At 65.6% G+C, this 56,827-nt stretch carries 51 protein-coding genes, 3 tRNA genes and 1 pseudogene (1 of these 55 cut by a window edge); 40 read left to right on the top strand and 15 right to left on the bottom strand.

What is annotated here, in order from left to right; translation table 11 throughout:
- The 4 genes from DU475_RS03805 to DU475_RS03790 form a co-directional block, all read left to right on the top strand.
- A protein-coding gene (locus DU475_RS03805; protein ID WP_114359814.1) for an ABC transporter ATP-binding protein crosses the window boundary here: on the top strand, positions 1-741 show its 3' portion. It extends 48 nt beyond the left edge of the window; only the last 741 of its 789 coding nucleotides appear in the window; its start codon lies off the left edge, out of view; it ends in the stop codon at positions 739-741.
- On the top strand, positions 741-1,619 hold the full coding sequence (locus DU475_RS03800; RefSeq protein WP_164630776.1) for an ABC transporter permease: 879 nt from the start codon (positions 741-743) through the stop codon (positions 1,617-1,619). Before DU475_RS03805 ends, DU475_RS03800 begins: the two co-directional genes overlap by 1 nt.
- Before the next feature lie 56 nt (positions 1,620-1,675).
- The gene (locus DU475_RS03795; protein ID WP_164630774.1) at positions 1,676-2,653 is read left to right on the top strand and encodes an ABC transporter substrate-binding protein; all 978 of its coding nucleotides are present in this window, start codon (positions 1,676-1,678) and stop codon (positions 2,651-2,653) included.
- Positions 2,654-2,722: 69 nt separating this feature from the next.
- Positions 2,723-4,000 (top strand): amidase, encoded by a 1,278-nt coding sequence (locus DU475_RS03790; protein WP_164630773.1) that lies wholly within the window; start codon positions 2,723-2,725, stop codon positions 3,998-4,000.
- A 42-nt stretch (positions 4,001-4,042) separates the two neighbouring features.
- Here DU475_RS03790 and DU475_RS03785 read toward each other — a convergent pair whose 3' ends face one another.
- Entirely contained in the window at positions 4,043-5,848 is a 1,806-nt protein-coding gene (locus tag DU475_RS03785; protein WP_164630771.1) for a PHA/PHB synthase family protein, read from the bottom strand.
- A gap of 338 nt (positions 5,849-6,186) precedes the next feature.
- Here DU475_RS03785 and DU475_RS03780 point away from each other — a divergent pair, with 338 nt between their 5' ends.
- The 7 genes from DU475_RS03780 to recJ all read left to right on the top strand — a co-directional run bounded on the left by DU475_RS03780 (position 6,187) and on the right by recJ (position 13,776).
- Positions 6,187-6,483: a hypothetical protein gene (locus tag DU475_RS03780; RefSeq protein ID WP_234713347.1), complete on the top strand. Its 297-nt coding sequence runs from the start codon at positions 6,187-6,189 to the stop codon at positions 6,481-6,483.
- 184 nt (positions 6,484-6,667) lie between these two features.
- Entirely contained in the window at positions 6,668-7,888 is a 1,221-nt protein-coding gene (locus DU475_RS03775) for an LL-diaminopimelate aminotransferase (protein ID WP_047308712.1), read from the top strand.
- A 77-nt stretch (positions 7,889-7,965) separates the two neighbouring features.
- A complete protein-coding gene (locus tag DU475_RS03770) occupies positions 7,966-9,291 on the top strand; it encodes a homoserine dehydrogenase (protein WP_013502710.1) in 1,326 nt (441 codons plus the stop codon).
- 62 nt (positions 9,292-9,353) lie between these two features.
- Positions 9,354-10,358 carry a class II fructose-bisphosphatase gene (gene glpX, locus DU475_RS03765; protein ID WP_013502709.1) on the top strand — a complete coding sequence of 335 codons (1,005 nt, stop codon included), beginning with the start codon at positions 9,354-9,356 and terminating at the stop codon, positions 10,356-10,358.
- Positions 10,359-10,370: 12 nt separating this feature from the next.
- Positions 10,371-10,814 (top strand): GNAT family N-acetyltransferase, encoded by a 444-nt coding sequence (locus tag DU475_RS03760; protein ID WP_164630769.1) that lies wholly within the window; start codon positions 10,371-10,373, stop codon positions 10,812-10,814.
- A gap of 177 nt (positions 10,815-10,991) precedes the next feature.
- On the top strand, positions 10,992-11,720 hold the full coding sequence (locus DU475_RS03755) for a haloacid dehalogenase type II (protein WP_164630767.1): 729 nt from the start codon (positions 10,992-10,994) through the stop codon (positions 11,718-11,720).
- 214 nt (positions 11,721-11,934) lie between these two features.
- Positions 11,935-13,776, top strand: a complete 1,842-nt coding sequence (gene recJ, locus DU475_RS03750) for a single-stranded-DNA-specific exonuclease RecJ (RefSeq protein WP_164630765.1) — start codon at positions 11,935-11,937, stop codon at positions 13,774-13,776.
- Positions 13,777-13,933: 157 nt separating this feature from the next.
- On the opposite strand, the gene DU475_RS03745 is transcribed toward recJ, so the two are convergent.
- The 3 genes from DU475_RS03745 to DU475_RS03735 form a co-directional block, all read right to left on the bottom strand.
- Positions 13,934-14,224 (bottom strand): hypothetical protein, encoded by a 291-nt coding sequence (locus tag DU475_RS03745; protein ID WP_013502705.1) that lies wholly within the window; start codon positions 14,222-14,224, stop codon positions 13,934-13,936.
- An 83-nt stretch (positions 14,225-14,307) separates the two neighbouring features.
- Positions 14,308-15,426 carry an FUSC family protein gene (locus tag DU475_RS03740; protein WP_164630763.1) on the bottom strand — a complete coding sequence of 373 codons (1,119 nt, stop codon included), beginning with the start codon at positions 15,424-15,426 and terminating at the stop codon, positions 14,308-14,310.
- 18 nt (positions 15,427-15,444) lie between these two features.
- Positions 15,445-16,674 carry a lytic murein transglycosylase gene (locus DU475_RS03735; RefSeq protein WP_164630761.1) on the bottom strand — a complete coding sequence of 410 codons (1,230 nt, stop codon included), beginning with the start codon at positions 16,672-16,674 and terminating at the stop codon, positions 15,445-15,447.
- A 290-nt stretch (positions 16,675-16,964) separates the two neighbouring features.
- On the opposite strand from DU475_RS03735, the gene DU475_RS03730 reads away from it, so the two are divergent.
- Positions 16,965-17,870, top strand: coding sequence for a lipid kinase (locus DU475_RS03730; protein WP_349644157.1), 906 nt, complete (start codon positions 16,965-16,967; stop codon positions 17,868-17,870).
- 78 nt (positions 17,871-17,948) lie between these two features.
- Here the strand turns inward: DU475_RS03730 and efp are convergent, their stop codons facing one another.
- Positions 17,949-18,515, bottom strand: coding sequence for an elongation factor P (gene efp / locus DU475_RS03725; RefSeq protein WP_013502701.1), 567 nt, complete (start codon positions 18,513-18,515; stop codon positions 17,949-17,951).
- A 98-nt stretch (positions 18,516-18,613) separates the two neighbouring features.
- Between efp and epmA the strand changes: the two genes are divergently transcribed.
- From epmA to DU475_RS03710, 3 genes are all read left to right on the top strand, one after another.
- Complete coding sequence (gene epmA, locus DU475_RS03720; RefSeq protein WP_205524209.1) at positions 18,614-19,708, top strand: EF-P lysine aminoacylase EpmA; 1,095 nt, start codon at positions 18,614-18,616, stop codon at positions 19,706-19,708.
- On the top strand, positions 19,705-20,796 hold the full coding sequence (locus DU475_RS03715) for a lysine-2,3-aminomutase-like protein (protein WP_164630755.1): 1,092 nt from the start codon (positions 19,705-19,707) through the stop codon (positions 20,794-20,796). The genes epmA and DU475_RS03715 overlap by 4 nt, the downstream gene beginning before the upstream one ends.
- 157 nt (positions 20,797-20,953) lie before the next feature.
- Positions 20,954-21,214, top strand: coding sequence for a hypothetical protein (locus DU475_RS03710; protein WP_013502698.1), 261 nt, complete (start codon positions 20,954-20,956; stop codon positions 21,212-21,214).
- 39 nt (positions 21,215-21,253) lie between these two features.
- Here the strand turns inward: DU475_RS03710 and DU475_RS03705 are convergent, their stop codons facing one another.
- Positions 21,254-21,844, bottom strand: coding sequence for an HdeD family acid-resistance protein (locus DU475_RS03705; RefSeq protein ID WP_164630753.1), 591 nt, complete (start codon positions 21,842-21,844; stop codon positions 21,254-21,256).
- A 565-nt stretch (positions 21,845-22,409) separates the two neighbouring features.
- Between DU475_RS03705 and DU475_RS03700 the strand changes: the two genes are divergently transcribed.
- Positions 22,410-22,565 carry a hypothetical protein gene (locus tag DU475_RS03700; RefSeq protein WP_235677241.1) on the top strand — a complete coding sequence of 52 codons (156 nt, stop codon included), beginning with the start codon at positions 22,410-22,412 and terminating at the stop codon, positions 22,563-22,565.
- Here the strand turns inward: DU475_RS03700 and DU475_RS03695 are convergent.
- A tRNA-Glu gene (locus tag DU475_RS03695) sits at positions 22,553-22,627 on the bottom strand. The genes DU475_RS03700 and DU475_RS03695 overlap by 13 nt on opposite strands.
- 334 nt (positions 22,628-22,961) lie before the next feature.
- Here DU475_RS03695 and DU475_RS03690 point away from each other — a divergent pair.
- Complete coding sequence (locus tag DU475_RS03690; protein WP_013502695.1) at positions 22,962-23,219, top strand: PilZ domain-containing protein; 258 nt, start codon at positions 22,962-22,964, stop codon at positions 23,217-23,219.
- A 280-nt stretch (positions 23,220-23,499) separates the two neighbouring features.
- Here the strand turns inward: DU475_RS03690 and DU475_RS03685 are convergent, their stop codons facing one another.
- The gene (locus DU475_RS03685) at positions 23,500-23,949 is read right to left on the bottom strand and encodes a VOC family protein (protein ID WP_013502694.1); all 450 of its coding nucleotides are present in this window, start codon (positions 23,947-23,949) and stop codon (positions 23,500-23,502) included.
- Between the two features lie 459 nt (positions 23,950-24,408).
- Here DU475_RS03685 and DU475_RS03680 point away from each other — a divergent pair, with 459 nt between their 5' ends.
- The 5 genes from DU475_RS03680 (at position 24,409) to DU475_RS03660 (ending at position 28,109) form a co-directional block, all read left to right on the top strand.
- A complete protein-coding gene (locus DU475_RS03680; RefSeq protein ID WP_047308718.1) occupies positions 24,409-25,170 on the top strand; it encodes an SIR2 family NAD-dependent protein deacylase in 762 nt (253 codons plus the stop codon).
- A 201-nt stretch (positions 25,171-25,371) separates the two neighbouring features.
- Positions 25,372-26,067: a cold-shock protein gene (locus DU475_RS03675; RefSeq protein WP_013502692.1), complete on the top strand. Its 696-nt coding sequence runs from the start codon at positions 25,372-25,374 to the stop codon at positions 26,065-26,067.
- Between the two features lie 178 nt (positions 26,068-26,245).
- Entirely contained in the window at positions 26,246-26,731 is a 486-nt protein-coding gene (locus tag DU475_RS03670; RefSeq protein WP_164630751.1) for a DUF192 domain-containing protein, read from the top strand.
- An 80-nt stretch (positions 26,732-26,811) separates the two neighbouring features.
- Positions 26,812-26,888 (top strand) — tRNA-Pro (locus DU475_RS03665).
- A 102-nt stretch (positions 26,889-26,990) separates the two neighbouring features.
- Positions 26,991-28,109 (top strand): glycosyltransferase family 4 protein, encoded by a 1,119-nt coding sequence (locus tag DU475_RS03660; protein ID WP_164630749.1) that lies wholly within the window; start codon positions 26,991-26,993, stop codon positions 28,107-28,109.
- Here the strand turns inward: DU475_RS03660 and DU475_RS03655 are convergent.
- Positions 28,043-29,332 carry an OpgC domain-containing protein gene (locus DU475_RS03655; protein ID WP_142882635.1) on the bottom strand — a complete coding sequence of 430 codons (1,290 nt, stop codon included), beginning with the start codon at positions 29,330-29,332 and terminating at the stop codon, positions 28,043-28,045. The two genes, DU475_RS03660 and DU475_RS03655, sit on opposite strands and share 67 nt — an antisense overlap.
- Positions 29,333-29,572: 240 nt before the next feature.
- Between DU475_RS03655 and DU475_RS03650 the strand changes: the two genes are divergently transcribed.
- The 6 genes from DU475_RS03650 to DU475_RS03625 all read left to right on the top strand — a co-directional run bounded on the left by DU475_RS03650 (position 29,573) and on the right by DU475_RS03625 (position 36,024).
- A complete protein-coding gene (locus DU475_RS03650) occupies positions 29,573-29,878 on the top strand; it encodes an ETC complex I subunit (protein ID WP_013502628.1) in 306 nt (101 codons plus the stop codon).
- Between the two features lie 194 nt (positions 29,879-30,072).
- Complete coding sequence (locus DU475_RS03645; protein WP_164630747.1) at positions 30,073-31,677, top strand: carboxyl transferase domain-containing protein; 1,605 nt, start codon at positions 30,073-30,075, stop codon at positions 31,675-31,677.
- A gap of 13 nt (positions 31,678-31,690) precedes the next feature.
- On the top strand, positions 31,691-33,706 hold the full coding sequence (locus DU475_RS03640; protein WP_164630745.1) for an acetyl/propionyl/methylcrotonyl-CoA carboxylase subunit alpha: 2,016 nt from the start codon (positions 31,691-31,693) through the stop codon (positions 33,704-33,706).
- A gap of 118 nt (positions 33,707-33,824) precedes the next feature.
- Positions 33,825-34,730 carry a hydroxymethylglutaryl-CoA lyase gene (locus tag DU475_RS03635; protein ID WP_164630743.1) on the top strand — a complete coding sequence of 302 codons (906 nt, stop codon included), beginning with the start codon at positions 33,825-33,827 and terminating at the stop codon, positions 34,728-34,730.
- Between the two features lie 179 nt (positions 34,731-34,909).
- Positions 34,910-35,152 (top strand): pentapeptide MXKDX repeat protein, encoded by a 243-nt coding sequence (locus DU475_RS03630; protein ID WP_013502624.1) that lies wholly within the window; start codon positions 34,910-34,912, stop codon positions 35,150-35,152.
- 413 nt (positions 35,153-35,565) lie between these two features.
- Entirely contained in the window at positions 35,566-36,024 is a 459-nt protein-coding gene (locus DU475_RS03625) for an FKBP-type peptidyl-prolyl cis-trans isomerase (RefSeq protein ID WP_164630741.1), read from the top strand.
- Positions 36,025-36,072: 48 nt separating this feature from the next.
- On the opposite strand, the gene DU475_RS03620 is transcribed toward DU475_RS03625, so the two are convergent.
- Complete coding sequence (locus DU475_RS03620) at positions 36,073-36,414, bottom strand: hypothetical protein (protein WP_047308737.1); 342 nt, start codon at positions 36,412-36,414, stop codon at positions 36,073-36,075.
- A 219-nt stretch (positions 36,415-36,633) separates the two neighbouring features.
- Between DU475_RS03620 and DU475_RS03615 the strand changes: the two genes are divergently transcribed.
- Together DU475_RS03615 and DU475_RS03610 are read left to right on the top strand one after the other, a co-directional pair.
- Positions 36,634-37,440 carry a threonine/serine exporter family protein gene (locus DU475_RS03615; RefSeq protein ID WP_164630739.1) on the top strand — a complete coding sequence of 269 codons (807 nt, stop codon included), beginning with the start codon at positions 36,634-36,636 and terminating at the stop codon, positions 37,438-37,440.
- The gene (locus DU475_RS03610) at positions 37,437-37,916 is read left to right on the top strand and encodes a threonine/serine exporter family protein (RefSeq protein WP_164630737.1); all 480 of its coding nucleotides are present in this window, start codon (positions 37,437-37,439) and stop codon (positions 37,914-37,916) included. The genes DU475_RS03615 and DU475_RS03610 overlap by 4 nt, the downstream gene beginning before the upstream one ends.
- Here DU475_RS03610 and DU475_RS03605 read toward each other — a convergent pair whose 3' ends face one another.
- Positions 37,917-38,270 (bottom strand): hypothetical protein, encoded by a 354-nt coding sequence (locus DU475_RS03605; RefSeq protein WP_142882641.1) that lies wholly within the window; start codon positions 38,268-38,270, stop codon positions 37,917-37,919.
- 243 nt (positions 38,271-38,513) lie between these two features.
- Between DU475_RS03605 and DU475_RS03600 the strand changes: the two genes are divergently transcribed.
- The gene (locus DU475_RS03600; RefSeq protein ID WP_164630735.1) at positions 38,514-38,957 is read left to right on the top strand and encodes a peptidase associated/transthyretin-like domain-containing protein; all 444 of its coding nucleotides are present in this window, start codon (positions 38,514-38,516) and stop codon (positions 38,955-38,957) included.
- A 66-nt stretch (positions 38,958-39,023) separates the two neighbouring features.
- On the opposite strand, the gene DU475_RS03595 is transcribed toward DU475_RS03600, so the two are convergent.
- The 3 genes from DU475_RS03595 to DU475_RS03585 all read right to left on the bottom strand — a co-directional run bounded on the left by DU475_RS03595 (position 39,024) and on the right by DU475_RS03585 (position 41,101).
- A complete protein-coding gene (locus DU475_RS03595) occupies positions 39,024-40,406 on the bottom strand; it encodes an SIR2 family NAD-dependent protein deacylase (RefSeq protein WP_164630733.1) in 1,383 nt (460 codons plus the stop codon).
- Between the two features lie 30 nt (positions 40,407-40,436).
- Entirely contained in the window at positions 40,437-40,757 is a 321-nt protein-coding gene (locus DU475_RS03590; RefSeq protein WP_164630731.1) for a hypothetical protein, read from the bottom strand.
- A 267-nt stretch (positions 40,758-41,024) separates the two neighbouring features.
- Positions 41,025-41,101, bottom strand: a tRNA-Arg gene (locus DU475_RS03585).
- A 294-nt stretch (positions 41,102-41,395) separates the two neighbouring features.
- Between DU475_RS03585 and DU475_RS03580 the strand changes: the two genes are divergently transcribed.
- From DU475_RS03580 to DU475_RS03555, 6 genes are all read left to right on the top strand, one after another.
- Complete coding sequence (locus tag DU475_RS03580; protein WP_164630729.1) at positions 41,396-46,609, top strand: alpha-2-macroglobulin family protein; 5,214 nt, start codon at positions 41,396-41,398, stop codon at positions 46,607-46,609.
- An 80-nt stretch (positions 46,610-46,689) separates the two neighbouring features.
- Entirely contained in the window at positions 46,690-48,801 is a 2,112-nt protein-coding gene (gene pbpC, locus DU475_RS03575) for a penicillin-binding protein 1C (RefSeq protein WP_502706838.1), read from the top strand.
- Positions 48,802-48,851: 50 nt separating this feature from the next.
- Entirely contained in the window at positions 48,852-50,597 is a 1,746-nt protein-coding gene (locus DU475_RS03570) for an ArnT family glycosyltransferase (protein ID WP_164630726.1), read from the top strand.
- Between the two features lies 1 nt (position 50,598).
- A complete protein-coding gene (locus tag DU475_RS03565; protein WP_164630724.1) occupies positions 50,599-51,441 on the top strand; it encodes a phosphatase PAP2 family protein in 843 nt (280 codons plus the stop codon).
- A gap of 66 nt (positions 51,442-51,507) precedes the next feature.
- Positions 51,508-52,260 carry a glycosyltransferase family 2 protein gene (locus DU475_RS03560; RefSeq protein WP_164630722.1) on the top strand — a complete coding sequence of 251 codons (753 nt, stop codon included), beginning with the start codon at positions 51,508-51,510 and terminating at the stop codon, positions 52,258-52,260.
- Entirely contained in the window at positions 52,260-52,598 is a 339-nt protein-coding gene (locus tag DU475_RS03555; protein WP_013502610.1) for a lipid-A-disaccharide synthase N-terminal domain-containing protein, read from the top strand. Before DU475_RS03560 ends, DU475_RS03555 begins: the two co-directional genes overlap by 1 nt.
- Positions 52,599-52,767: 169 nt before the next feature.
- Here the strand turns inward: DU475_RS03555 and metC are convergent, their stop codons facing one another.
- A complete protein-coding gene (metC, locus tag DU475_RS03550; RefSeq protein ID WP_164630720.1) occupies positions 52,768-53,964 on the bottom strand; it encodes a cystathionine beta-lyase in 1,197 nt (398 codons plus the stop codon).
- Positions 53,965-54,289: 325 nt separating this feature from the next.
- Between metC and DU475_RS03545 the strand changes: the two genes are divergently transcribed.
- The 3 genes and pseudogenes from DU475_RS03545 to DU475_RS03535 form a co-directional block, all read left to right on the top strand.
- Positions 54,290-55,306, top strand: coding sequence for an amino acid ABC transporter substrate-binding protein (locus DU475_RS03545; RefSeq protein ID WP_013502608.1), 1,017 nt, complete (start codon positions 54,290-54,292; stop codon positions 55,304-55,306).
- A gap of 20 nt (positions 55,307-55,326) precedes the next feature.
- The gene (locus DU475_RS03540; protein WP_164630718.1) at positions 55,327-56,532 is read left to right on the top strand and encodes an amino acid ABC transporter permease; all 1,206 of its coding nucleotides are present in this window, start codon (positions 55,327-55,329) and stop codon (positions 56,530-56,532) included.
- Positions 56,529-56,827: pseudogene (locus tag DU475_RS03535) on the top strand (amino acid ABC transporter permease); the annotation flags it as partial. The gene DU475_RS03540 and the pseudogene DU475_RS03535, both read left to right, overlap by 4 nt.

Here is a 56,827-nt window from a genome sequence, read left to right as displayed (position 1 = left end):
TTTCCCGGAAAGGGCGGCGCCGTACCGGTTCTCGACGGTCTGTCCTTCGACATCTACGAGCGCGACTTCGTCAGCATCATCGGGCCGAGCGGGTGCGGCAAGACGACGATCTTCAACGTGATCGCCGGATTGCTCAACGCCGACAGCGGCAGCCTGATCTATCGCGGTGAGCCGGTCAGCAGCCTGCGCGGCCGCATCGGCTACATGATGCAGAAGGATCTGCTGTTTCCCTGGCGGACGGTGCTGGAAAACGTGCTGCTCGGCCTGCGCGTGCGCGGCGTCGCCGATGCCGAAGCGCTCGACACCGCGCGGGAGTATCTGTCGACCTTCGGCCTGTCCGGCTTCGAGAAGGCCTATCCGAAGACGCTGTCGGGCGGCATGCGCCAGCGCGTGGCGTTGATCCGCACGCTGATCATGGACCCCGACATCCTGCTGCTCGACGAGCCGTTCTCCGCGCTCGACTATCAGACGCGGCTGTATCTCGAAGGCGTGCTGATGGAGGCGGTCGAGACCTTCCACAAGACCGTCATCCTGATCACCCACGACGTCGACGAGGCCGTGGCACTGTCCAAGCGCGTGGTGGCGCTGAGCGGACGGCCGACCAAGGTCAAGAACGTCCATCACATCGACATCGAGCGCGCCGGACCGGTCGAGGCGCGCAGCGATCACCGCTTCTCGGAGTACTTCCACATGCTCTGCGGCGAGCTCGACATTCAAACCCGAAAAGTGAAGTCCAACTGATGAGCAGCGCCACAGAAGTCGCATCCCGCGCCGGCGGCTCCGCCGTCCGACCCGCTCTCGAAAAGGTCAGCGCCACGCAGCGTCTGATCGTCGCGCTCGATACGCATGTCGGCCGCACCGCGCTGCAGACGCTGGCGGTGGTGGCGTTCTTCCTGCTGTGGGAGTTCGGCGTCCGGATGGGCTGGATCTCCGAATTCCTGGTCGGCAAGCCGAGCGGGATCTGGTTGCGGTTCGAAGCCCAACTGCTCGACGGCTCGCTGTTCGTCGACAGCGGCTACACTCTTTACGAAGCGCTGATCGGCTTCGTCGTCGGCACGATCGTCGGATCGGTTCTCGGCCTCGCGATGTGGTATTCGATCTTCGTGGCACGAATGGTCGAGCCGTTCATCGTGGCGCTGAACAGCGTCCCGAAGATCGCGCTGGCTCCGGTGATCCTGCTGTGGTTCGGCACCGGGCTGTTGTCGAAGGTCGTGCTGGTGGTGTCGATGACGGCGCTGGTGGCGCTGATCGCGGCCTATCAGGCCGCCAAGGACAGCGACAAGGACCTGCAGTCGCTGATGCTGTCGATGGGCGGCTCCAAGCACCAGATCTTCTACAGCGTGGTGGTTCCGTCGTCGCTGCCGGCGATCATCGCCACCTTCCGGATCAACATCGGCTTCGCGCTGGTCGGCGCGGTGGTCGGAGAGTTCATCTCGTCCAAACGTGGCCTCGGCCATCTCGTTTACAACGCATCGAGCCTCTACGACCTCAACTCGGTCTGGGTCGGCTTGTTCGTCCTGATGTTCATGGGCTTCGTGCTCTACCACGGGATCGATGCGCTGGAGCGCTACCTGCTGCCTTGGAAGCAGGACGCCGGACACGTCCGGATTCAGGCCTAGACGCGGCCGCACCAACTACCACCATCCTGTTCACTCAACCTCGGAGCCGAAACCTCATGCGTTCGATCGGAAGACTCGTCGGTGCAGCCACTGTCGTGGCGTCGCTCGTGATCTCGACAGCGGTGCCAACCGCGGCGATGGCCAAGCAGGTCAAGATCTCGCAGGCCTTTCAATCCATGCTCTACCTGCCGTTCTACGTCGCGCTGGACAAGGGCTTCTTCAAGCAGCAGGGCCTCGACGTCGACAAGGAGACCGCCGGCTCGCCGACGACGGCGCTGTCCGCCGTGCTGTCGGGCAGTGCGGCGTTCTCGATCCACGGCCCGGAGTGGACCGCGATCGCCAATTCGAAGGGCGCCGATGTCGCCATCATCTGCAACGTCGTGAACGGCGCCGCCGTGTGGGTCGCTGCCACGCCCGACTTCAAGTACGACACGCTGCAGGATCTGAAAGGCCAGAAGGTCGTCGCCGGCCTGATGCCGACCACCAGCACCTCGCTGTTCATGAAGCTCTTGAAGGACAACGGCATGAAGCCGGACTCCGACGTCGACCTGCTGCAGGTGCAGATCGGCTCCGAACCGGGCCCGTTCCTCGGCGGTCAGGCCAAGCTGGCGGTGCTGTACGAGCCGGGCCTCGACCAAGTGGTGGCCAAGGGCATGAAGGTGGTGATCGGATTCCCGAAAGCCTACGGCCCGTACGCGTTCTCGTCGATCACCGCGCGCAAGAACGTCGATCCCAAGGACGCGCAGGCGGTCGTCAATGCGATGGAGCTGGCGCTGCGCTTCATGAAGAACAATCCGGATGAGACGGTCGCAATCGCCCAGAAGGAATTCCCGACGCTCGATCCCAAGATCGTCGAAGCGGCGGTGCGGCGGATGATGGCGGAGAACGTCTATCCGAGCAGCGTGCAGACCACGCAGCAGGCGTTCGAGACCGCGATGCAGACCCAGATCGCGCTCGGCAATCTGAAGCAGGCGCCGAAGTACGAGGATTTCGTCATCCAGGACTACGTCAAGCCGGCGCTCGCGCTGAAGTAACGAAGCCGACACGCCGGCGATCCGAGAGATCGCCGGCGTCTTGTTCCCGTGCCGAGGACCATCTCCACCATGTCGTATCCGTTGGGACTGCTTGCGGTCCATCGCGCGTTTCGTGAAGGAACGCTCAGCCCTGCCGACTATCTCGCCACCTGCATCCAGCGCGCCGACGAGGTCGAGCCGTGGCTGAAGGCGTTCTGTCATCGTCTGCCGGCCGATCAGCTCGCGGGCGGCGAGGGGCCGCTGGCCGGCGTCCCGATCGGCGTCAAGGACATCATCGCCACCGCCGGCATCCCGACCACCAACGGATCGCGGGTCTACGCCGATCACGTTCCGGATCAGGACGCCCCGATCGTCACCCGCATCAAGCAGCTCGGCGGCATCGTGTTCGGCAAGACGGTGAGCACCGAGTTCGCCTGGCGCAGCCCCGGGCCGACGGTCAATCCCCACAACCCGCAGCACACGCCCGGCGGCTCGTCGAGCGGGTCGGCGGCCGCGGTGGCGGCCGGCATCGTGCCGATGGCGCTCGGCACCCAGACTGTCGGTTCGATCGTGCGCCCCGCCGCCTATTGCGGGGTGGTCGGATTCAAGCCGAGCTTCGGCGCGATCGTGCGCGATGGCGTCCACCCGCTGGCGCAGTCGCTCGATCACGTCGGCTTCCTGACCCGGTCGGTCGCGGACGCGGCGTTCGCGTTCGGGCTGCTGGCGGACGGGGCCGACGCTGCGGGGGCGGCGCAGGCGGTCGAGGGTGACGTCCTTCCGGCGATGTCGTCGCTCCGCCTCGGCGTGGTGCGCCCGCCGATCTGGGATCGGGTCAGCGCCGAGCAGAACCAGGCGTTCGAGACGGCGCTGGAAAAGCTTCGGCGCGCCGGCGCCAGCGTCGAGCCGCTGGCGCTTCCCGAACGCTATTGGCAGGGCTTCGAAGCCGCGGAGGTCATCCTGGCGGCGGAGGCGGCCACGATCTTCGATGCGCTGGTGACGCAGTATCCCGAGCTGACCAGCCCGCAGCTCAAGGAGCTGGTGGCGGCCGGGAATGCGATCAGCGCGCCGCGCTACATCTGGGCCCTGCAACTGCAGGCATCCCTGCGGGAGGAACTTCCGCGGCATCTCAGCGGTCTCGACGGCATCCTGACCGTGCCGGCGCCCGGCGAGGCTCCGGAAGGCCTGACCTATACCGGTGACGCCAGTTTCTGTGCGCTGTGGACGATGCTGGGCGTGCCGGCGCTGACGATGCCGATCGCCCGCTCGGCACGCGGCCTGCCGCTCGGCCTGCAGGTGATCGGCGGATTTGGCGAAGATGCCAAGCTGCTGCGCACCGCGCGGGTGGTCGAAGCGCAACTGGCGAACTGACACGATCGACGCGCGGCTGCTGCTTTGCCGCCGCGCGTCGGTTCAGGATCGCACTTTGACGTAGCTGCCCGGCGCGTCTTCGAGCGGCGGGTAGGCTTCGTTGCCGATGGCGCGGGCGGGGACCTGCTCGTCGTCGAACGCGCCGATCCAGCTGCGCCAGTCCGGCCACCACGAGCCCTTGTGCTCTTCGGCGCCGCTGAGCCAGTTGGCGACCGAGCCGGCGAAGATGTCGGGGTTGGTCCAGAATTGGTACTTGTTCGCCGCCGGCGGATTGATCACGCCGGCGATATGGCCGGAGCCGGACAGCACGAATTTCACCGGACCACCGAAGAATTGCGAGCCGTACAGCACCGATTCCGCCGGCGCGATGTGGTCTTCGCGGGTGGCGAGGTTGTAGATCGGCACCTTGACCTTGGTGAGATCGAGCGTGGTGTTGTCCAGCACCATGGTGCCGGCCGACAGCTTGTTGTCGAGATAGCAGTTGCGCAGGTAGTAGGAGTGGTTCGCCGCCGGCATCCTTGTGGCGTCGGAATTCCAGTGCAGCAGGTCGAATGCCTGCGGCGGCTGGCCCTTCAGGTAGTTATTGACGACGTAGGACCAGATCAGGTCGTTCGGCCGCAGCATGTTGAAGGCCATCGCCATCTTGGCGCCTTCGAGCACCCCGGTGATCTTCATTTCACGTTCGACCGCCGAGATCTGCTCCTCGTCGACGAACACCATCAGGTCGCCGGCGTGGGTAAAATCGACCTGCGTGGTCAGGAAGGTCGCTGAGGTCACGCGGACCCGGCGGCGTTCGGCGAGCCAGGCCAGCGTCGAGGCGAGCAGGGTGCCGCCGACGCAGTAACCCAGCGTGTGCACCTTCATCTCGCCGGTGACCTTCTCGACCACGTCCATCGCGGTCAGCGGGCCGAGCTTCATGTAGTCGGCGAAATCCTTGTCGGCGAGGCTCTTGTCCGGGTTGACCCAGGAGATCACGAACACCGTGAGGCCCTGGTCGACGCACCATTTGATGAACGACTTCTCGGGTTTCAGGTCGAGAATGTAGTATTTGTTGATCCACGGCGGCACGATCAGCAGCGGGGTGCGCTGCACCGTCTCGGTGGCGGGCGCGTACTGGATCAACTGCATGATCTCGTTCTGGAAGATCACCTTACCCGGAGTCACCGCCATGTTGACGCCGACCTCGAGGCCGGCTGGATCGGACTGCCGGATCTTGAGATGGCCGCGGCCGGACTGGATGTCGTCGGCCAGCATCTTCATGCCGCGTACCAGATTGTCGCCGCTGCACTCCAGGGTGTGGCGGGTCAGCTCCGGATTGGTCATCACGAAGTTGGATGGCGCCAGCGCCGTAGTGAGCTGCTGGACGTAGAACGCCGCCTTGCGCTTGGTGTGGGGATCAATCTCGGCGTTCTTCACCAGTTCGTCCGCCCACTGCGTGGTCAGCAGATAGGCCTGCATCAGGAAGTCGTAGAACGCGTTGGTCTTCCATTCCGCCGCTGCGAACCGCTTGTCGCGCGGCGAGGGGGCGATCGCCGGCTCGGCCTGTTCGCCGGCGAGGCGCTTCGAAGCTGCGCCCCACAATTCGAGATACGACTTGCCGAGCTTCTGCTGTAGCTCGTTGGACCGGGTCTGATCGGACAGCCAATAATTGGCGACCGTGGAGAAGCTCCGGACCATTTCGGTCAGACCCGGTGGCGGGTGACCTTCCGGCGGCACCGCGCCGTTCTGCGACTTCATCATCGTCGCCAGGGCCTGGCTGCCAGACTCCATCGCCTGCGCCAGATTGCGGGCGAATGCATCCGGATCGAACTTCGGGGGCGCCTTGGATTCAGGGAGCATGTCGGTCATGAGGCAACACTACAGTCCGGTGCAAAAAATCCGCTGAGATTTGTCGTCGCGCCCCGGATGATGGCATAGTTCGGTAAACGTCGCTGATTTCCATGTGCTGCAGTGCGACAAATTGCGCTTGATTTAGCCACATTGGCATCCCACTGAGACGATCGGGTCGGTTATTGTCGTCGGTCGGTGCTGGCTGGTTCGGACCCAATTGAGCTAGGGTGTAAATCCGCGAGTGCGGCGATCGTTGCGAGCCGCGACGATCGAGAAGGCGGGGCCGCGTGAAGGCGAGTTGGGGAATGCGAGGAGCTGGCACGGGGGGGCGAACAAGGGCCGGCATGCGGGGCACTTTGATTGCCGCGTTGCTGGTAGCCGGTTGCGCGCTCGGCGGATGCTCGGTTTCGCTGTCCGATATGCCGCTGCTCGGCGGCAGCGATACTCCCGCCAAACCCAAGGAAGCCGCATTTCCGGCCGTGAACGACCTGCCGGCTGATCGCGAGGAAGCGGTGCTGGCGCCGGCCGAGCGCAACAAGATCGAGCAGGAATTGATTGCGGCCCGCGAACGCCAGGCGAACGCGAATGCCAGCGCAGGCGCTCCGGCGCCGGCCGCGGGTACCGCGGCCGCCAGAACGGCGGCGTCGAGATAGCCGGACCGACGCCGCCATCGACGACCCGCCGCCGGGGCAGGTGAAGATCGCGAGCAGGCTGCATGTCAGCCTTGTCGCCAACAGCCGCAAATTCGATCGAATCAGGGCGTTGCTGCGCGTTTATCGGATTCCCCTCCGATCAAGAACGCGGTAACGATCCCACCGTTACCCGGAGTCGAGGACCATGGAAGAATTCTACCGCATCCGCCGCTTGCCGCCTTACGTGTTCGAGCAGGTCAACCGGGCCAAGGCCGCCGCGCGCAACGCCGGAGCCGACATCATCGATCTCGGGATGGGCAATCCGGACCTGCCGGCGCCGCAGCACGTCCTGGACAAGCTGAAGGACACCCTGGGCAAGCCGCGCACCGACCGCTACTCCGCCTCCCGCGGGATCACGGGGCTCCGCAAGGCGCAGGCGGCGTACTACGACCGCCGGTTCGGCGTGAAGCTGAATCCCGACACCCAGGTGGTGGCGACCCTCGGCTCCAAGGAAGGCTTCGCCAACGTCGCCCAGGCGATCACCGCTCCCGGCGACGTCGTGCTGTGCCCCAACCCGAGCTATCCGATCCACGCCTTCGGCTTCCTGATGGCGGGGGGCGTGATCCGCTCGGTGCCGGCCGAGCCGAGCCCCGACTTCTTCGCCGCGGCCGAGCGCTCGATCATCCATTCGATCCCCAAGCCGATCGCGCTGATCGCCTGCTATCCGTCTAACCCCACCGCCTATGTGGCTAGCCTCGACTTCTACAAGGACCTGGTGGCGTTCGCGAAGAAGCACGAGATCATGATCCTGTCGGATCTGGCCTATGCAGAGGTGTATTTCGACGACAACAATCCGCCGCCGTCGGTGCTGCAGGTGCCGGGCGCGATGGACGTCACCGTCGAGTTCACTTCGATGTCGAAGACGTTCTCGATGGCAGGCTGGCGCATGGGCTTTGCGGTCGGCAACGAGCGCATCATCGCCGCGCTGGCGCGGGTGAAGTCGTATCTCGACTACGGCGCCTTCACCCCGGTCCAGGTCGCCGCCACCGCGGCGCTGAACGGCCCGGACGACTGCATCAAGGAGATGCGGGAGACCTACAAGAAGCGCCGCGACATCCTGGTCGAGAGCTTCGGCCGCGCCGGCTGGGACATCCCGCCGCCGTCGGCCTCGATGTTCGCCTGGGCGCCGCTGCCGCCGGCCTTCCGCGAACTCGGCAGCATGCAGTTCGCCACCTTGATGGTGGAGAAGTGCGGCGTCGTGGTGTCGCCCGGCGTCGGCTTCGGCGAGCACGGCGAGGGCTTCGTCCGCATCGCGATGGTGGAAAACGAGCAGCGCATCCGCCAGGCCGCGCGCGGCGTCCGACGCTTCCTTGAAAGCGGCGTCGAAACGTTGCACAACGTGGTGCCTCTCGCCGTTCAGCGATAGGCCCTCATTGGAGGCCGCCCGCCGGCCTCCGGGTCTTTCCCCAAGAAAAGCCGGTTCCGGCAGCAGGTCAGCGCGTCATGGTCGCGCCACTCAGAGTGGGTATTGCGGGTCTCGGCACCGTGGGTGCCGAAGTCGTCCGCGTCATCGAACGGCAGGAGCGGACCTTGTCCGCTCGCTGCGGCCGTCCCGTGCGCGTGGTCGCGGTCACCGCGCGCTCCAAGGCGAAGAAGCGCGGGCTCGATCTTGCCGGCATCAAATGGGCCAAGAGCCCGCTGGCGATCGCCACCGATCCCGAGGTCGACTGCTTCGTCGAGCTGATCGGCGGCGCCGGCGATCCCGCCGGTCCTGCGATCGAGGCGGCGCTGACTGCCGGCAAGGCTGTGGTTACCGCCAACAAGGCGCTGATCGCCAAGCACGGCCTCAAGCTCGCGTCGCTCGCCGAGAAGCACAATGCGGCGCTGAACTACGAGGCCGCCGTCGGCGCCGCGATCCCGGTGATCAAGACGCTGCGCGAGGGCCTCGCCGGCACCGATATCGACCGCATCTACGGCATTCTCAACGGCACCTGTAACTACATCCTGACCCGGATGGAGCAGGAGGGGCTGTCGTTCGACGACTGTCTCGCCGATGCCCAGCGGCTCGGTTACGCCGAAGCCGATCCGACCTTCGATATCGACGGCCACGACACCGCGCAGAAGCTGGCGATCCTGGCGAGCCTGGCGTTCGGCACCAAGGTGTCGGAGAGCTCGGTCTACGTCGAAGGCATCCGCTCGATCACGCCGGAAGATCTCCGCGCAGCCGACGATCTCGGCTACCGCGTCAAGCTGCTCGGCGTCGCGGTGCGCACCGCCAAGGGCATCGAGCAGCGCGTGCATCCCACCATGGTGCCGAAGACATCGTCGATCGCGCAGGTGATGGGCGTCACCAACGCGGTGTCGATCGACGGCGACGGCATTCCGCCGATCACCCTGGTCGGCGCCGGCGCCGGTGCCGCTGCGACCGCGTCCGCCGTGGTGGCGGATATCGCCGATGTCGCCCGCGGCATCCGCGCGGTGCCGTTCGGTCGGCCGGTTTCTGGACTGAAGCCAACCGCGAAGGCGCCGATGCAGCGCCACGAGGGCGGCTATTACTTGCGGCTGTTGGCGCGCGATCATGCCGGCACCGCCGCGACCATCGCCACGCGGCTCGCCGAGCAGGACATCTCGATCGAGTCGATCGTGCAGCGGCATCCGCACCGCAGCGTCGATGCCAACGGCAAGGCCGCCAAATCGTCGGTTCCGGTGCCGGTGATCCTGATTACTTACGCCACCGCCGAAGACGCGGTGCGCCGCGCCCTGCAGGCGGTGCAGCGCGACAAGGTGATCAGCGGCCGGCCACAGGTGATCCGGATCGAGAAGAACTGAGTTCGACCATTCGTACAGCCCCCGCCGCAAGCGCGGGGGCGCTGTTTTGAGGAGCTGGGCCGATGTCGACCACCATTTCCGTTCCGCCGCAATTGCTGCTGGAGCGCATCCTGACGCTGGAGATCGTGCGCGTGACCGAGCGCGCTGCGGTGTCGGCTGCGCGGCTGCGCGGCCACGGCAACGAGAAGGGCGCCGACCAGGCCGCGGTGGACGCGATGCGCCGCGAGCTCAACAAGATGCCGATCGAAGGCACCATCGTGATCGGCGAGGGCGAGCGCGACGAAGCCCCGATGCTGTTCATCGGTGAGAAGGTCGGCGCCGGCATCGACGCCGGTCCGAAGGTCGACATCGCGGTCGACCCGCTCGAAGGCACCACGCTGTGCGCCAAGAACATGCCGGGCTCGATCGCCACCATGGCGATGGCCGAAGGCGGCACGCTGCTGCACGCGCCCGACGTCTACATGCAGAAGATCGCGATCGGCCCGGGCTACGACAAGAACCTGATCGACATCGATGCGCCCCCCGAAGACAACATCCGCCGCCTGGCAAATGCCAAGGACGTGTCGGTGCACGATATCACCGTGCTGGTGCTCGACCGGCCCCGCCACGCCGAGCTGATCGCCAAGATCCGCGCCACCGGTGCCGGCGTCCAGCTAATCACCGACGGCGACGTCGCCGGCGTGATTCACTGCGCCGATCCGGACAATACCGGCGTTGACATCTACATGGGCACCGGCGGTGCGCCGGAGGGCGTGCTGGCCGCGGCGGCGCTGCGCTGCATCGGCGGCCAGATGCAGTGCCGGCTGCTGCTCGACACCCACTCCAAGCGCAACCGCGCCGAGTCGATGGGCATCGAAGATCCGAATTTCGTGTACCAGATCGAGGACATGGTGAAGGGCGACTGCCTGTTCGCCGCGACCGGCGTCACCGACGGTTCGCTGCTGTCCGGCGTCAAGTTCCGCAAGGACGTGATCCAGACCGAGACCGTGGTGATGCGTTCGGTCACCGGCACGGTGCGCTACATCAAGGCCGATCACCGCCAGTTCGAGAAGTTTCACCTGGATTAAGGAGATCGTCGGATGGCCGTCGAGATTCGTCCCGTCGGCCCCGACGAGCGGGCCGCCTGGGAGCCGCTGTGGGCCGGCTACCTCGAGTTCTACAAGGCGACCCTTGCACCCGAGGTCTCCGACGTCACCTGGGCGCGGTTTCACGATCCCGCCGAGCCGATGCATCTGCTCGGCGCCTATGTCGACGGCAAGCTCACCGGCATTGTGCAGTTCATCTACCACCGATCGTGCTGGACGGCCGGTGACTACTGCTATCTGCAGGACCTGTTCGTCGCCGACACCGCCCGCGGGCTCGGCCTAGGCCGCAAGCTGATCGAAGCCGTGTACGCGCGTGCCAAAGCGGACGGCTGCAGCCGCGTGCATTGGCTGACCCAGACCGGCAACGCCACCGCACGGCTGCTTTACGACCGCATTGCCGAGGATTCCGGCTTCATGCAGTATCGGAAGGTGTTTTAACGCGTCATTCCGGGGCGCCCACGGCGTAGCTGTGGGCGAGCCTGGAATCTGAAGCCTGTTACTTGCCTATCGAGATTCCGGCTTGCCGCTTCGCACGCCCCGGAATGACACGAGAGGGCGAGAGAAAGACAAGCAGGCAGGAAGCGACGACTGAATACGTCGCAAGGGAGGACAATGATGGCCGGAAGAGCCGAACCGACGAACGTGCAAGCCCTGATCTTCGACGTGTTCGGTACCGTGGTCGACTGGCGCACCAGCCTGATCGATGACTTGACGGCCTATGCGGCGCGGCGTGGCCTCAATGGCGATTGGACCGGGCTGGTCGATGCGTGGCGGCAGGCATACGTGCCGTCGATGGATGAGGTGCGGAAGAACCCGTCGCGCGGCTTCATCAAGCTCGATGATCTGCACCGCCGCTCGCTGGAGCAGCTCGCACCGCAGTTCGGGTTCGACAATCTCGGCGACGATGACCTGACCTACATCACCACCGGCTGGCATCGACTGAAGCCGTGGCCGGACGTGATCTCCGGACTGACGCGACTGAAGTCGAAGTTCATCATCAGCCCGCTGTCGAACGGCAACGTCGGACTGCTGACTCGGATGGCGAAGAATGCCGGGCTGCCGTGGGATCTGATCCTCGGCGGTGACGTATTCGGACACTACAAGCCCGATCCCGAGACCTATCTCGGCGCTGCGAGGCTGCTCAATCTGCCGCCCGAGCAGGTGATGATGGTCGCCGCCCACAACAACGATCTGGCCGCCGCGCAGGCGCTCGGCCTGAAAACGGCCTTCATCGCGCGCCCGACCGAATACGGCCCGCTGCAGAAGCTCGACTTCGAGGCCACCGGCGACTGGACCGTGGTGGCGGAGGATCTCAACGGAGTGGCCGACGCGCTGGGGTGTTAAAGGCAGATCCGCCACACGAGCACGCCGTCATCCTGAGGCGCCGCCGCGCAGCGGCGGCCTCGAAGGATGAGCCACAAGTTGGTCGCCGCCGCATCCTTCGAGGTTCGCCTCGCTCGCCTCAGGATGACGACACCGTTTAGGTTGTGAGCGAAAAGCCCTGGGACGCGCTGCCTCGGTTTGCGCCATCGGCGCTTCGTGCTTATCTGCGCGGACCATGACGCCTCCCATCTCCACATTGCCGCCCGAAATCGTGCCGGCGTTTCTCGGCGTGACCCGCTCGGCCACCGGCAAGGCGTGGCGCGACCGGCTCGACGCGCGCGCCACTGCGAAGGCGCAGGCGATGGTGCAGCGCTATCAATTGCCCGAGATGCTGGCGCGGGTGCTGGCCGGGCGCGGCGTCGAGATCGATCAGGTCGAGGACTTTCTCGACCCGACCATCCGCAAGCTGATGCCCGACCCGGCGTCGCTCACCCAGATGGAAGCCGGTGCCAAGCGGATCGCCGATGCCGCTTTACGCAGCGAGAAGGTGGCGATCTTCGGCGATTACGACGTCGACGGCGCGACCTCGTCGGCTTTGCTCGCCTGGCATTTGCGCCATTGCGGGCTCGATCCGTTGATCCACATTCCCGACCGGATCTTCGAAGGCTACGGCCCGAACATCGACGCCATCCGCATGCTGGCCGGCAAGGGCGCGACGCTGCTGATCACTGTCGACTGCGGCACCACCAGCTTCGAACCGCTGGCCGAAGCGCGCCGGCTCGGGATGAGCGTGGTGGTGATCGATCATCATCAATGCGGCGACGAGCTGCCCGAGGTCGAGGCGCTGATCAACCCGAACCGGCCCGACGATCTGTCCGGGCTTGGCCATCTCGCCGCGGTCGGCCTGGTGCTGATGACGCTGGTCGCGGTCAATCGCGAGCTGCGGCATCGCGGGTTCTGGAGCACCGAGCGGCCCGAGCCGAATCTTTTGGACATGCTGCACCACGTCGCGCTCGGCACCGTGGCGGACGTCGCGCCGCTGATCGGGCTGAACCGCGCCTTCGTCGCCAAGGGTCTGATCGCGATGCGCCGCCGCGATCACGTCGGCCATACCGCGCTGATGGATGTGGCGCGGCTGAATGGTCCGCCGGAGGCGTGGCATCTCGGCTTCATGCTCGGGCCGCGGATCAATGCCGGCGGCCGCATCGGTCGCGCCGATCTCGGCGTCCGGCTGCTGCTGGAATCCGACGTTTCCGAAGCCGCCCGGATCGCCGCCGAGCTCGACCGCCTCAACAGCGAGCGCCGCGAGATCGAACAGAAGGCCGAGGCCCAGGCGGAAGCCGAAGCGCTGGCGTCGCTCGGCCTCGAGGACAAGGGCGCGGTGATCGTCACCGCGTCCGAAGGCTGGCACCCCGGCGTGGTCGGGCTGGTCGCGTCGCGGCTGAAGGAGAAATTTGGCCGCCCCTCATTCGCGATCGCGCTGGAGCCAGGCGGCATCGGCACCGGCTCGGGCCGTTCGATTTCCGGCGTCGATCTCGGCAAGGCGGTGCGCCAGGCGGTGCACGATGGGCTGCTGCTGAAGGGCGGCGGCCACGCCATGGCGGCCGGCGTGACGCTGCGGAAGGAGCGGCTCGCCGAATTCCGCGCCTGGCTGGAGACGACGCTCGCCGGCGACGTCGCCAAGTCGCGCCACGTCAACGAGCTGTATATCGACGGCGCGGTTTCGGCGCGCGGCGTCACGCCGGAACTGGCGGCGACGCTGAACCGGGCAGGGCCGTTCGGTGCCGGCAATCCGGAGCCGATCGTCGCGCTGCCGGCGCATCAGCTCGTCTATGCCGACGAGGTCGGCCAGTCGCATCTGCGGCTGCGCTTCAAGGCCGGCGATGGCGCGACCGTCAACGGCATCGCGTTCCGCAGCATCGGCCAGAAGCTCGGCAATGCTCTCACCGAGAACCGTGGCCAGACCCTGCACGTCGCCGGCTGTCTCAGCGTCGACCGCTGGCAAGGCGCCGAGCGTGTGCAGCTCCGTGTCATCGATGTCGCGGTGCCCGACGCCGGGCCCACGATGATCAGGTGATGAGCGCGAGATCTCGAACGGTGGATGACAAGCTGAATCCTTAAACTGCCGTCATCGCCGTACTTGATCCGGCGATCCATCTTTCAAGAGCGATGGATGGCCGGGGCGAGCCCGGCCATGACGTGAATTGCAGTCAGATGAGCGGGGATGCTTGAAGCTAAGTACAGATCTCGCCCTGCATCACCAATTCCCGAAACAGCTCGACCGCTTTCGGATTGAGTGCGCCTTCTTCCGGCAGCACCAGCGGCAGGTCGGGCGGGGCGAGGATGGCGAACTGGCGGCCCCATTCGTAAACCCATGCCAGACCGTCCTGGAACATCACCTCGTCGTCATATCGAGGGGTACGGCCTGAACGGGCCTCGGCGAAGCCGCGGCGGAAGGTGGTGTTCCAGACGATTTCGTCCAGCGGAGCTTGGAAGGTTTCGGCCTGCGGGCGCACGTCGGTCATGGCTCAATCCGGCGATACATCCTGAAGAAAGGGCGGAAGGGTATTATTCCACGGCTCGGCCACGGCAAAACCCTGACTTTCGGTCAATCGCCCCGGTCGTGCTTGGCGGGGATCAGATAGGCCGGGAGCAGCCGGCGGATCAAGCCGGCCGATGCCTTGCGAAACGCAGGATTGTGCAGGCAGACGCCGCCGATCAGGCCGACCACGCAGCCGATCGCGGTATCTATGAACCGCGCCTCGATGATCTGGTGCACCGGCTCCTGGCCGAGCGTGGCGGCATCGGCGAGGAAGATGGTGAGCGGGGTGATGAAGATCACCGCAAATCCGTAGTGCCGGATCACCGCGGTCTCGATGATGAAGCTGAGCGCGATCACCGCGAAGGCGATGCTCCATTTCTCCAGTGGCAGCGCCAGCAGCACGGCGGCGAGGCCGAGTCCGATCACCGTGCCGAGCAGACGGTGCAGGTGCCGGTTCCAGACCGCTCGGACCGACAGGCCCTGGATCACCGCGAGACAGCTCACCGGCACCCAATACGGCCGCTCGAGCTGCAGCGCCTGGGCCAGCGCCAGTGCGCCGCCGACGAATACGCCGATCACCACCGCGTCGAGCACGACGTGCTCGAAATCGTCGGTCGCCAGCGGCGGCACCGGCAGCGGATCACGGATCCGCAGCACCACCACCGAGTAGATCATCGCGATCAGGGTGGCGAGCAGGCTGCCGAGCACGAACAGCCCCGCCTTCAGCGGTAGCTGCATCAGATCGCCCGGCGTATAGGCGGCGATCGCGGCGGCCATCACGAAGAACATGCTGCCGGGTGGGCCGATCCGATAGAACCGGCAGAGCATCGTCACCAGGATCGCCGTGAAGGTGAGCGCCGGCACCAAGAGCCAGGGTAGCAGATGCACGATCAGTCCGAGCGTGTAGCAGGCGGCATAGCCGAAGCCGGCCGCCATCATCGACACCATGCGATGGTGCAGCGGCGTGCGCGGCAGGTACAGAAACGCCATGCCGCCGAGCGACGAGATCAGGCCATAGTCGAGATGATCGAAATACGCGCCGATCAGCATAGGCACGCCGGCCGCCAGCGCCGCCGAGAACGGCATCTGCCACGGCCGGTCGCTCGGATTGAAGGTGACGAGCGCGCGCCACTCCTCCTGCGCCAGCGCCTTGATCCGGTGCCACGTCCAGTGATGTTGAAGCATCGACGAAGCCTGCGGTCTCTATCCACCCTGCCGCAGTCGTGCCAGCACCTTCAGCCCGCCGTAGCCGTCGGCGGGCAGCAGGCCGGTCTTGAGCTGGAAGTCGCGGATCGCCTTCATGGTGTCGTTGCCGACCCGGCCGTCAGTGCCGCCGGTGTCGAAGCCTGCCCGGGTCAGCCGCGTCTGCATCTCCTGCACCTCGGCGAGCGTCAGCGCGCGCTCCGAGCCGGGGAACGGATGCACGAACGGACCGCCGCCGAGAATGCGGTCGCCGAGATGGCAGATCGCCAGTGCGTAGTTCATCGACGGGTTGTAGCTCTTCACCGCGTAGAAGTTCGGCCCGATCAGGAATGTCGGGCCGCCCTTGACGGGCACCCACATCGTCGCGCTGGCCGAGGAATTGGGGAACGGCTGGCCGTCGGCGCGGGTGACGCCGGAACGCGACCACTCCGAGTAAGTGCGCCGGCCGCTGGCTGCGCCGCCAGGGCCTTCAACCTCGTAGCCCCAATGCTCGCCGCGCTGATACTTGCCGCGGCGGACCAGATACTTCGCGGTCGAGCCCAGGGCGTCGTCGGGCCGGCCGAACGGCGACACCCGGCCGTCACCGTCATAGTCGATGCCGACGTTCAGCCACACTTCCGGCATCCACTGGCTGTGGCCCATCGCGCCGGCCCAGGAGCCGCGCATTTCCTCCGGCGTAGACCAGCCCTTGTCGACAATCCGCAGTGCGTTGATCAGTTCGGTTTCCCAATACGCTCGCCGCCGCGGTTCGCGCCAGGCCAGCGCCGCCAGCGACGGAAACACCGGACGCATGTGGTTCTGCTGCACCAGAGGATCGCCATAGGCGCTCTCGACCCCCCACAGCGCCAGCAGCGTGCCGCGTTCGACGCCGAAATCGCGCTCGATCCGCCCGAACAGCGCTTCATTCCTGCGCAGCGCTTCGCGGCCGGCGGTGATGCGCCAGTCCGACACCCGGCGGTTGATGTATTGCCAGAGCTGCTCGTGGAACTCGGGCTGCTTCTTCAGCTTGGCGAACACCGACATGTCGGGCTCGATCGAGCCCATCACCCGGTCCCAGGTCCGGGTCGATATGCCCTTGGCCAGCGCCTTGGCGCGAAACCCATCGCGCCACCGGTCGAAATCGGGTGACGCAGCCGCGTGAGCCGCGGCCGGCAGCATCACGGCTGCGCCGAGCGCAGTTTGCAGCAGGCGACGGCGGGTCGGCGAATGAAAGGAATCGCGATCGGGCATGCGCGACAGTCTAGCGGGATTGCCGCCGACCGCCAAAGCCGATGGCCGCTGATCGAGCGCCGGGCAGAGGGGAAATGGTTCCGACGGGACGCCAGCGACACGATGTCTCTGCCTGTGCTCTTGTACCGCCGTGATCGACACACACCTGTGACCATCGAGATCCGCAAGGTTCGCACGCGGCGCGATCTCGCGGACCGCTCGAACGAGGATAGCAGGTGGACCAACAGCTCGAGGCACCGCCGGACACCGACGACCTTACGGCCCGCGGGGCGGCCGATCCGGAGCCATGTATCCCGCAACCGACCGCTCTGCAGCGGCTGCTGATGGTGATCAATCGCGGCAGTCGCTCCGGCGGTCAGGCGGTCGGTGTAGCGGGTTCCCGTCTCAGTGCGGCCGGATTCGATCTGGTCGTGTCCGCGCCGAGCAGTCCGCATGAGGTTGCGCCGTGGATCGAGGCCAATGCGGATGGCGCGGCAGCGGTGGTGATCGCGGGCGGTGACGGCACCCTGAACGCGGCGGCACCGGCACTGGTGAAAACCGGGCTGCCACTCGGCATCATTCCGGCCGGCACCGCCAACGATCTGGCGCGAACGTTGGGTCTGCCGCTCGACATGGAGGCCGCTGCGGACGTCATCGTCGCCGGCTACCGCAAGACCATCGATCTGGGCGAGGTCAACGGTCACAAGTTTTTCAATGTCGCCAGCGTCGGGCTCAGCGCCGATCTGGCGCGGGAGCTCAGCGGCGAAAGTAAGCGTCGGTTCGGTCGTTTCAGCTATGCGCTGACTGCCGCGAAAGTGCTGAGCAAGGCACGGCCGTTCCGCGCGACGATCGTGGCGGCCGACGAGGATGTGCGGGTGAAGACGATGCAGATTGCGGTCGGCAACGGCCGCTACTACGGCGGCGGCATGGCGGTCGAGCAAACCGCCGAGATCGACGACGGCCAATTCGATCTATATTCGCTGGAATTCGCGCAAGTGTGGAAGCTACTCGCGGTCGCCTATGACTTCCGAAAGGGGCAGCATGGACTGTGGAGCGAAGTACGCGCCGCCCGCGGCACCTCGTTCGAAATCCGCACCCGCAAGCCGCGGCCGGTCAACGCGGACGGTGAGCTGGTGACCTTCACGCCGGCGCGGTTCGAGCTGCTGCAGAAGGCCGTCAGCGTGTTCGTCCCGAAAGACGTCCCGCCGCGCCGTTGAGCCTGCAAAGAGCGAAGCCACGAAAAAGCCCGCCGGTATGCGGCGGGCTTTGGCAGCAATCGGCGAGGCTGAGCTCGATCAATCCTTGGCGCGCTCGACGTAGGAGCCGTCTTCGGTCAGCACGACGATGCGGGTGCCGGTGCCGATGTGCGGCGGAACCTGGGTGCGGACGCCGTTCGACAGCACCGCCGGCTTGTAGGAGGACGACGCGGTCTGGCCCTTGGTCACAGGCTCGGTCTCCACCACTTCGAGCGTGGCGCGCTGGGGCAGGGTGATGGCGACGGCAGTGGTGTCGTGCATCGACAGCTTCACCACCATGCCTTCCTGCAAGTACGGCGCCGAAGAGCCGACGACGTCTTTTGCGACCTGCACCTGATCATAGGACTCCGGCTCCATGAAGTGGAAGCCTTCGCCATCCTCGTACAGGAAGGTGTAATTGCGCTCTTCGATGGTGACCTTTTCGACCTGGTCGGTGGTCTTGTAGCGCTCCGAGATCTTCACGCCGTCGCTGATTCGGCGCATTTCGATCTGACTGACGGGCGTGCCCTTGCCGGGATGGATGTTTTCGGCAGACAGGACGACGTAAAGCTTCCCATCTTGCTCGAGGACGTTGCCCTTGCGAATAGAACTGGCGATGACTCTCAAAGGAATGTTTCCTGTCGTTCAGGTCCGGGCCCGATCCGGGCGTTGGTATCCCGAGGCCGAAACGGTTTCGGGGCGCAACATACTGATTTGTGGCGTTGATGCCAGTGTTTTGCGCGGCCGCGCGGGGGCGACTTGAGGTGAAGGAGCAATCCGGCCCGTCGCCCTGGTGGAACAGGGATAGGTATCTGGACCGACAGCCATTTTTGCGCGCGCGGGGGGCGGTGACCCGGTCGGTGCGGGCCTGGTTCGAGACGGCGGGCTTTACCGAGGTCGAGACCGCGATCCTGCAGATTTCGCCCGGTAACGAGACCCATCTGCACGCCCCGCGCACTGAACTGTTGGGACCGGACGGCGAGCGGCGCTCCCGATACCTGCGGACCTCGCCGGAATTCGCCTGCAAGAAGCTGCTGGCGGCTGGCGAGACGCGAATCTTCGAGCTCGCCCGGGTATTTCGCGACCGCGAGCGCGGCCGGGTGCATCTGCCGGAGTTCACCATGCTGGAGTGGTATCGCGCCGAGGCGCCGTACCAGCAGGTGATCGACGACTGCGTGGCGCTGGTCCGCGTCGCGGCCGGGGCCACTGGCATCGATACGTTCTCGTTCAGGGGGCGGCGCGCCGATCCGCAGGCCGAGCCCGAGTGTTTGACCGTGGCTGGGGCGTTCGCGCGTTTTGCCGGCATCGATCTGCTTGCCACGATCGCCGAAGGTGAGGGAGATCGCACGGCGCTGGCACACGCGGCAGCTCCACGCGTGCGGATCGTCGATGACGACACTTGGTCCGACATCTTCAGCAAGGTTCTGGTCGAGCATGTCGAGCCGCGGCTCGGCGATGGGCGGTTGACGGTGCTGAGCGAATACCCGGCGCCCGAAGCGGCGCTGGCGCGGACCAAACCGGACGATCCGCGGGTCGCGGAACGCTTCGAGCTGTATGCCTGCGGCGTCGAACTCGCCAACGGCTTCGGCGAACTCACCGATGCGGGCGAGCAGCGCGCGCGGTTCGTCGCGGCGATGGACGAGAAGGAGCGGCGTTACGGCGAGCGCTATCCGCTCGACGAGGCTTTTCTGGCGGCGGTCGCCGAGATGCCGGAGGCCAGCGGCGTTGCGCTCGGCTTCGACCGGCTGGTGATGCTGGCGGCCGGCGCAACCACGATCGATCAGGTGGTGTGGACGCCGCCGGCAGGCGAGGGCGCATGACCAAGGTCACCCAACTGAATACTCCGGCGTCGGCGACGTTGCGTCATCCGGACGAACTGATCGCCGAGGGCTTCGCCTCAGCGGATGATCGCCCGATGCTGGAGCAGGTCGCGGCGCGCTATGCGGTCGCGGTGACGCCGGCGGTCGCGGCGCTGATCGATCGCGATGACCCCGACGATCCGATCGCGAGGCAGTACATCCCGCGCGCCGAAGAGCTGTCGTCGCTGGCATTCGAACGCGACGATCCGATCGGCGATGCCGCGCACGCGCCGGTGGAAGGCATTGTGCATCGGCACCGCGACCGCGTGCTGTTCAAGCCGGTGCATGTCTGCGCGGTGTATTGCCGGTTCTGCTTTCGCCGCGAGATGGTCGGGCCCGGCAAGGACAACGCGCTGTCGCGCGAGGCGACCGCGGCGGCGCTGGACTACATCCGCGCGCATGACGAGATCTGGGAAGTGATCTTCACGGGCGGTGATCCCTTGATGCTGTCGCCGCGCAGGCTCAGCGAGATCATGGCGGAGCTTGCCGCGATCGAGCACGTCAAGATCGTCCGCTTCCACACCCGACTGCCGGTCGCCGATCCGACGCGGATCACGCCCGATCTGGTGCAGGCGCTGCGCACGCCCAGCAAGACTACTTGGCTGGCGCTGCACGCCAATCACCCGCGCGAGTTCACCGCTGCTGCCCGCGTGGCGTGCGCCCGGATCATCGACGCCGGGATTCCGATGGTGAGCCAGTCCGTCTTGCTGCGTGGGGTGAACGACGACCCGGACACGCTGGAGGCTCTGATGCGCGCCTTCGTGGAATGCCGGATCAAGCCTTACTACCTGCATCACGGCGATCTGGCGCCGGGCACCGCGCATCTGCGTACCACGCTGGCGGAAGGTCAGGCGCTGATGCGCGCGCTGCGCGGGAATGTGTCCGGACTTTGCCAGCCCGAATACGTGCTCGACATTCCCGGCGGCTATGGCAAGGCGCCGGTTGGCCCCAATTATTTGTTGGACGCCGATGGAACCGATCCGAATTCGCGCTATCGTGTCGCCGACTATTGCGGCGAGGTCCATCTGTATCCGCCGCGGTCGGGATAAGCGGCGGTTCGCTGTCGCAAGGCAAGTCCGGCAACCGGGCCGGGGGTGATGAGTTGGTGTCGTGTCGGGCGGGACCATTGGCCGACGTAGACCGCTGCGATGCCGGAGCGTGCGCTGAAAGCCTCGCGATGGCAGCTTGGATGGAAGGAGAGCTCCGATGAAACCTGTAATGATCGCGGCCGTAATCCTGGCGCTGAGTGGCGGAGCGGCGTTGGCGCAATCCGGCACCAGTGCCGGTGCCGGCGGTTCGACGACCTCTCCGGGATCTTCAATTAGTGGGGCCGACGTCCGGCAGGCGCCGATCGGGCATCGGCAGCCGCGACGGGACGACACCCCGCCGGAACAGAGGATTGATCAGATCGACCCGGCCGATGCGGCGCTCGACCGCAAGATCAAGAGCATTTGCCGCGGCTGCTGAGGGCGAACCGCGGCAGACTTGGCCGGCTCAGATGCCGGCTCAGGTGCTCTTGCGGGCGGCGAGCGCCATCGCGATCAGCGAGGTGCCGCCGAACACCAGATTGATGCCGATCAGCAAGCCGATCGCCCAGACAGTGCCGGGCCAGCCCGAGATGATGATGAACGCCACCAGGATGTCGGCAATACCGGCGGCGAGCATCCAGCCCCAGCTTTCCGACATCCGGCCGCGATGCTGGAAGGCGTACATGATGCTGGCGACGCCTTCGGCCAGAAAATACACGCCGACGATGAAGGTGAGAGTCAGCGTGCCTTGCAGCGGCATCGCGATCAGAACGACGCCCGCCACCAACGCCAGCACCGCAGACAGCAGCGACCACCAGAACCCCGGGGCTTGGCGCGCCCAGATCGAGAACAAGATCCCGGCACCGCCTGCGACCAAAAAGAGCGAGCCGAGCAGGATGGTGAAGGTAATGCTGGCAAGCAGTGGCAGCAGGATCGCAGCAAGGCCGATCACCAACAATAGAATACCTTCGAACAGAAAGGCCTTCCAGTGATCGCGGATGGTAGCCTCGACGCGGGCTTGCAGCCGCTCTACGCCCTCAGGGCGAAGACTGTCGTCTGGCAGAGACATCAGGGTTCTCCTTCATTGGTTCCCAGGCAGGAACTTACCCCGCGCAACGCCCATCTCCGGTAAATAGTTCAGAGCTATTCGTGGTCGTCAGCCGCGTGACCTCGGCCGAATCGAAACGGCGTGGGGAATCGGTTAATCCTGACGTTCGATTGCGACGACTTTGGCGGGAGGTGTGCGATGATCACAGCCATTCTGCATGTGGCCGCTCTGGTGTTTGCCATCTCCCTGTTCATGTTCGCCTGAGCTTGACCGGCGTCCAGTGAACGATCGCGGCGGGTGGTGCCTGCCGCCCGTCTTTGCGCTGCCCCTTTGGTTCGCTCCTGCTGGCTTTTCGCAACTGAGATTGCAAGCACACCATGGCGACCGCCAAGAGTGTCGTTTTGAACATTGGATTGGCTTCATCTCTGGGTAAGTGTATAGAGAAATTACAATCAGAGATTGTGGTCGGTCGCGTCCTGTTCAGAGTACGGCCAATCAGTCTCCGCTAGGAGGCGTCATGTGCAAAGACAGGCGGCCACACTGCAGCCAATGCGGATCGCGCACAGCTCTGGCTCGGGTCTCGCCGGTGCGATCGATCGAACTGCGAATCTACGAATGCCCGAGCTGCAGCCAGACCGATTGCTACGAAGTCAGCCCGGCGCCCGACACAGTATGGACCTTGCTCGCCGGTGAGCGGCTGGCGGTGATCATCGCTGCGCTGAAGAAAGATGGCGCTCCCTAGCGGAATCGAACCGCTCTCTCCACCGTGAAAGGGTGGCGTCCTAACCGATAGACGAAGGGAGCGTAGCCGCCGGATGCGCGCGATACGGACATCGCAGCAGGCGGACACGCACGGTCTTACCCGAACGACTGCTTCAGCAGGACCGGGAACCGACCCGCCGCGAAGCAGCGGCGAACGTATAGTGGCGTTTTTCCGGAGGGGCAAGCGTCGTGCTGCATCGATCTGCCGATACCCCGACTTTTCGCTAAAGCTTGCAACGTTTTTTCAACAGCCGCGGACCTACAGCAAGAGTGTTCCGAGCGATCGGAGCCCGAGCTTTCGCTTGTTGTCGAGCGCGTTTCGCGCGCCGGTGTCGGCATTGGCGTGATGCGTAACGTCAGGCCGAGGAGAACAGCCATGGTTAAGAACAACACCAAGCGCGAACCACGCAAATCGGTGCGCCAGAGCGGCTGGATCACGCTGGACGGCGGCTTTGCAGCACGCCCCTGTGAGGTGCTGGATCTGTCGAGTTCTGGCGCCAAGCTGGTGTTGAACGAGGCGGAGTCGCTCGGGGCCCGGCTGCGGCTCGGCTTTTCACGGGACGCGCGTCAGGGGCGGCAATGCGAAGTGGTTTGGCGCCGCGGGACGACACTCGGGGTCAAGTTCGTCAATTGAGCTCGGTGTCAGCCATTCTGCGTAAAAAAGGCTCCGCGGATCGCAGAGCCTTTTCTGTTCGGTTTCTGGCGTAGCTGCGGCGCGGCGCGTTAGCTGAAAAACAGCCAGAGCAGGATGATGACGGGGATCGGAATGCCGATCAGCCAGAGCAATAGTCCTCGTGCCATTGATGTCCTCCGTTGGTTGTTCGACCAACGCGAGGTCGTGCGTGTCGTTCCGCCAACACCCGACATCGCCGCGCGAGCCATTGTCGCTCCGCCGGGCGCGGATCTCCACCGGTTTACCAGTGGCCGGTGTTCGGCATTGAGGCCCACGGCTCCTGCGGCGGCAAGGCTTGGCCCTTTTGCAGCAGCTCGACGGAATGCAGGTCCGGCGACCGCACGAACGCCATCTGGCCGTCGCGGGGCGGGCGATTGATGGTGATGCCGAGCTTCATCAGTCGCTCGCAGGTTGCGTAGATGTCGTCGACCTCGAAGGCGAGATGGCCGAAGAAGCGATCCTCGCCATAGGACTCCTCGTCCCAATTGTAGGTCAGCTCGATCGTCGGAGCGGGGCGTCCCTTCGATTGCTTCACCAGGTCCTCGTCTTCGGGCGCACACAGGAACAGCAAGGTGAACTTGCCCTTGTCGTTGTCGATGCGGTGGACCTCCTTCAGGCCCAGCGCGCCGCTGAAGAATTCGAGGGCGGCGTCGAGATTGCGGACGCGCAGCATGGTGTGCAGGTAACGCATGACGTGGTCGTCTCCAGAGAAAACGGGTGGATCTTGCGATGAAACCGCCGGGATGGAAAGCGGTGGACGAGCGGCATCGCCGCCTCGGCACAGCCAAGGGCGGTCGGTCCGGAGCCGGGGCTCCGGACCTTATCGCTCGGGGAGGAGGTGTGACGAACAGGAGGCACGGTGCGGCGTGCGGCCGGCGTCCCGATGCACTGGAATCAGCGACGAAAAAGAGCCCCGCCTTGGAGGTCGCGCGGGGCTCTTTCGGAGGAGGTCATCCAATGACACGGCTTCGACTATCCGACCGGGACGTCCCTCTTGCAATTCAAAAAAATGTGGCTTCGAATCTGTGCGCGGGAACCGGCGTCTGTCGGCGAGCGAGGCCTTGGCCTTGGTGCCGCATCGTCGCCGCGGTTCAGCTCGCCGCGCCTGCACTCGTCGCGACGAAAGAACAGTTGTGAAAATGACCCAACCATGATCGCTCCCAGTCTTTCCAGCGGAGTCGAACAGCTCGGCGACATGATCGCGCGCGCCACTTCGGTCGTGCCATTCACCGGAGCCGGCATTTCGACCGAATCCGGCATTCCAGATTTCCGTTCTCCCGGAGGGCTGTGGAGTCGCAATCAGCCGATTCCGTTCGACGAGTTCGTCGCGCGGCAGGACGCGCGTGACGAGGCGTGGCGGCGACGGTTCGCGATGGAGCATAGCTTTGCCAAGGCCCGGCCGAGCCGCGGTCATCGTGCGCTGGCTTCGCTGTACAGACTCGGCAAGGTGCCGGCGATCATCACGCAGAACATCGACAATCTGCATCAACTCTCCGGCTTCGACGAGCACGACGTCGTCGAACTGCACGGCAACACCACCTACGCACGCTGCATCGGTTGCGGCAAACGCCACGAGCTCGACTGGGTCCGTGAGTGGTTTCAACGCACCGGCCATGCGCCGCATTGCACGGCGTGCGACGAGCCGGTGAAGACCGCGACGGTATCGTTCGGTCAGGCGATGCCTTCGGATGCGATGCGTCGCGCCACTGAACTCGCGCAGCATTGTGATCTGTTCATCGCGATCGGTTCGTCGCTCGTAGTGTGGCCTGCCGCAGGCTTTCCGATGCTCGCCAAAGAATGCGGCGCCAAGCTGGTCATCATCAACAACGAGCCGACCGAGCAGGATGAAATCGCCGATCTGGTGATCCGTCACGACATCGGTGAAACGCTCGGACCGTTCGTCGGCAACTGAATCCCCGTAAGATTCGCAGGCTTTCAAGGCTGTTTATAGTTGTCGCTTAACGTTTTTTTTGTCTTTGCCGTTCGGGCCGCGGTGTTATCTTCAAATCAACAGATTCGCGGCGGCGCAATCCTGAGTAGTTGGGGGAATGCTCGCGAATCATCGACGCTGCAATCGTGGCGAATCGGTTGGTGACGTGCGGGGTCCGGGGTCATGGGGTCGGACGGATTTGAGTCCAAGAGGCCGGGCGTTTTGCCCGCAGCCAGCGCTGCGAAGCCGCGAGCAGCGGAGTTTCCTGCGGGCGATTTCTCGCCGCGGGAGTTCGGACCCGGTGTTCATCGCGATCATTTGAATTCGCGCGACGCCTTCGCGGGCATCGGAGAAGCCGCCGCAAATCTCGTCGAAATCAGCGGCTTCATCAAATGGTTCGACGCGTCGAAGGGGTACGGTTTCGTGGTTCCCGACAACGGTTGGCCGGACGTGCTGCTGCACGTGACCGTGCTGCGCCGCGATGGCTACCAGACCGCCTATGAAGGTGCCCGCATCGTCGTCGAGTGCGTACAGCGCGCCAAGGGCTACCAAGCCTTCCGCGTCGTCTCGATGGACGAATCCACCGCAATTCATCCGGCGCAGATGCTGCCGGCGCGCACCCACGTGAGCGTCACCCCGACCAGCGGGCTGGAGAGGGCGCAGGTGAAGTGGTTCAATCGGTTGCGCGGGTTCGGATTCCTCACCTGTGGCGAGGGCACGCCGGATATCTTTGTGCATATGGAAACGTTGCGTCGTTACGGCATGACCGAACTGCGGCCGGGGCAATACGTGCTGGTGCGATTCGGGCCGGGCTCCAAGGGCATGATGGCTGCGGAAATTCAGCCAGAAAACGGCGTCCCGGGGTTGTCCTCGCACTGATTCGCGTCGCTCGGGTCGGGCAGTGGACGACGCACGCTGTTCTTGATCGTGCCATCCTCGATGGCCAATTTGTGAATCGTCCGGGACCAGCCGTGCATGCTGTTTGCGTGGCGGAGCGCTCTCGGATGATTCCGGCCGCAGCCCGCGGCCGATCGGGCGCAGGAACAGGTTCGGGTTGATGCAAGTCTCTCTGACGTTGAAGTTCCGCCGGTTGCGGTGGTTCGGTTTGCTTGCGGTGGCGATAATGCTGTGCGGCATCGCGGCGCGCGGAGCCCTCGCCGCGCAGATTCAGGCGTTGGAGATCGTCGGCAAGACCGGCGTTCATGTGTTCAGCGTCGAGATCGCCACCACCGACAAGGAGCGGGAAGTCGGCCTGATGTACCGCAAGAACCTGCCGGAGGGGCAGGGCATGCTGTTCGATTTCAGGCCGGAGCAGCAGGTGTCGATGTGGATGAAGAACACCTACATTCCGCTCGACATGATTTTCATTCGTGGCGATGGCACCATCCACCGGATCGCGGAGAATACAGAGCCGATGTCGACACGGATCATCGCGTCCGGCGGCCCGGTTGCCGGCGTGCTTGAAGTGGCGGGCGGCACCGCCAAGAAGCTCGGGATCGCCGCCGGCGACCGAGTGGCGCATCCGCTGTTCAAGCCGCGCTGAGGGCCGCTTGCTGGGGGGGCTTGAACCGTGTATCGACGGCCGTCGGCCCATCGATCCGGGTCATGGATCTGGGCATGGAACGGGGTATAGCGCAGCCTGGTAGCGCGGCAGTTTTGGGTACTGCAGGTCGTTGGTTCGAATCCAGCTGCCCCGACCACCCGCATTTTTCGACCGTCCGACTACATCAAAGCCCGTGCGATCGGCGCCCCGTCGGCCCCGGTCCGATCGTCGCCTCCAACGTCGCAGCGGAGTGCCGCCGATGAAGATCGCGCTCGCGATCGTGTCGCTGTTCCCGAGTGGCGGCTTGCAGCGGGATTGCATGGCGATCGCCCGACGGCTCGCCGCGCGCGGTCACGACGTCACCATTCTGGCGTCGCGCCGGCAGGGCGAGCTGCCGTCGGACCTGAACATCGACCTTCTCCCGGTCAGCGCCTGGAGTAACCACGGTCGAGATCTTCGCTTCGCCGAAGCGGCGGCGCAACGCAAGCGCGACTTCGATCGTCTGGTCGGCTTCGGCAAGCTGATTGATCTGGATGTGCTGTACTGCGCCGACGGCTGCGACAGAGCGAGGCCGGCGCGATGGTCGGATAGGTTCACGGCCCGGCGCCGCGTCAAGCTCGATCTGGAAGCGGCGAGTTTCGCGCCCGGACGGCCGACGCAATGCCTGCTGCTGAGCCGGGACCAGCTCGACGATTTCGCGCGCGCCTGGGGCACCGAGCCGGAGCGGCTGACGCTGATGCCGCCGACCATCGATCGCGCCCGACGGCACCCGGAGTTTCGCGCCGACGGCACCCGCGAGCGGATGCGCGACGAGCTCGGCGTCGCTGGCGACGCCACGGTCTGGCTGGCGGTGGCGGCGCATCCTTTGACCAAAGGGCTCGACCGCGCGGTGGCGGCGCTCGCCGGATTCCCGGAGGCCAGGCTGGTGGTGGCCGGTGTAGCCGAGGGCAGCAAGCAGGGCCGGCTGATGCGCCGGCTTGCCGGGGCCGCCAATGTATCGGACCGGATCATACTGCTCGGGATGCGCCGCGACATTCCGGAATTGATGGCGGGGGCGGATCTGCTGATCCATCCGGCGCGGGTCGACACCACAGGCACGGTCATTCTGGAAGCGGTGGTCAACGGGCTGCCGGTCATCGCGACTGCGGTGTGCGGATATTCGGTGCATGTCGCGGCGGCCCAGGCCGGCGTGGTGCTGCCAGAGCCCTTCGGGCCCGGCAATCTGAACGAGGCCCTTCGTCAGGCGTCCGCGCCGGCATGCCGGGCGGAGTGGAGCCGCAACGGTGCCGGCTACGGCGCCGGCCATGATCTTTATTCGGGGCTGGATCGTGCCGCCGACATCATGGTCGGAGCCACGGCGGGCACGCCGGAGCCCTGATTGGCGGGCCGTGCCGGTTCGCTGACGACGCCGGATGCGGCAACCGTGGTGGCCGGCGCAGCCATGCCGGCCGGTTGGGCGGCAACCGCCTTGGCTACGGATTTTGCGGGTTTGTCCTGCTGCTTCGACCAGGAGATGTAGTAGGCCACCACTGTCATCAGCGCGATGCCGACGACGCTGACCAGGATCTGCGCCAGCAGCGAGCCCGAACTCATGGTCAACTCGAAATGTGCCACGAAGGACAGGAACACGCCGACGCAGAACACCGCGAGCGACTGCTGGCCGCATTTGATCAGCGGATCGAACACCCGCCATTCCAATCCGCTCCAGTCCTTGGGCACGAACCGGATCACAAGCACCACGATCACCGCGAAATGCAGGAAGCGGTACGGCGCGAGGTTGGTCTTGTCGTTGGGATTGAACGCGTCGTACAGCCACGCCGGAAACAGCTCGCCGAAGTCCTGGAAACGGCCGGCCATCGTCATCACCAGCGCGAACACAAGATACGCCAGGCAGAACCACAGCATGCCGCGCGAGTCGATGATCGAGCGCGACCGAACCGTTCCGCCGAGTGCGCACCATGCGCCGAATACAAACAGGAGTTGCCAGCAGAACGGGTTAAAGTACCAGGTGCCTTCCGGAAACGCCTGCAGATTCCATTCGAAATAGCGCGCGGCGAAATACAGTAGGAACGAGCCGATCATCACCGCATCCGGCTTGCGCAGCATCAGCCACAGCACCGGCGGGAACAGCCCCATCAGCACGATGTACAGAGGCAGCACGTCGAGATTGACCGGCTTGAATTTCAACAGCAGGCCCTGCCGCAGCGTCTCGATCGGATTGGCGATCAGGCCGGCGACGTTGAACTCGTTGATGATCTCCGGATCGGAAAAGCGCTGCGCAACATAGCCGATCGCCACGATATAGATCACGAACAGCACGATGTGGGCGACGTAGAGCTGCCAGACCCGCTTGGTCAGCCGGGTGCCGCCGACGATGAAGCCGCGCTCGAGCATCATCTTGGCGTAGACGAAGGAAGCGGTGTAGCCGGAGATGAACACGAACAGATCGGCGGCGTCACTGAACCCGTAGTTCCGTGTGGTGATCCAGTTCACCACGTTGTTCGGGATGTGATCCAGGTAGATTGCCCAGTTGGCGACACCGCGGAACAGGTCGAGCCGGAGATCGCGCCCCTTGCTGGGCAGTATGGCCTGGATTTCCATCGGGTGGACTGTCCGTGTGGTTGCGAGGTCGTCATCCGGCCTGCGATTGTCACGATGCCGGGGACGGAATATAGGAAATCAGGAAACCGAACCGCCAAGCGACGGAATCATAAAGTGGCCGGGATCGACCGTACACCTCTACGCAAACCCGGTGTGCTCCGTTACGCGACGGAACACTACACCAGGATCGCCGCTTCCACCAAACCGGCGCAGCGCCGCACCCGATAGGCCGAACCCTCCATGACCGCACGGATCTACAAGCCCGCCAAGAACGCGATGCAATCCGGGACCGCCAAGACCCGCGAGTGGCAGCTCGATTACGAGCCGGAGAAGCCGCGCACGATCGAGCCGCTGATGGGCTGGACCTCGTCCTCGGACATGCACCAGCAGGTCAGCCTGCGCTTCCACACCCGCGACGAGGCGGTCGCCTATTGTGAGCGGGAAGGCATCCCGTATCAGGTGATCGAGCCGAAGGAGCCGGCGCGCCGCCGCGCGGCCTACGCCGACAATTTCGCCTTCCGCCGCCCCGAGCCCTGGACCCACTGATCCGGCCACGGACTGCCTGCGGCTCCGCTTGGGCGCCGCACGACCGCTCGGCGCAAGCCCGAGGCTGCTGCGACCGGCTATCCGCGTGCACGTTGCGCCGGGGCCAGGTTAGGGTTGCGCCCTGCGGCCCGGCGATGACACGATGCCATTCAACGCTTCGGTCCCGAAGCGAGTCAGAACCTGCCGGAAACGCCATGTCGCTGCACTCCAAGATCGATCCCGGTTCGGCCGATTTCGCGCGCAATGTCGATGCGATGCGGGCGCTGGTCGCCGAATTGAACGACAAGCTGGCGGCGGTCGCTGCTGGCGGCGGCGAGGCGGCCCGCGCCAAGCACACCGCGCGCGGCAAACTGCTGCCGCGCGACCGTGTCGACCTGCTGCTCGATCCCGGTACCGCGTTTCTCGAATTGTCGCCGCTCGCCGCCAACGGCCTGTACGGCGGCGATGTGCATTCGGCCTCGATCGTCACCGGCATCGGCCGCGTGATGGGGCGCGAATGCATGATCGTCGCCAACGATGCGACGGTGAAGGGCGGCACCTATTATCCGCTCACGGTGAAGAAGCATCTGCGTGCCCAGGATATCGCGCGGCAGAACAATCTGCCGTGCATCTACATGGTGGATTCCGGCGGCGCCTTCCTGCCGCAGCAGGACGAGGTGTTTCCCGACGAGCGGCACTTCGGCCGGATCTTCTTCAACCAGGCCAACATGTCGGCGCAAGGCATTCCGCAGATCGCGTTGGTGATGGGCTCGTGCACCGCCGGCGGCGCCTATGTGCCGGCGATGTCGGACGAGAGCATCATCGTCCGCAACCAGGGTACCATCTTTCTCGGCGGCCCGCCGCTGGTGAAGGCCGCGACCGGCGAAGTGGTTTCGGCCGAAGAACTCGGCGGCGCCGACGTGCATTCACGGCAGTCCGGCGTCACCGATCACTACGCGCAGAACGATGCCCATGCGATCGGCATCGCCCGCAAGATCGTCAGCACCTTGAAGCCGCCGCAGCGGCCGCCGCTCAACATGCGGGAGCCGCGCGAGCCGCTGTATCCGGCCGAGCAGCTCTACGGCATCGTGCCGGCGGAAAGCCGCAAGCCGTTCGACGTGCGCGACATCATCGCCCGGATCGTCGACGGCTCCGAGTTCGACGAGTTCAAGAAGCTGTACGGCCAGACTCTGGTGTGCGGCTTCGCGCATATCTGGGGCTTTCCGGTCGGAATCATCGCCAACAACGGCATCCTGTTCAGCGAGTCTTCGCTGAAGGGAGCGCACTTCATCGAGCTGTGCTGCCAGCGCGGCATTCCGCTGTTGTTCCTGCAGAACATCACCGGCTTCATGGTCGGCAAGAAGTATGAAGCGGGCGGGATCGCGCGCGATGGCGCCAAGCTGGTGACTGCGGTCGCGACCGCCAATGTGCCGAAGTTCACCGTGGTGATCGGCGGCTCCTACGGCGCCGGCAATTACGGCATGTGTGGCCGGGCTTATTCGCCGCGTTTTCTGTGGATGTGGCCGAACGCGCGGATCTCGGTGATGGGTGGCGAGCAGGCCGCGATGGTGCTGAGCCAGCTCCGCCGCGACAACATCGAGGCCAAGGGCGGTTCGTGGAGCACGGAGGAGGAGGAGGAATTCCGCTCGCCGATCCGTGCGCAATACGAGACCCAGGGCAGCCCGTACTACGCGACCGCGCGGCTGTGGGACGACGGCGTGATCGACCCCGCCGACACTCGCTTGGTGCTCGGGCTCGGGCTGTCGGCGTCCAGCAACGCGCCGATCGAGCCGACCAAGTTCGGCCTGTTCCGGATGTGATGATCAGGATCTGATGATGGCCAACCTTGCCCTGTATCGTCGCTTCCGCACGCTGCTGATCGCCAACCGCGGCGAGATCGCCTGCCGCGTCATCCGCACCGCCCGCGCGATGGGACTGCGCACCGTCGCGGTGTATTCCGAAGCCGACGCCGGCGCGCTCCACGTGAGCGAAGCCGACGAGGCGGTGCTGCTCGGCCCGGCGCGGGCGCGCGACAGCTATCTCAACATCGCACGCATCATCGAGGCGGCGAGACAAACCGGCGCCGAGGCGGTGCATCCCGGCTACGGCTTTCTGTCGGAGAGCGCCGAGTTCGCGCAGGCCTGCGCCGATGCCGGGCTGGTGTTCGTCGGGCCGACGCCGGAGATGATCACCGCGATGGGCTCGAAATCGGGCTCCAAGGCGCTGATGGAAAAGGCCGGCGTGCCGCTGGTGCCGGGCTATCACGGCGCCGCGCAGGACGACGCCACGCTCGCAGGGGCCGCCGACAGGATCGGCTTTCCGGTGCTGGTGAAAGCTTCGGCCGGCGGCGGTGGCCGCGGCATGCGGGTGGTGCGCAAGGCCGACGAACTCTCCGCCGCGATCGTCAGCGCCAAGCGCGAGGCCAAGGCGGCGTTCGGCGACGATACGCTGCTGATCGAGCGCTACGTCGACAATCCGCGCCACATCGAGGTGCAGATCGTCGGCGACAGCCACGGCAATCTCGTCTCGCTGTTCGAGCGCGAATGCACGCTGCAGCGCCGCCACCAGAAGGTGATCGAGGAGGCGCCGTCGCCGACGCTCGACGCCGCGCAGCGCGACAAGGTCTGCGAGGCGGCTCGTCGCGCGGCCGGCGCGGTGAACTATGTCGGTGCCGGCACGATCGAATTCGTCTCCGACGGCAAGGACGTGTTCTTCATCGAGATGAACACCCGCCTGCAGGTCGAGCATCCGGTCACCGAGCTGATCAGCGGCGTCGACCTGGTCGAATGGCAGCTTCGCGTCGCGTTCGGCGAAGCGCTGCCGCTCAAGCAGGATCAGCTCCGGCTTAACGGCCACGCCATTGAGGCGCGGGTTTACGCCGAAAACCCGGCAAAGAACTTCATGCCGTCGGTCGGCAAGATCACCACGTGGCGCACGCCGGCCGAAGTCGATGGCCTACGCATCGATGCCGGCTATCGCGGCGGCGACAGCGTGTCGCCGTATTACGACGCGATGCTCGCCAAGGTGATCGCCTGGGCGCCGACTCGCGAGGCGGCGATCGATCGGCTCGACCGAGGCCTCAACGAGACCGACGTCCGCGGCGTCGTCACCAATATCCCGTTCCTGTCGGCGCTGGTGACGCATCCCGAGGTGCGCGCCAACGCGATCGACACCGGCTTCATCGAACGCCATCTCGCAGCGCTCACCGCGGCCCCGAGCACGCTCGGCGATCTCGAACTCGCCGCCGCGGTTGCGGCGATCCTGCGCGGCGAGGATGACGTGGCGAAGACCGAAGGCCCGTCGCCGTGGCGGATTTCGGGCTGGATGCCGGTCGGCCGGCGCAAGCGCAGCTTCCTGTTCCGGCGCGGGCAGGGCCACGACCACACCGACCATATGATCGAGCTGACCTATGGCGGCGGATCGTCGACGCTGAGGATCGAAGGGCGCGAGCTTGCGTTCGCTTGGGCGGCCAATGGCGACGGCATCGATGTGTCGCTCGGCGATGCCCGCGCGCGCATCCACGCTGTGATCGATGGCGCCGAGCTGTATGTGCGGACGCGCAATGGCCGGTTCGAGCTGCATCTGGTCGATCCGTTCGGCGGCGAGAGCGAGGAGGCGGTCGGCGAGGACAAGATCGTCGCGCCGCTGCCCGGCACGGTGGTGGCGCTGCTAGCCGAGCAGGGCGCCAAGCTGGAGAAGGGCGCGGCCATTCTAACGCTCGAAGTGATGAAGATGGAGCAGACCCTGCGCGCGCCGTTTGCCGGCACGCTGAAGACGATCAAGTGCAAGGTCGGCGACATCGTCCAGGAAGGCGCCGAACTCGCGGAAGTCGAGGCCGAGGAAGAATAGTTCATTCTCCGTCATGCCCGGCCTTGTGCCGGGCATCCACGCCTTTCTGCGGCGCAATGCTGAAGGCGTGGATGGCCGGGACGAGCCCGGCCATGACGAACGACTTTGGGGTTCCTCCATGAGCGACACCATCCGTATCGTCGAAGTCGGCCCGCGCGATGGGCTGCAGAACGAGAAGACGCCGGTCAGCGTCGCCGATCGCATCGCCTTCGTCGAGGCGCTGGTTGCGGCGGGGCTGTCGACTGTCGAGGTCGGCGCGTTCGTGTCGCCGAAGGCGGTGCCGCAGATGCAAGGCTCCGACGAGGTGCTGCGCGCCTCGCTGAAGCTGCCCGGCGAATTCCACGTGCTGGTGCCGAACGAGAAGGGCTACGACGCTGCGCGCGCCGCCGGTGCGCAGGTCGTCGCGGTGTTTGCCTCGGCGTCGGAAGGATTTTCGCGCGCCAACATCAATTGCTCGGTCGCGGAATCGATCGAGCGTTTCAAGCCGGTGATCGCCCGCGCCCAGGCCGACAATGTCAGAGTGCGCGGTTACGTGTCCTGCGTGCTCGGCTGCCCGTTCGATGGCAATGTGCCGGTGCAGGCGGTGGTCGATGCCGCGACCACGCTGTGGGACCTCGGCTGTTACGAGATCTCGCTCGGCGACACTATCGGCGTCGGCACGCCGAGGAAGGTCCGCGAGCTGCTGCGCGCCTGTGCCGAAGCGATCCCCATGGCCTCGCTGGCGATGCACTTCCACGACACCTACGGCCAGGCGCTCGCCAATCTCTATGCCGGGCTGGAAGAGGGCGCCCGCGTCATCGACAGCGCCGCCGGCGGCCTCGGCGGCTGTCCGTATGCGCCGGGCGCCACCGGCAACGTCGCCACCGAGGACGTTGTGTACATGCTGGAAGGCATCGGCGTGTCGACCGGCGTCGACATGGACAAGCTCGTCGCGGCGACCAACAGCATCGCCTCGCTGCTCGGCCGTCCGCCTGTGAGCCGCGTGGTCAATGCGCTGAACGCGAAGAAGAAGCGAAGCGCGTAGCGATCGCGCATCGACAGCATTGCGGTTGCCGAGAAGACGTGCCGGGCCGCAACCGTCCGCTCGCCAGCGCGCGATCGGCATGGAATTATTTGGACCGACGTAACAATTGGGGTGCTCGTCACGTCGAACTGATTGGGCGGCATTCGCCGTTCGGATCGAATTCGACAGGGATGACATCAATGACCCTCAGCACCCGCTTCGTTTTTGCCCTCGTCTTCGCCGCCTTCTCGGCCAGCCTCGCAGCGGCGCCTGCCGCCTACGCCATGGACAAGATGGAGAAGAAGGACAGCATGGCCAAGGACAGCATGGCGAAGGACTCTATGGCCAAGGACGGCATGAAGAAGGACACGATGGCGAAGGACGGCATGAAGAAAGACGACATGCACAAGGACGGCATGTCCAAGGATCAGATGAAGAAGTAGTTCAGCCGCGACCGGAGCCGGACGGCGCGCGACGGCCGTCCGGTCACCAGGGACCGGTGGCGAAGACTTGCGGGCTGCCGCCGAGCAGGCGGCCGTCGCGCAGCATGATCGCGCCGTTCGAGCGGTCGTGGATGCCGTTCAGCATTCGGATGGGGATCGAAGACTGGCCGTTCCGCATCGGATGCCGATCTCCGGCCGGTCGTCCCGGAAGCGCGGAACCTGCGACGGCTGATCCGGGGCAGATCGGCGCTGCGACGGTTGGTCTTACGAAACGTTCGCGCAAATCCAAGCGGCAACGGCGCGGCGTTCCGTCACGAGCCGGTTCCGTGCCGATGGTTGTGAGGCCGGCCGCATCTGGCTACAACCGGGCCTCACCCTGCGACCCGACGTCGATCTTCCCGAAGGACAATCCGATGCGTTTCGCTTTTCCCGCCGGCGCTGTGCTGGCTTTGGCCGTCGTTGCGCTGTCTCCCGCCGCGGCCCTGATGTCGAGCACCCCCGCCATGTCCGAATCCGCCAAAACCGTCACCACGCCGTCGGGCCTCCAGATCTTGGACACCCAGGTCGGCACCGGCGCGTCGCCGGCGCGCGGCCAGATCTGCGTGATGCACTACACCGGCTGGCTGTACGAGAACGGCGCCAAGACCCGCAAATTCGACTCGTCGGTCGACCGCAACGAGCCGTTCGAGTTTCCGATCGGCATGGGCCGGGTGATCAAGGGCTGGGACGAGGGCGTCTCGACCATGAAGGTCGGCGGCAAGCGCACGCTGATCATTCCGCCGGAGCTCGGCTATGGCGCGCGCGGCGCCGGCGGCGTGATCCCGCCGAACGCGACGCTGATCTTCGACGTGGAATTGCTCGGCCTCAAGTAAAACCGGCGATGCGTTGGCCCGGCATGAGCCGGGCCATCGTCACCGCGGCTACTGACGGCCGCAATAGGCCACAATGTTGCTGGCGCCCATGCCGCAGGTCGCGGTCAGCTTGCCGTTCGCGAGCTTGAGCGTGTCGGCGAAGCGGGCCTTGGTGCCGCTGACGCAGAACGCCGACAGCAGCGTATCTTCGTCGGCGCAGGACACCGGGCAGCCATCGGACGGGCAGGAGGCCGAGGTCAGGGTCTTGATCGGACTGACCGGCACGGCCGTCGCGTCGGCGACCGCCTGTACGGCCGCGTCGGTCGGACCGGGCTCGGAGTTGAAATTGCGGACGCCGAACACCACCACCGCTGCGGCGATGCAGGCCACGATCAATGTCGGTAACTTCATCTTCAACCCCATTTTCAAATAAAGCGGCAGCCGAGACCGCGGTGAGCATAGACCTGCATTGCGGAATTGGAAGCTTTCAACGCCAACGGCGTTAACTCGTCTCTGATCAGGCGCAAATGGTAATATGCGACCGTGCTTAGTTGCCGTGTGGTATCCGTCCGGCGCGCATATTGTACCAATCCCGCTTTCGCCCACGTTCGATCTGTATAGCGATCCACCATGACGATGATTCAGCCAGATCCCGCCGACCTCGAACCGATTCACCCGTATTCGCTGGCGCGGATCTCGCACGTCGCGCTGCAGGCCGGGGCGGTGCTGGCGCAGAGCGGGGCGTCGGTGCGCGTGGTGCATGAGGGCGCGCGGATGGTGGCGGAGGGGCTCGGCGTCGAGGTGCTGGGGATGCGCTCCGGCTACGCCTCGTTCGAGATCACGCTGGCGCGCGGCCACCACAGCATCACCCGCATGATGCAGATCGGCCCGCACGGCGTGAACCACCGGCTCGACTTCGCGGTGCGCGAGCTGCTGAAGCGCGCCTCGCAAGGCGACATGACGCCGGATGCGATCGAAGCCGAGCTGAAGCGGCTGCAGAAGGATACGCCGCGGCATCCGCCGTGGCTGGTGGCGATCGCCACCGGCGCCGCCTGCGCGGCGTTCGGCCGGCTGCTCGGCTCGGACTGGCTGTCGTTCGGGCCGGTGCTGGCCGCGGCCAGCATCGGGCAGGGCGTCCGCCATCTGCTGCTCGGCCGCCGCTTCAACGTGTTCGTGGTCGCGGCCATCGTCGGCTGCATCTCGGCGGCGCTCGGCGGCCTTGGCGCGCGGCTGATCGGCAGCTCGACCACCGAGCTGGCCATGATGGCGTCGATCCTGCTGCTGGTGCCGGGCGTGCCGTCGACCAACGCCCAGACCGACGTAATGGACGGCTATCCGACCATGGGCAGCGCCCGCGCCGTCACCGTGATCATGATCATGGTGTTCGCCGTCACCGGGCTGTGGCTGGCCGAATTCGTGCTGAGAATCCACACATGAGCGCGACCTGGATGAATATGCTGCCCTATCTTGCGCATCAGGCGGCGTTCGGGGCGCTGGCGGCGGCCGGCTTCGGCGTATTGTTCAATTTCGGCTGGCGGTCGCTGGCGTGGTGTGCGGTCGCGGGCGCGTTGGCGCTGGCGGTGCGCACCGTGGTGCAGCAAACCGGCGGCAGTATCGAGGCGGCGACCTTCGTCGCTGCGCTGGTCACCTCGTTCACGGCGATCCTGGCGCTGCGCTGGCTCGGGCCGGCCTGCAACGCCGTCGCGCTGGCCGGCTGCATCCCGATGGTGCCGGGCGCGTTCTTCGGCCAGGCGATGCTCGGCTATATGGCGGTCGCCGCCGACACCACCGGCTCGTCCACCGCGCAGATCGTCGCGGCGTCGCAGGCGTTCGTCCGGGTGCTGTCGATCGTCGGCGCGATCGGAGCGGGGCTGGCGATCCCGGCGTATCTCTTGAAGAGCCGGCAGTTCTGATCAGCGCCCGGTTCCGGGCCAGGCCACCGAGCGCGCCACGCCGCTCGCCAGCCGTCCGGCATTACGGCCCTCGACGATGCTGCCGTCGTGGCTGCTGGCCTGGATCAGCGACACCCGGCCGCCGGGATCGATCCGGAATTTGCGGCGGTCCCGGTATCCGGTGCCGTCGAGCAGTCCGTAATCGGTGGTCAGCCACACCGTCGATGTGGTGGTCGCACCTTCGGTCCACACCGGATCGGTGATCTCGTCGACCTTGAAGGCCCAGAACTTATAGCTGTGCGACTGGCCGAACGAGCGGACGCGGACGATCTCCGCTTTCAGATGCAGAATCGCTCGGGCTTGGGATTGGTCCACGAGATCTCGAATGCTTGCCGGAATGCAGATCGGTATCCGATTCTGCCACAGGGCCGCTGTAGCGTCATGCGAGCGGGATCGCCGGTAAAATTCGGACTGCAGCTCGGCCGGGATCGCCCGCGGTGGGGACATCCTGCAGATAGGTTTGTCTCTGCGTCTCAGTTGCGGCTTCGGCGCGCCGCAGCGGCTTGAAATCTCGCTGAAACACGGTGCTCTGGGAGCATCGGTATCAGGGGGATTGCGATGCGGTCATGGGGAGGCGCGGCGCTGGCCGCGTTGCTGCTGTCGGGGTGCGCGTCGGTGACGCGCGGCACCACGGAGAACATTTCGATTGCGAGCACGCCGGCCGGCGCCAAGGCCGATGTGTCCGGCACCGAGGCGCCGTTTTCCTGCGTCACGCCGTGCGTGGTCGAGGTCAACCGCAACGCCGACATCACCGTCAGCCTGAGCAAAGAGGGCTATGAGCCGCAGATCATCCCGCTGACCCGCGAAGTCTCCGGCAGCGGCGGCGCCGGCTTTGCCGGCAACCTGCTGCTCGGCGGAGTGGTCGGCATGGGCGTCGACGCCGCCACCGGCGCCGCGATGGACCACAAGCCGAACCCGGTCGTGGTGACGCTGCAGCCGGTGCCTGCGCCGCCGCCACCGGTCGTCCGGCATCATCGCAAGCCGCGGGTGCCGGTGAGCTGATCAGGGATGGCTTTCAATGGTCCGACGGGCGTTCGCCACAGCAACTAATCTCACGAAATTCAAAGTTCATAGCGTCACAGTGTAAGGCGAGCCCGCTTTCACCAATTTCAGGAGCTCAACAAGTTCCGTAGAGTATTTTCTGACGTTAGAGTGAGGTCCGGTCCCTGATTTTACGGCGCAGTGATATCGATTGTCCGTGGAGAGGATGTTGACGCCCTTCTCAGAATGTATTCGTTCAATCAGCTTTCGCGCGCCGTGCCAGCTCGGATAACCAAGCCGCTGACCTACTTGCGTTAATACGAGTGGGTGGGACATGTTTGTATTGCTGGCGGGAACGATGCCTAGCAGGTTGGGTAGGTTCTCATCTGAGCTCATGAGCCCTTCGAGCGTTTGATAATTTACTTCAAACTGACGTCGCGGAATGTCTGTTCTGATTAGCTTGTACATTCTCGATGCTACAGCACGAAGTGTTCGCACGTTGATGGCTTTTATCTGCCGCTCTTGAGCAATAGCCCTGAAAATCCACGAAAACTCGTTCGCTTCAATTGCTCGTACTCGATATTGCTTTGTTCCAGATCCAATGACGTATTCTTCGCGGAACGAGCTTTGTTCATGAACGGACTCGTTCCATTGGACGTAGAAGATGTTCTTTATGAACCGGTCGTCTTCTCCAATGATTTCCCCGACGTCTTCAATGATTGAGGTTACGTTGGGGTCGCCGAATCCATATCCTAAAATGAAGACAGGATGTTCAGCGAGATAGGTCAATAGTTTTGCGGAGATGTACTTCTTCTTCTCTCTATAATTTTCATAATCGTCATGCGTTAGTACGAGTGTTGAAGGATCGTTGCTGCTACCGTGGATTTTGAATATTTCGCCGACCATGTTTAGGTTGTAGCGGATAACTCTTTCTCCGACGATCGCTTCGTAGCCTTGAAATAGAGATTCAAGAAAACTGTCATAGTTGGTTGTGATTATGGCGTGCGGTGCGGTTGCCTGAAGAAGAGAAATCTCTTCGTGAAGGGGCAGTTTCTTGATCGCGGAGTCTTTTGGGACGCGCTGGGATATTATTTCGCAGGCCATGTGTTTCAAGAAATGGGCGCGATGTACGTCTGTCCGAAAATAGGTGTCTGGAAATTGGGATTTTCCCGATTTCCAGGCCCATTCGAAGACTCGTTCCTGGAGTTCTTGGCCTAGTGCAATGGCTGCATGGTCATGCTTTTGCATGAGATAGCTAAATTCGTCCGCCGAAATTCCGATTCTTGTAGCGATGGCATTGAGTAGTTCGAGCCAGCCAGGGCAGCCAAAGTACCTCTTTGAGATGCCGGAGCCTACGAAGAAGATCGGCTGGCACTGCATTTCGTCCAGCGTGTCGCGTATTAAGCTGCTAGTGCGCTCAATGTAGCGAAGGTGTTCGGCGTTGATAGGCTTTGCAGTTTCGTCAGCCATTAGGGTGCCCGGGTGTAGGATGAATAGAAACTAATCGCCTGATGCGACCGCTCTTAATGCTTTGTCGAGAGAAAATGTCTGGGGTGTCCCATCGGAGAATCGTGCAGCAAGGCACCGTGTGTGTCCGCCATTGCGGTTTTCAATAGTTGGAAAGAATGCGACAACTTCACCCTTGGGGGTGTAATCGGTTGCCTTGCAGTATGCGTCGTAGAGCAATTTGAGCTGTTCAAATTGCTCCTTCGGGACGTCTTTTTGAAGGTCGCCGCCGGTGCGGAATAGGTCAAAGTGCTTCTTGGCGTCGGTGATGCTTGAGAATTCGAGGTCGTGACTGAGTGTTAAAGATTTTGGCATGGCGAATGACCTTCAATGAAAGTTTCATCCAATCGCAATGACAACGCGAGAGCAACGAACTTTTTGCCATTCCGTGGCGCCGACGCCGATTCTCCGGCGCCTGTGCTAGGCGTCTCCTGAAATGACCGTGGCCGACCGGCGGGGCTCCCGTATAGCGAAAGAATTCAAATCGTAGGGGTTGGATCAGCCGAGTGTTGCGAAGTGAAATTGATGATTCAGCTTAGCTCCGAAGGTCTATCGCAAAGAGGATCCTGCTGGCGAAAAGAATGGCGATCCCAGCAGGATTCGAACCTGCAACCCGCGGAGTAGAAATCCGCTACTCTATCCAGTTGAGCTATGGGACCGTTGGGGGCTTTATAGCACCACCGGATACAAAAAATCCGGCTCCGCCACAACCGCCCCGAACCATTTGCCACCATCCGGCGTCCAACGCATGCGGCGCGTTGTGTTCGTCGCGCGGGCGGGCGAGGATGCGAGTTCTGAAGCGGGCCGGTGGCCGGCGAGGGGCGGAGGATGGATAAGACGGCCGGGCCTTGTGCCGGTCCGAGCCATCACGGCGTCATCTTCGTCACGGCATGACGTGGGTCTAAACGCGCAAGGGTCTAACGCGGCGCTCGTTCGCGGCAAGGGAGTTCAGCATGATCGGTCTGGTTCGCGCCCTCACGCTTTGCGCCGGATTGGCGCTCGGGCTCGCATCGGCACAGGCGGCCGACAAGGCGTTCCAGCGCGACGAGCTGGCGGACGCCGCGATCAAGCTCGAAGCCCAGATCAAGAGCGAGGCGGCGGCCACCAACAAACAGGCCGCGGTGCTGCGCGGCGACGCCGACGCCGCGTTCAAGCGCGGCGATTACCGCAGCGGCCTGCAGATTCTGGGGCAGATCGCGGCGCTCGATCCGTCCGACGGCGACAATTGGCAGCGGCTGGCCCGCACCGTGCTGCAGATCAAGGCCGCCACCAGTTCCGAACAGACCTTCCTGCGCGAACGCGCCACCACCGCCGCCTATATCGCCTATCAGCGCGCCAAGAGCCCCGGCGAGGAGGCCGCCGCGCTGGCGCTGCTCGGCCGCGCGATGGCCGACCGCAGCCTGTGGCGGCCGGCGCTTGATGCCTTGCGGATTTCGCTGGAACTGCGCGAGGTCGCCGACATTCGCGGCCAATATGAGAAGCTGCGCGCCGATCACGGCTTCCGGCTGCTCGATTACACCGTCGATTCGGATTCGGCGTCGCCCAGGGTATGCTTCCAGTTCTCCGAGGAACTCGCCAAGCGCACCGATTTTGCGCCCTATGTGACGCTGGCCGGCACCGACAAGCCGGCGATCAGCGCCGAGGACCGCCAGCTCTGCGTCGAGGGGCTGAAGCACGGCGAGCGCTACAACATCAATCTGCGCGCCGGCCTGCCGTCGACCGTGAAGGAGGCGCTGGCGAAGTCGGCCGAGTTCAACGTCTATGTCCGAGACCGCAAGCCGCTGGTCCGCTTCACTGGCCGGGCCTATGTGCTGCCGCGCACCGGCCAGCGCGGCATCCCGCTGGTCAGCGTCAACACTCCGACCGTCGCGGTGCAGGTGTTCCGGATCGGTGACCGCAATCTGATCAACACCGTGGTCGACAGCGACTTCCAGCGCACGCTGAACCGCTACCAGCTCGGCGACCTCGGCAACGAGCGCGGCGCCAAGGTGTGGTCGGGCGAGCTCGACACCGCGGCCGCGGCGCTGAATGCCGACGTCACCACCGCGTTCCCGGTCGACCAGGTGCTCGGCGACCTGCAGCCCGGCGTCTATGTGATGACCGCGGCGCCGAAAGGCCCGATCCCCAATTCCGACGATGACGGCCAGATCGCCACCCAGTGGTTCATCGTCTCCGACCTCGGCCTGACCGCGTTCTCCGGCAATGACGGCATCCACGTCTTCGTCAATTCGCTGGCCTCGACCGATCCGCTCGCCAATACCGAGGTGCGGCTGATCGCGCGCAACAACGAAGTGCTGGCGACCCGCAAGACCGACGCCTCCGGCCACATCCTGTTCGAAGCCGGGCTGGCGCGCGGCGAGGGCGGGCTGTCGCCGGCGCTGCTGACCGCGAGCCGCGACAAGGCCGATTACGCCTTCCTCAGCCTCAAGAGCAACGCCTTCGACCTGTCCGACCGCGGCGTCGCCGGGCGCGCGGTGCCGGCCGGGGCGGACGCCTTCGTCTATGCCGAGCGCGGCGTCTACCGCTCCGGCGAGACCGTGCACCTCACCGCGCTGCTGCGCGACGGCCAGGGCATGGCGCTGACCGCCAGCCCGATGACGCTGGTGGTGGAGCGTCCCGACGGCGTCGAATACCGCCGCGCCGTGCTGTCCGATCAGGGCGCCGGCGGCCGCAGCCTCGATGTTGCGCTCAATTCGGCGGTGCCGACCGGCACCTGGCGGGTCCGCGCGTTCACCGATCCGAAGGGGGGAAGCGTCGGCGAAACCACCTTCATGGTCGAAGACTATGTTCCCGATCGGATCGAATTCGACATTTCCACCAAGGACAAGGCGATCAAAGCTGATGCTCCTGTGGAACTTAAGGTCGACGGCCGCTTCCTGTACGGCGCGCCGGCCTCGGCGCTCCAGCTCGAAGGCGACCTGCTGGTGGCGCCGGCCGATGCACGGCCGGGCTATCCCGGCTATCAGTTCGGCGTCGCCGACGAGGAGACCACCAGCAACGAGCGCACCCCGCTCGAGAACCTGCCCGAGACCGACCCCAATGGCGCCGCCACGTTCGAGGTGAGCCTGCCGAAGCCGCCGTCCTCGACCCGGCCGCAGGAAGCGCAGATCTTCGTTCGGATGGCGGAAGCCGGCGGCCGCGCCGTCGAGCGCAAGCTGGTGCTGCCGGTCGCGCCGGCGGCGGCGATGATCGGCGTCAAGCCGCTGTTCGCCGACCGCAACGTTCCCGAGGGCGATGTCGCCAAGTTCGACGTCGCGTTCGTTGCGCCGGACGGCACCTCGCTGGCGCGCAGCGGCCTGCGTTACGAGTTGCTCAAGATCGAGTCGCATTATCAGTGGTACCGGCAGAACTCGTCCTGGGATTACGAGCCGGTGAAGTCGACCAAGCGGGTCGCCGACGGCGATCTGTCGATCAAGGCCGGCGAGCCGGCACGGCTGCAGTTCAATCCGGAGCCCGGCCGCTACCGGCTCGACGTCAAGACCGCCGATGTGGCCGGTCCGCTGACCTCGGTGCAGTTCGACGTCGGCTGGTATTCGGATGGTTCGGCCGACACCCCGGATCTGCTGGAGACCTCGATCGACAAGCCGGAATACGCCTCCGGTGACACCATGACGGTGACGGTGAACGCGCGCACCGCGGGTCTTCTGACCGTCAACGTGCTCGGCGACCGGCTGCTGACCACGCAGTCGCTGCAGGTCAAGCCGGGCAGCTCGCAGGTCAAGCTCAGCGTCGGCAAGGATTGGGGCTCGGGCGCCTATGTCGTCACCACGCTGCGCCGGCCGCTCGACACCGCCGCGCAGCGGATGCCGGGCCGCGCGATCGGCCTGAAATGGTTTGGCATCGACAAGGCGGCGCGCACGCTGTCGGTCGAACTGTCGCCGCCGGCCCTGGTGCGGCCGTCGACGACGCTGAAGCTGCCGGTCCGGCTCGGCGGGCTGTCGCCCGGCGAGGACGCCAAGATCGTGGTCGCCGCGGTCGACGTCGGCATTCTCAATCTCACCGGCTACAAGCCGCCGGCACCGGATGTGTACTATCTCGGCCAGCGCCGGCTGAGCGCGGAGATCCGCGATCTCTATGGCCAGTTGATCGATGGCATGCAGGGCGCGCGCGGCCAGATCCGCTCTGGCGGTGACGCCTCGGCGGCGGAGCTGCAGGGCAGCCCGCCGACGCAGAAGCCGCTGGCGCTGTATTCCGGCATCGTCACCGTGGCGGCCGATGGCACCGCGACGATCGACTTCGACATCCCCGAATTCGCCGGCACCGCGCGGGTGATGGCGGTGGCGTGGACCGCCACCAAGGTCGGCCGCGCCAACACCGACGTCACCGTGCGCGATCCGGTGGTGCTGACCACCACGCTGCCGCGCTTCCTGCGCAACGGCGACCGCGGCACCATGGCGTTCGATCTCGACAACGTCGAAGGCGCTGCCGGCGACTACACCATCAAGGTCAGCGCCAGCGGTCCGGTGAAGCTGAGCGGCGAAGCGGCAACGACGCTGAAGCTCGCCGCCAAGCAGCGCGGCTCGGCCAAGCTGATGCTGGACGCCGGCGGAGCCGGGACGGCTGCGCTCGACGTCGCGATCCAGGGCCCCAACGGCCTGTCGCTGGCGCGGCATTATGCGCTCGACGTCCGTCCCGCCAACCAGACCCTGGCGCGGCGCTCGATCCGGACGCTGGCCAAGGGCGAAAGCCTGACGCTGACCTCCGACATGTTCTCGGACCTGGTGCCGGGCACCGGCGGACTGTCGCTGTCGGTCAGTCTGTCGACCGCGCTCGACGCCGCCACCATCCTCAAGGCGCTCGACCGCTATCCGTTCGGCTGCTCCGAGCAGATCACCAGCCGGGCGATGCCGCTGCTCTACGTCAACGATCTCGCCGCCGGCGCGCATCTGGCGATGGACGGCAGTGCCGACGAGCGGATCAAGGGCGCGATCGACCGGCTGCTGTCGCGGCAGGGCTCGAACGGCTCGTTCGGCCTGTGGTCGACCGGCGGCGACGATGCCTGGCTCGACGCCTACGTCACCGACTTCCTGACCCGGGCGCGCGAGAAGCGCTTCGTGGTGCCGGACGTCGCGTTCCGCGCCGCGCTCGACCGCATCCGCAACTCGGTGGTCAATGCTGACGAGCCGGACAAGGACGGCGGCCGCGATCTCGCTTATGGGCTTTACGTGCTCGCGCGCAACGGCGCGGCGCCGATCGGCGACCTGCGCTATCTCGCCGACACCAAGCTCGACAAGCTGGCCACCCCGATCGCCAAGGCACAGCTTGCCGCGGCGCTGGCGCTGGTCGGCGATCGTGCGCGGGCCGAGCGGGTCTATGCGGCGGCGGCCGACAGCCTCAACCCCAAGCCGTCGATCGTGTTCGGCCGGGTCGATTACGGCTCCGAGCTGCGCGATGCCGCGGCCCTGGTGTCGCTCGCCAGCGAAGGCAACGCGCCGCGGCCGACGCTGACGACGGCGGTGCAGCGGGTCGAAGCCGCGCGCGGACTGTCGCCCTACACCTCGACCCAGGAAAACGCCTGGCTGGTGCTGGCGGCGCGCGCGCTCGCCAAGGAGACGATGGCGCTCGACCTCAATGGCGATGCGGTGAAGACGGCGCTGTATCGCAGCTACAAGGCAGACGAGGTGAAGGCGCAGCCGCTCAAGATCGCCAATACCGGTGACAATCCGGTGCAGGCGGTGGTGACGGTGAGCGGTTCGCCGATCACGCCGGAGCCGGCCGCCAGCAACGGCTTCAAGATCGAGCGCAATTACTTCACGCTCGGCGGCGAGCCGGCCGACATCACCAAGGCGAAGCAGAACGACCGTTTCGCGGTGGTGCTGACGATCACCGAGCCGAAGCCGGAATACGGCCACGTCATGATCGCCGACTACCTGCCGGCGGGGCTCGAGATCGACAATCCGCATCTGGTGTCGTCGGGCGACTCCGGCACGCTGGGCTGGATCGCCGACGGCGCCGAGCCGGTGAACACCGAGTTCCGCGACGACCGCTTCACCGCCGCGATCGACCGCAAGGCCGACGACAAGGCGGTGTTCACGGTCGCCTACGTAGTGCGCGCGGTGTCGCCCGGCAAATACGTGCTGCCGCAGGCCGTGGTCGAGGACATGTACAATCCCTCGCGCTACGGCCGCACCGGCACCGGCACGATCGAGGTGCGGTCGGCGAAATGAGCGTGGCCCCCACACCACCACGATCGTCATGCCCGGGCTCGTCCCGGGCATCCACGCCTGACCCGTCGACGGCGAAAGACGTGGATGGCCGGGACAAGCCCGGCCATGACGGGCGGAGAGGATGGTCGTGGCTCAAGCGGGGCGTGATCGTGTCGGCGGTTGCGGTCGTTGTAGCGGCCGGCGGCCTTTTCACTTACGCCGTCTCGCTCGGCCCGTTGCCGCTCGATGAGGCGCGGCAGACCTCGGTGACGGTGGTCGACCGCCACGGCAAGCTGCTGCGCGCTTATGCGATGGCGGACGGACGTTGGCGGCTGCCGGTCGATGCCGCGACCGAAGTCGATTCGCGCTACCTCAAGCTGCTGCTCGCTTATGAGGACAAGCGCTTCTATCGGCATCACGGCGTCGATCCGCTCGCGGTGGGACGCGCCGCGTTGCAGCTCGTCAGCCACGGCCGGATCGTCTCCGGCGGCTCCACCATCACCATGCAGCTCGCGCGGCTGATGGAGCCGCGGCGCCAGCGCTCGGTCGGCGCCAAGCTGCGGCAGATGGTGCGGGCGGTCGAGTTGGAGCATCGGCTGTCGAAGCAGCAGATCCTCGATTTGTATCTCGCGCTGGCGCCGTATGGCGGCAATCTCGAAGGCATCCGCGCCGCGTCGATCGCCTATTTCGGCAAGGAGCCGAAACGGCTGACGCTGGCGGAATCGGCGCTGCTGGTGGCGCTGCCGCAATCGCCCGAGCATCGCCGGCTCGACCGCCATCCGGACATCGCCCGCGAGGCGCGCGACCGGGTGCTGGCGCGGATGGTCGAAGACGGCGTGGTCAGCGCCGAGGATGCGGCGCAGGCGAGGGCGGTGCCGGTGCAGCGCCAGCGCAAGCCGATGCCGATTCTCGCGCCGCATTCGGCCGACCAGGCGGTGGCGACCGACAAGACTGCGCCGCTGATCCGGCTCACGCTCGACGCCGGCCTGCAGCGCGCACTCGAAACCCTGGCGCGCGACCGCGCCGCGGCGCTCGGGCCGGAGATCTCGATCGGGATCGTGGCGGTCGATAACACCAGCGGCGAGGTGCTCGCCCATGTCGGTTCGGCCGATTATTTCGACGATCGCCGCGCCGGCCAGGTCGACATGACCCGGGCGGTTCGCTCGCCTGGCTCGACCTTGAAGCCGTTCATCTACGGCCTCGCCTTCGAGGACGGCTTCGTCCACCCCGAAAGCCTGATCGACGACCGGCCGGTGCGGTTCGGCGCCTATGCGCCGGAAAATTTCGACATGACGTTCCAGGGCACCGTGGCGGTGCGCAAGGCGCTGCAATTGTCGCTCAACGTCCCGGCGATCTCATTGCTCGACCGGGTCGGAGCGGCGCGCCTGACCTCGCGGCTGAAGCAGGCTGGCACCGAGCTGGTGCTGCCCAAGGATGAGGTGCCGGGTCTGGCGATGGGGCTGGGCGGTGTCGGCGTCAAGCTGATCGACCTGGTGCAGCTCTACAGCGCGCTGCCGCGCCTCGGCAGCGTTCTGCCGCTGCGTGAAATTTCCAGGTCCGGCAATGACAAGCGCGAGACTCTGCGCCTGATGGATCAAGTCGCGGCCTGGCAGGTCGGCAGTGTTCTGCTCGGCACCCCGCCGCCGGAGAACGCGGCGCGCAGCCAGATCGCGTTCAAGACCGGCACCTCCTACGGCTACCGGGACGCCTGGTCGGTCGGGTTCGACGGCCGGATGACGATCGGGGTCTGGGTTGGCCGGCCGGACGGGGCGCCGGTGCCCGGGATGATTGGACGCGTCGCCGCGGCGCCGGTGCTGTTCGACGCGTTCGCACGCAGCGGGCATCTGCGGGCACCGCTGCCGAAGGCGCCGCGGGGGACGCTGGTCGCCAGCAACGCCAAGCTGCCGCTGCCGCTCCGCCGGTTCCGGCCGGCAGGCGACCTGATGCAAGCCGGCGACGACAAGGCGCTGCGGATCCAGTTTCCGCTGAACGGCTCACGGATCGATGCGGACAGCGAAGCGTCGGTCGGCGCGCTGCCGGTGAAGGTCGCCGGCGGCGTGCTGCCGATGACCGTGATGGTCAATGGACTGTCGGTCGGCGAGATCGACGGACGACGGCAACGTCTGATCGCGCCGCCCGGTCCGGGGTTCGTTCGGCTCACCGTGATGGACGCTGCTGGCGCCGCGGACACAGTTGTCGTCAGAATTCAATAGGGCCCGGCTAACCGGTTGTCGCTGTATCGGTTTCATCGTATGCGAAGCCGATGATCGAGACCTCTGCCAGACCCCGTTTCGGCGCGCCGCGCGAACCCAAAGCCACCGTCGATCCCGGCCGCGGCTTGGTCGCGGTGCTGGATTTCGTGACCGTGAGCCACCTGCGCGCGACCGTATTTCTGGTGGTGGTCGGGCTGCTGTTCTTCCTGCCGGGGTTCTTCAACATCCCGCCGATCGACCGTGACGAAGCGCGGTTCGCCCAGGCGACCAAACAGATGGTCGAAACGGGCGACTTCATCGACATCCGTTACCAGGACGAGGTCCGCTACAAGAAGCCGGTCGGCATCTATTGGCTGCAGGCCACAGTGGTCGAGACCGCCGGCAAGCTCGGCTTGCCGCGCGCCCAGGTCCGGATCTGGCTGTATCGGGTGCCGTCGCTGGCCGGTGCGATCGGCGCGGTGCTGATGACCTATTGGGCGGCGCTCGCCTTCGTCGGGCGGCGCGGGGCGGTTGTCGCCGGGTTGCTGCTGTGTAGCTGCATCCTGCTCGGGGTCGAGGCGCGGCTGGCAAAAACCGACGCGTTCCTGCTGTTCACCGTCACCGCGGCGATGGGCGCGATGGCGCGGGCCTATCTCGGCTGGCAGCGCGGCGACATCGATCCGGAGCGGTCGTGGATCGTGCCGGCGGTGTTCTGGACCGCGCTGGCTGCGGGTATTCTGCTCAAGGGCCCGCTGATCCTCATGTTCATCGCCCTGACGGTGATCCCGCTGGCGATTCTCGATCGCTCGGTCGCCTGGCTGTGGCGGCTGCGGCCGCTGCTCGGCGTGCCGTGGATGCTGCTCTGGGTGCTGCCGTGGTTCATCGCGATCTATCTGCGCGCCGGCGATACTTTCTTCGCCGACTCGGTCGGCGGCGACATGCTGAGCAAGATCGCCAGCCCGATGGAGTCGCATGGCGCGCCTCCCGGCCTGTATTTCCTGCTGTTCTGGGCGACATTCTGGCCGGGAGCGCCACTGGCGGCGATGGCTGCTCCGGCGGTGTGGCGGGCGCGGCGTGAGCCGGGCGCGCAATACCTCCTGGCCTGGCTGATTCCGTGCTGGATCGTGTTCGAACTGGTGATCACCAAGCTGCCGCATTACGTGCTGCCGCTGTATCCCGCGATCGCGATCATGACGGCGGGCGCGATCGAGCGCCGGGTGCTGTCGTCCTCGTGGCTGGCGCGCGGTTCGGCATGGTGGTTCGCGATCCCGGCGATCATTCTGCCGCTGGTGGTGATCGGTTCGGTGTATCTGACGCGCCACCCCATCTTCCTGGCATGGCCGTTCGCCGCCGGGTCGCTGATCTTTGGGTTGTTCGCCTGGCGCCTGTTCGACGAGAATCGCGCCGAGGCCTCGCTACTGAACGCCGCTTTGGCGTCGCTGTTTCTCAGCGTCGCGGTATTCGGCGTCGTGGTGCCGACGCTGCGTCCGGTGTTTCCGAGCGTGGAGATCGCGCGCGAGCTGCGCAAGGTGGTCTGCGTCGGCCCGAAGGCTGCGGCCGCCGGCTATCACGAGCCCAGCCTGGTGTTCATGACCGACACCCGGACGTTGCTGACCGACGGCTCCGGTGCCGCGGATTTCCTGCTCGGCGGCACCTGCCGGTTCGCGATCGTGGAATCGCGCAGCGAGCGCGCCTTCGCTACCCGCGCCGAGGCGATCGGGCTGCGCTACAACGTGGCGGCGCGGATCGACGGTTACAACTTCTCGCAGGGCAAGCCGGTTTCGATCGCGATCTTCCGTTCCGAAGGCACGCAATAGCATGGCCGGCGGGAACAGCGTCGGCAGACCCGGCTATCTGGTGGAGCTGCCGCGCGCGATCGGCTGGTCGCTCAAACGGCTGGTGCGCGAGCCGTCGCATTCGCGGCGCGCGGCGGCCGCCCGGCGGGCGGCGCGGCAGGCGCTGCTGCTGGTGGCGCTGCTGTCGCTGGTGGCGGTGGCCTTGATGTTTGCCGTCGATGCGGTCGTGATCTCCGCGATGTTGCCGCGCGGCACGCCGTCGCTGTGGCCGGTCAGGATCCTGACCGAATTCGGCAAGTCGCGTTACGTGCTTTGGATTTTGGCGGGGTTGGCGGTGGCGGTGTGGCTGCTGCTGCCACGGCTGCGCGGCGCGTCGCGCGCGGTGCTGATCGGCGTCGGCACCCGGGTGCAGTTCGTGTTGCTGGCCGTGCTGGTGCCGGTGCTGGCCGGCGAGGTGTTCAAGGGCGTGATCGGCCGCGGTCGGCCGTTCGTCGGCGGCGCCGCCGATCCGTTCAACTTCACCCTGTTCGCCTGGGACGAAGCCTATGCCAGCCTGCCGTCCGGCCACTCCATCACGGCCGCGGCGCTGGCGTTTGCGATTTCGGCACTGTGGCCGCGGCTGACCGGCTTGATGGTCCTCTATACGGTGACGATCCTGGCGACCCGGCTGGTGCTGCTGGCGCATCATCCCAGCGACGTCGTCGCAGGGGCGCTGCTCGGTATCGTCGGCGCCATGGCGGTGCGCTACTGGTTCGCCGCGCGGCGGCTGGCCTTCACCATCCGCCCGGACGGCAGCATCGATCCGCTCGACGGGCCGTCCTGGGAGCGGCTCAAAGGGGTTGCCCGCGGGGCGACGGCCCCATAAGAAGCGGGCGCGCACCGATGGCGCGCCTGGCCGCGAGTTCCCGTCGGCCCCGGATTGTTCCGAAGCATGCCTGAAACCTTGATGTCGTCCGGACCGCTGCCCGCGGTCTCCATCGTCGTACCGGTGCGCAACGAGGCCGACAACGTCGGCCCGCTGATCGCCGAGATCGCTGCCGCGCTGGATGGTCGCTGGGCCTACGAGATCGTCTATGTCGACGACGGCTCGACCGATGCGACGCCGCAGCGGCTCGCTGCGCTGCGCGCCGAGCGGTCCAATCTGCGCCAGATCCGCCACGAGTCGTCGTGCGGCCAGTCGGCCGCGGTGCGTACCGGAGTACGGGCGGCGCGCGGGGCAATCGTGGCGACGCTCGATGGCGACGGCCAGAACAACCCGGCGTTCATTCCCGAGATGATTTTCGCGCTGGAGCAGGGCGGCTCCCGGGTCGGTCTGGCCGCCGGCCAGCGGGTGGGGCGCAAGGATACCGGCTTCAAGCGGCTGCAGTCGCGCGTCGCCAACAAGGTCCGCAACGGCATCCTCCGCGACGGCACCCGGGATTCAGGTTGCGGCCTCAAGGCATTCCGGCGCGACGTGTTCCTGTCGCTGCCGTATTTCGACGGCTTGCATCGGTTCCTGCCGGCATTGGTGCGCCGCGAGGGCTTCGACATCGTCTATGTCGACGTCGCCGACCGGCCACGATTGTCGGGCAAGTCGAACTACGGATTCTTCGACCGGCTGTGGGTCGGGCTGATGGATCTGGCCGGAGTGTGGTGGCTGATCCGCCGCAAGAAAGCGACACCGGTCGCCACAGAGGTGAACTGATGCTGATTCAATACGGTCAGGCACTCGGCGACTATCTGTACGATGTGTTCGTCGCCAAGTTCGATTTCTGGCTCGCCTTCGGGCTGGTCGCGCAACTGCTGTTCACTGCGCGCTTCCTGGTGCAGTGGATCTCCAGCGAGCGCGCCGGCAAGAGCGTGGTGCCGATGGCGTTCTGGTTTTTCTCGATGGGCGGCGGCCTGATGACGCTGGTCTACGGCATCGCCAAGCGCGAGCCGGTGATCATCCTCGGTCAGGCGATGGCGACCATCATCTACGTGCGCAACATCATGCTGATCATCAAGGCGCACGCCCGCGGCTCGGAGAGCCTGCCGAACTGATCTGCGTGCTGCAATCGGCGTTAGTCGCAGACTGCGCGCACGATCGAAATTCTGACTCTCAACGTCATTGCGAGCCGAAGGCGAAGCTATCCAGCGGCTCCGTGTGCTGAGCTCCTGGATTGCTTCGTCGCTCCGCTCCTCGCCATGACCCCGTTGACAGCTAGCGCCTTCAGCGCGCCGCGTTGAACGCCGCGAAGCCGCGGTCGAGATCCGCCTTCAGATCGTCGGTCGATTCCAGCCCGATATGTAGCCGCAGCGCCGGGCCGCCCGGGTTCCAGGTCGTCGCGGTTCGGTATGACGCGCAGTCGAAGGGGATCACCAGGCTTTCGAATCCGCCCCACGAATAGCCCATGCCGAACAGCCTGACGCTGTCGAGCAGCGCGTCGACGGCGGCCTGTGGCGCATCCTGCAGCACGATCGAGAACAGTCCCGATGCGCCGGTGAAATCGCGCTTCCAGATCGCGTGGCCCGGATTGGTGTCGAGCGCCGGATGCAGCACGCGCTGCACCTCCGGACGGGCGGCGAGCCAGCGGGCCATCTCGAGGCCTGCCTGATAGTGACGGGCCAGCCGCACCTCGAGAGTGCGCAAGCCGCGCAGCGCCAGGAACACGTCGTCCGGTCCGGCACAGACGCCGAGCAGCCGGATCGCCTCCGAGACCTTCGGCCACGCAGCCGAGTTGGCCGAGATAGTGCCGAACATGATGTCGGAGTGGCCGCCGATATACTTGGTTGCGGCCTGGATCGAGATATCCACGCCTTGCTCCAGCGAGCGATGGTACAGCGGCGTCGCCCAGGTGTTGTCGTCGATCACCAGCGCGCCGTGCTGCTTGGCGACCGCGGCGATCGCCGGGATGTCGGGCATTTCGAACGACTGCGAGCCGGGCGCTTCGACCAGCACCACCGTCGTGTTCGGTCGGAGATGCGCGGCGATGCCGGCGCCGATCAGCGGATCGAAATAGCTGGTCTCGACGCCGAGCCGTTTCAGCATCTGGTCGCAGAACAGCCGGGTCGGGCGATAAGCATTGTCGCAGACCAGCACATGGTCGCCGGCTTTCACCACCGCGAGCAGGGCGGTCGAGATCGCCGATACGCCCGACGGCGCAATGCCGACGCCGGCGCACTGTTCGCCTTCGATCGCCATCAGCGCCTGTTGCAGCGCCTTGGTGGTCGGTGTGCCGTGTCGTCCGTAGGAGTACTCGCCGCGATGCGCGTGCAGGTCGGCTGCGGTCGGGTACAGCACCGTCGAACCGTGCACCACCGGCGGGTTGACGAAGCCGCGCTGGGCCACTGTGTCGCGGCCCGCGGTGACGAGACGGGTCTGCGTGCTGAGCGGCGCGGGTGTCCCGCTGGCATCGGAAGAGTCCATGACGGCTCGCTGGTGGTTGGGCCGTTTGTGACAGCGTGCGAGGCGCACACGACGGCTGGTTCGACGAATGGGTGTAATAGCAGGTTCTGGAAGACGGCCGTCAACCCCTTGACCCGGCGCGCAACTCGTTCTGTGATGCATACTGGTCTGTCTGGACGCCGTGCTGAGGGGCTCGCAAATGCCGGGCGAGAGTTTCCACCTGCGCGGCGCCGGAATGACGGCTGCCGCGCGCGGGCCCTCGGGCGATCGAACGGTGGATCCAATCGGAACGCATCGCCTACGAAGCCGATTGAAGCGGCCAGGACATCCCTTGAAAGGTCATTCCATGAAACGTGTATCGCTCGTCGTCGCCCTTGCTGCCGCAACCGTCGTCTCGGTGTCGTCAGCGGACGCGCAGACCCTGAAGACGGTCAAGGATCGCGGCATGCTGTCCTGCGGCGTCAGCCAGGGGCTGCCTGGATTTTCATCTCCGGACGACAAGGGCAATTGGACCGGCCTCGACGTCGACGTCTGCCGTGCGATCGCCGCCGCGATCTTCGACGATCCGAGCAAGGTGAAGTTCGTCCCGCTGTCCGCCAAGGACCGCTTCACCGCGCTGCAGTCCGGCGAGATCGACGTGCTGTCGCGCAATACCACCTGGACGCTGTCGCGCGATACCTCGCTCGGCGTCAATTTCGCCGGCATCAGCTATTATGACGGTCAGGGCTTCATGGCCAAAAAGGCGCTCAAGGTGAATTCGGCGCTGGAATTGAACGGGGCGTCGATCTGCGTCCAGACCGGCACCACCAACGAGCAGAACGTTGCCGACTATTTCAAGGGCAACAACATGAAATACGAGGTGATCGCATTCGCCAATGCCGACGAGGCGGTCAAGGCTTACGAGACCGGCCGTTGCGACGTCTTCACCTCCGACGTGTCGCAGCTCTACGCCCAGCGCCTGAAGCTGGCGACCCCGGCCGACCACATCGTGCTGCCGGAAGTGATCTCCAAGGAACCGCTCGGACCGCTGGTTCGCCATGGCGACGATCAGTGGTTCGACATCGTCAAGTGGACGCTGTTCGGGCTGATCAACGCCGAAGAGCTCGGTGTCACCCAGAAGAACGTCGACGAGATGGCCAAGTCGGACAAGCCGGAGCTGAAGCGGGTGTTCGGCACCGACGGCAACCTCGGCGAACAGCTCGGCCTGACCAAGGATTGGGTCGCCCGCATCATCAAGGCCACCGGCAATTACGGGGAGTCGTTCGAGCGCAACGTTGGCTCCGGCTCCAAGCTTGAGATCGCGCGCGGCCTCAACAAGCTGTGGAACAAGGGCGGCATCATGTACGCCCCCCCGATCCGCTGATCGGCTGAAGATCCGCGCCGATGGCGATCGACGCACGCCCACCGCCGCCGCAGTTCGTCGCGAAACTGCGGCGTGCGTTGGGTGGTCGCTCCGGCTGGAAGGGGCTGATCGCCCAGGTGCTGTTCGTCGCGGTGCTGTGCTGGATCGGCTACGAGATCGTCGACAATGCGCGCGACAACCTCGCCAACCAGCGGATCGCCTCCGGCTTCGGGTTCATGTCGCAGACCGCGGGGTTCGGCGTCAGTCAGACGCTGATTCCGTATCAGGAGTCCGACAGCTACACGCGGGTGTTTCTGGTCGGGCTGGTCAACACCCTTTTGGTGTCGGCAGTCGGGATCGTCATCGCCACCGTGATCGGATTCATGGTTGCGCTCGGCCGGCTGTCGCCGAACTGGCTGATCTCGCGGATTGCTGGCGGCTACGTCGAGGTCGTCCGCAACCTGCCGCTGCTGTTTCAAATCCTGTTCTGGTATCTGGCAGTGCTCGGCACGTTGCCGGCGCCGCGCCAGAGCGTCTCGCTGCTCGACAGCTTCTTTCTGTCCAATCGTGGCATCGTGGTGCCGCGACCGGTCGGTGAGGCCGGCCTCGACGGGTTCCTGGTCGCGGTGCTGATCGCGGTGACCGCGGCGATCGCCTTGCCGCTGTATGCGCGGCGCCGACTGTTCGCGACCGGCAAACCGATGCGGGTGTGGCCTGTGGTGATCGGATTGCTGATCGGCCTGCCGCTCGTCGCGGTGGCGATCTTCGGCAGGCCGTTCTCCTTCGAAGTGCCGGTCCTGCGCGGCTTCAATTTCGCCGGCGGCTCACGGCTTCCGCCGGAGTTCGTGGCGCTGACGCTGGCGCTGTCGACCTATACAGCCGCGTTCATTGCCGAGGTCGTCCGGGCCGGGATCCTGTCGGTGCACAAGGGGCAGATGGAGGCGGGGGCGTCGCTCGGCCTGTCGCGGGGGCAGACGTTGCGGCTGATCGTGATCCCGCAGGCGCTACGGGTGATCCTGCCGCCGCTCACCAACCAGTATCTCAATCTGACCAAGAACTCGTCGCTGGCAGTGGCGATCGGCTATCCGGATCTGTTCTCGGTGTTCGCCGGCACCACGCTGAGCCAGACCGGGCAGGCGATCGAGGTGATCGCCATCACGATGGGGGTGTATCTGCTGATCTCGCTGGTCACCAGCGCCCTGATGAGCCTGTACGCGTGGCGGATCAACCGGAGCATGGGAGCATGAGCGAGCTCGGGGCCGTCACTCCGGTGTTCGTGCGCGGCGAGATGGTGCCGCAGCGGCCGCCCCCGGTGTATCGGTCGGGCCTGGTGGGAATGGCGCGGCAGCGGCTGTTCAACTCGCCGACCAACATCCTGCTGACCGTCGTCGGCGCGTTGCTGCTCTATTTCACCGTGGTGCCGACGGTGAAGTTCCTGCTGATCGATGCGGTCTGGACCGGAGCGAACCGCACAGATTGCCTCGCCGAGACGGTGGGGCATCCGGTCGGGGCCTGCTGGCCGTTCGTCCAGGCGAAGTTCTC

It is taken from the genome of Rhodopseudomonas sp. WA056, assembly GCF_010906995.1.
GTDB classification, from domain to species: Bacteria; Pseudomonadota; Alphaproteobacteria; order Rhizobiales; family Xanthobacteraceae; genus Rhodopseudomonas; species Rhodopseudomonas palustris_G.
The sequence above is the reverse complement of the archived record's forward strand: the minus strand, read 5'-3'. Positions and strand labels throughout refer to the sequence as shown.

Coding starts and splice junctions, on each gene's coding strand:
- DU475_RS03800 (WP_164630776.1), top strand. CDS start 741: ATGAGCAGCGCCACAGAAGTCGCATCCCGCGCCGGCGGCTCCGCCGTC.
- DU475_RS03795 (WP_164630774.1), top strand. CDS start 1,676: ATGCGTTCGATCGGAAGACTCGTCGGTGCAGCCACTGTCGTGGCGTCG.
- DU475_RS03790 (WP_164630773.1), top strand. CDS start 2,723: ATGTCGTATCCGTTGGGACTGCTTGCGGTCCATCGCGCGTTTCGTGAA.
- DU475_RS03785 (WP_164630771.1), bottom strand. CDS start 5,848: ATGACCGACATGCTCCCTGAATCCAAGGCGCCCCCGAAGTTCGATCCG.
- DU475_RS03775 (WP_047308712.1), top strand. CDS start 6,668: ATGGAAGAATTCTACCGCATCCGCCGCTTGCCGCCTTACGTGTTCGAG.
- DU475_RS03770 (WP_013502710.1), top strand. CDS start 7,966: ATGGTCGCGCCACTCAGAGTGGGTATTGCGGGTCTCGGCACCGTGGGT.
- glpX (WP_013502709.1), top strand. CDS start 9,354: ATGTCGACCACCATTTCCGTTCCGCCGCAATTGCTGCTGGAGCGCATC.
- DU475_RS03760 (WP_164630769.1), top strand. CDS start 10,371: ATGGCCGTCGAGATTCGTCCCGTCGGCCCCGACGAGCGGGCCGCCTGG.
- DU475_RS03755 (WP_164630767.1), top strand. CDS start 10,992: ATGGCCGGAAGAGCCGAACCGACGAACGTGCAAGCCCTGATCTTCGAC.
- recJ (WP_164630765.1), top strand. CDS start 11,935: ATGACGCCTCCCATCTCCACATTGCCGCCCGAAATCGTGCCGGCGTTT.
- DU475_RS03745 (WP_013502705.1), bottom strand. CDS start 14,224: ATGACCGACGTGCGCCCGCAGGCCGAAACCTTCCAAGCTCCGCTGGAC.
- DU475_RS03740 (WP_164630763.1), bottom strand. CDS start 15,426: ATGCTTCAACATCACTGGACGTGGCACCGGATCAAGGCGCTGGCGCAG.
- DU475_RS03735 (WP_164630761.1), bottom strand. CDS start 16,674: ATGCCCGATCGCGATTCCTTTCATTCGCCGACCCGCCGTCGCCTGCTG.
- epmA (WP_205524209.1), top strand. CDS start 18,614: ATGCCAGTGTTTTGCGCGGCCGCGCGGGGGCGACTTGAGGTGAAGGAG.
- DU475_RS03715 (WP_164630755.1), top strand. CDS start 19,705: ATGACCAAGGTCACCCAACTGAATACTCCGGCGTCGGCGACGTTGCGT.
- DU475_RS03710 (WP_013502698.1), top strand. CDS start 20,954: ATGAAACCTGTAATGATCGCGGCCGTAATCCTGGCGCTGAGTGGCGGA.
- DU475_RS03705 (WP_164630753.1), bottom strand. CDS start 21,844: ATGTCTCTGCCAGACGACAGTCTTCGCCCTGAGGGCGTAGAGCGGCTG.
- DU475_RS03690 (WP_013502695.1), top strand. CDS start 22,962: ATGGTTAAGAACAACACCAAGCGCGAACCACGCAAATCGGTGCGCCAG.
- DU475_RS03685 (WP_013502694.1), bottom strand. CDS start 23,949: ATGCGTTACCTGCACACCATGCTGCGCGTCCGCAATCTCGACGCCGCC.
- DU475_RS03680 (WP_047308718.1), top strand. CDS start 24,409: ATGATCGCTCCCAGTCTTTCCAGCGGAGTCGAACAGCTCGGCGACATG.
- DU475_RS03675 (WP_013502692.1), top strand. CDS start 25,372: ATGGGGTCGGACGGATTTGAGTCCAAGAGGCCGGGCGTTTTGCCCGCA.
- DU475_RS03670 (WP_164630751.1), top strand. CDS start 26,246: ATGCAAGTCTCTCTGACGTTGAAGTTCCGCCGGTTGCGGTGGTTCGGT.
- DU475_RS03660 (WP_164630749.1), top strand. CDS start 26,991: ATGAAGATCGCGCTCGCGATCGTGTCGCTGTTCCCGAGTGGCGGCTTG.
- DU475_RS03655 (WP_142882635.1), bottom strand. CDS start 29,332: ATGGAAATCCAGGCCATACTGCCCAGCAAGGGGCGCGATCTCCGGCTC.
- DU475_RS03650 (WP_013502628.1), top strand. CDS start 29,573: ATGACCGCACGGATCTACAAGCCCGCCAAGAACGCGATGCAATCCGGG.
- DU475_RS03645 (WP_164630747.1), top strand. CDS start 30,073: ATGTCGCTGCACTCCAAGATCGATCCCGGTTCGGCCGATTTCGCGCGC.
- DU475_RS03640 (WP_164630745.1), top strand. CDS start 31,691: ATGATGGCCAACCTTGCCCTGTATCGTCGCTTCCGCACGCTGCTGATC.
- DU475_RS03635 (WP_164630743.1), top strand. CDS start 33,825: ATGAGCGACACCATCCGTATCGTCGAAGTCGGCCCGCGCGATGGGCTG.
- DU475_RS03630 (WP_013502624.1), top strand. CDS start 34,910: ATGACCCTCAGCACCCGCTTCGTTTTTGCCCTCGTCTTCGCCGCCTTC.
- DU475_RS03625 (WP_164630741.1), top strand. CDS start 35,566: ATGCGTTTCGCTTTTCCCGCCGGCGCTGTGCTGGCTTTGGCCGTCGTT.
- DU475_RS03620 (WP_047308737.1), bottom strand. CDS start 36,414: ATGAAGTTACCGACATTGATCGTGGCCTGCATCGCCGCAGCGGTGGTG.
- DU475_RS03615 (WP_164630739.1), top strand. CDS start 36,634: ATGACGATGATTCAGCCAGATCCCGCCGACCTCGAACCGATTCACCCG.
- DU475_RS03610 (WP_164630737.1), top strand. CDS start 37,437: ATGAGCGCGACCTGGATGAATATGCTGCCCTATCTTGCGCATCAGGCG.
- DU475_RS03600 (WP_164630735.1), top strand. CDS start 38,514: ATGCGGTCATGGGGAGGCGCGGCGCTGGCCGCGTTGCTGCTGTCGGGG.
- DU475_RS03595 (WP_164630733.1), bottom strand. CDS start 40,406: ATGGCTGACGAAACTGCAAAGCCTATCAACGCCGAACACCTTCGCTAC.
- DU475_RS03590 (WP_164630731.1), bottom strand. CDS start 40,757: ATGCCAAAATCTTTAACACTCAGTCACGACCTCGAATTCTCAAGCATC.
- DU475_RS03580 (WP_164630729.1), top strand. CDS start 41,396: ATGATCGGTCTGGTTCGCGCCCTCACGCTTTGCGCCGGATTGGCGCTC.
- DU475_RS03570 (WP_164630726.1), top strand. CDS start 48,852: ATGATCGAGACCTCTGCCAGACCCCGTTTCGGCGCGCCGCGCGAACCC.
- DU475_RS03565 (WP_164630724.1), top strand. CDS start 50,599: ATGGCCGGCGGGAACAGCGTCGGCAGACCCGGCTATCTGGTGGAGCTG.
- DU475_RS03560 (WP_164630722.1), top strand. CDS start 51,508: ATGCCTGAAACCTTGATGTCGTCCGGACCGCTGCCCGCGGTCTCCATC.
- DU475_RS03555 (WP_013502610.1), top strand. CDS start 52,260: ATGCTGATTCAATACGGTCAGGCACTCGGCGACTATCTGTACGATGTG.
- metC (WP_164630720.1), bottom strand. CDS start 53,964: ATGGACTCTTCCGATGCCAGCGGGACACCCGCGCCGCTCAGCACGCAG.
- DU475_RS03545 (WP_013502608.1), top strand. CDS start 54,290: ATGAAACGTGTATCGCTCGTCGTCGCCCTTGCTGCCGCAACCGTCGTC.
- DU475_RS03540 (WP_164630718.1), top strand. CDS start 55,327: ATGGCGATCGACGCACGCCCACCGCCGCCGCAGTTCGTCGCGAAACTG.